General features: G+C 61.8%; 44 protein-coding genes, 4 tRNA genes, 1 other RNA gene and 1 pseudogene. 9 read left to right on the top strand and 41 right to left on the bottom strand.

Translation table 11 applies throughout. From position 1 onward, the window contains the following. Positions 1-127: 127 nt before the first annotated feature. From PMX72_RS06530 to PMX72_RS06520, 3 genes are all read right to left on the bottom strand, one after another. Positions 128-718, bottom strand: a complete 591-nt coding sequence (locus tag PMX72_RS06530) for a hypothetical protein (protein ID WP_271729947.1) — start codon at positions 716-718, stop codon at positions 128-130. 326 nt (positions 719-1044) lie between these two features. Beyond that, positions 1045-2808 carry a threonine--tRNA ligase gene (thrS, locus tag PMX72_RS06525; RefSeq protein ID WP_271729737.1) on the bottom strand — a complete coding sequence of 588 codons (1764 nt, stop codon included), beginning with the start codon at positions 2806-2808 and terminating at the stop codon, positions 1045-1047. 220 nt (positions 2809-3028) lie between these two features. Next, entirely contained in the window at positions 3029-3460 is a 432-nt protein-coding gene (locus tag PMX72_RS06520) for a double zinc ribbon domain-containing protein (protein WP_055251579.1), read from the bottom strand. Positions 3461-3945: 485 nt separating this feature from the next. Between PMX72_RS06520 and PMX72_RS06515 the strand changes: the two genes are divergently transcribed. The 4 genes from PMX72_RS06515 to PMX72_RS06500 all read left to right on the top strand — a co-directional run bounded on the left by PMX72_RS06515 (position 3946) and on the right by PMX72_RS06500 (position 8357). Next, positions 3946-5400: an NAD(P)/FAD-dependent oxidoreductase gene (locus PMX72_RS06515; protein ID WP_271729735.1), complete on the top strand. Its 1455-nt coding sequence runs from the start codon at positions 3946-3948 to the stop codon at positions 5398-5400. A gap of 39 nt (positions 5401-5439) precedes the next feature. After that, the gene (locus tag PMX72_RS06510; RefSeq protein ID WP_271729734.1) at positions 5440-6747 is read left to right on the top strand and encodes an NAD(P)/FAD-dependent oxidoreductase; all 1308 of its coding nucleotides are present in this window, start codon (positions 5440-5442) and stop codon (positions 6745-6747) included. Positions 6748-6750: 3 nt separating this feature from the next. After that, the gene (locus PMX72_RS06505) at positions 6751-7143 is read left to right on the top strand and encodes a DUF1667 domain-containing protein (RefSeq protein WP_271729733.1); all 393 of its coding nucleotides are present in this window, start codon (positions 6751-6753) and stop codon (positions 7141-7143) included. Positions 7144-7268: 125 nt separating this feature from the next. Then, the gene (locus PMX72_RS06500) at positions 7269-8357 is read left to right on the top strand and encodes a M24 family metallopeptidase (protein WP_271729732.1); all 1089 of its coding nucleotides are present in this window, start codon (positions 7269-7271) and stop codon (positions 8355-8357) included. 350 nt (positions 8358-8707) lie between these two features. Here the strand turns inward: PMX72_RS06500 and PMX72_RS06495 are convergent, their stop codons facing one another. From PMX72_RS06495 to PMX72_RS06355, 30 genes and pseudogenes are all read right to left on the bottom strand, one after another. Further along, positions 8708-10051: a bifunctional folylpolyglutamate synthase/dihydrofolate synthase gene (locus PMX72_RS06495; protein WP_271729731.1), complete on the bottom strand. Its 1344-nt coding sequence runs from the start codon at positions 10049-10051 to the stop codon at positions 8708-8710. 280 nt (positions 10052-10331) lie between these two features. Further along, positions 10332-13028: a valine--tRNA ligase gene (locus PMX72_RS06490; protein ID WP_271729730.1), complete on the bottom strand. Its 2697-nt coding sequence runs from the start codon at positions 13026-13028 to the stop codon at positions 10332-10334. A 211-nt stretch (positions 13029-13239) separates the two neighbouring features. Continuing rightward, complete coding sequence (gene clpX / locus PMX72_RS06485) at positions 13240-14646, bottom strand: ATP-dependent Clp protease ATP-binding subunit ClpX (protein ID WP_271729729.1); 1407 nt, start codon at positions 14644-14646, stop codon at positions 13240-13242. Between the two features lies 1 nt (position 14647). Further along, a complete protein-coding gene (locus PMX72_RS06480; RefSeq protein WP_022095182.1) occupies positions 14648-15268 on the bottom strand; it encodes an ATP-dependent Clp protease proteolytic subunit in 621 nt (206 codons plus the stop codon). Positions 15269-15430: 162 nt separating this feature from the next. Further along, a complete protein-coding gene (tig, locus tag PMX72_RS06475) occupies positions 15431-16732 on the bottom strand; it encodes a trigger factor (protein WP_271729728.1) in 1302 nt (433 codons plus the stop codon). 88 nt (positions 16733-16820) lie between these two features. After that, positions 16821-16904 (bottom strand) — tRNA-Leu (locus PMX72_RS06470). Positions 16905-17044: 140 nt separating this feature from the next. Further along, entirely contained in the window at positions 17045-19255 is a 2211-nt protein-coding gene (locus tag PMX72_RS06465; protein WP_416378028.1) for a xanthine dehydrogenase family protein molybdopterin-binding subunit, read from the bottom strand. Positions 19256-19432: 177 nt separating this feature from the next. Continuing rightward, a pseudogene (locus PMX72_RS10310) lies at positions 19433-19801 on the bottom strand ((2Fe-2S)-binding protein); the annotation flags it as partial. Between the two features lie 74 nt (positions 19802-19875). After that, positions 19876-20790 carry an FAD binding domain-containing protein gene (locus tag PMX72_RS06460; protein WP_271729726.1) on the bottom strand — a complete coding sequence of 305 codons (915 nt, stop codon included), beginning with the start codon at positions 20788-20790 and terminating at the stop codon, positions 19876-19878. Positions 20791-20930: 140 nt separating this feature from the next. Beyond that, positions 20931-22286, bottom strand: coding sequence for an NADP-specific glutamate dehydrogenase (gene gdhA / locus PMX72_RS06455; protein ID WP_117840090.1), 1356 nt, complete (start codon positions 22284-22286; stop codon positions 20931-20933). 263 nt (positions 22287-22549) lie between these two features. Next, a tRNA-Sec gene (locus tag PMX72_RS06450) sits at positions 22550-22646 on the bottom strand. A 62-nt stretch (positions 22647-22708) separates the two neighbouring features. Next, a complete protein-coding gene (gene selB / locus PMX72_RS06445; protein ID WP_271746189.1) occupies positions 22709-24673 on the bottom strand; it encodes a selenocysteine-specific translation elongation factor in 1965 nt (654 codons plus the stop codon). Continuing rightward, positions 24670-26127 (bottom strand): L-seryl-tRNA(Sec) selenium transferase, encoded by a 1458-nt coding sequence (gene selA / locus PMX72_RS06440; protein ID WP_271729724.1) that lies wholly within the window; start codon positions 26125-26127, stop codon positions 24670-24672. The genes selB and selA overlap by 4 nt, the downstream gene beginning before the upstream one ends. A gap of 185 nt (positions 26128-26312) precedes the next feature. Continuing rightward, positions 26313-27149: a formate/nitrite transporter family protein gene (locus PMX72_RS06435; protein WP_253056256.1), complete on the bottom strand. Its 837-nt coding sequence runs from the start codon at positions 27147-27149 to the stop codon at positions 26313-26315. Positions 27150-27472: 323 nt separating this feature from the next. Continuing rightward, positions 27473-27546, bottom strand: a tRNA-Gly gene (locus PMX72_RS06430). Between the two features lie 6 nt (positions 27547-27552). Further along, positions 27553-27629 (bottom strand) — tRNA-Pro (locus tag PMX72_RS06425). A gap of 91 nt (positions 27630-27720) precedes the next feature. Then, positions 27721-29079, bottom strand: a complete 1359-nt coding sequence (brnQ, locus tag PMX72_RS06420; RefSeq protein WP_118449531.1) for a branched-chain amino acid transport system II carrier protein — start codon at positions 29077-29079, stop codon at positions 27721-27723. A 76-nt stretch (positions 29080-29155) separates the two neighbouring features. Then, positions 29156-30295, bottom strand: coding sequence for an aminotransferase class V-fold PLP-dependent enzyme (locus tag PMX72_RS06415; protein WP_195403953.1), 1140 nt, complete (start codon positions 30293-30295; stop codon positions 29156-29158). After that, positions 30292-30543, bottom strand: a complete 252-nt coding sequence (locus PMX72_RS06410) for a putative Se/S carrier protein (RefSeq protein WP_195403954.1) — start codon at positions 30541-30543, stop codon at positions 30292-30294. The genes PMX72_RS06415 and PMX72_RS06410 overlap by 4 nt, the downstream gene beginning before the upstream one ends. A 19-nt stretch (positions 30544-30562) precedes the next feature. Beyond that, positions 30563-31189, bottom strand: coding sequence for a sulfurtransferase-like selenium metabolism protein YedF (yedF, locus tag PMX72_RS06405; RefSeq protein WP_271729681.1), 627 nt, complete (start codon positions 31187-31189; stop codon positions 30563-30565). A 61-nt stretch (positions 31190-31250) separates the two neighbouring features. Then, complete coding sequence (gene selD / locus PMX72_RS06400; RefSeq protein ID WP_253056262.1) at positions 31251-32300, bottom strand: selenide, water dikinase SelD; 1050 nt, start codon at positions 32298-32300, stop codon at positions 31251-31253. Further along, positions 32293-33510, bottom strand: a complete 1218-nt coding sequence (locus tag PMX72_RS06395) for a glycosyltransferase family 4 protein (protein ID WP_253056264.1) — start codon at positions 33508-33510, stop codon at positions 32293-32295. Before PMX72_RS06395 ends, selD begins: the two co-directional genes overlap by 8 nt. Before the next feature lie 14 nt (positions 33511-33524). Continuing rightward, positions 33525-34289, bottom strand: a complete 765-nt coding sequence (locus PMX72_RS06390; protein WP_271729682.1) for an acyl-CoA dehydratase activase — start codon at positions 34287-34289, stop codon at positions 33525-33527. 50 nt (positions 34290-34339) lie between these two features. Next, complete coding sequence (locus PMX72_RS06385) at positions 34340-35503, bottom strand: double-cubane-cluster-containing anaerobic reductase (RefSeq protein ID WP_271729683.1); 1164 nt, start codon at positions 35501-35503, stop codon at positions 34340-34342. Positions 35504-35654: 151 nt separating this feature from the next. Continuing rightward, positions 35655-36938, bottom strand: coding sequence for a double-cubane-cluster-containing anaerobic reductase (locus PMX72_RS06380; protein WP_271729684.1), 1284 nt, complete (start codon positions 36936-36938; stop codon positions 35655-35657). A 431-nt stretch (positions 36939-37369) separates the two neighbouring features. Continuing rightward, complete coding sequence (locus tag PMX72_RS06375) at positions 37370-38440, bottom strand: sulfate/molybdate ABC transporter ATP-binding protein (protein WP_271729685.1); 1071 nt, start codon at positions 38438-38440, stop codon at positions 37370-37372. A gap of 3 nt (positions 38441-38443) precedes the next feature. Further along, entirely contained in the window at positions 38444-39886 is a 1443-nt protein-coding gene (gene modB / locus PMX72_RS06370; protein WP_271729686.1) for a molybdate ABC transporter permease subunit, read from the bottom strand. 68 nt (positions 39887-39954) lie between these two features. Then, a complete protein-coding gene (gene modA / locus PMX72_RS06365; RefSeq protein ID WP_271729687.1) occupies positions 39955-40827 on the bottom strand; it encodes a molybdate ABC transporter substrate-binding protein in 873 nt (290 codons plus the stop codon). A 204-nt stretch (positions 40828-41031) separates the two neighbouring features. Then, entirely contained in the window at positions 41032-41511 is a 480-nt protein-coding gene (locus tag PMX72_RS06360) for a MogA/MoaB family molybdenum cofactor biosynthesis protein (protein WP_271729688.1), read from the bottom strand. 10 nt (positions 41512-41521) lie between these two features. After that, positions 41522-42784 (bottom strand): molybdopterin molybdotransferase MoeA, encoded by a 1263-nt coding sequence (locus tag PMX72_RS06355; protein WP_271729689.1) that lies wholly within the window; start codon positions 42782-42784, stop codon positions 41522-41524. Between the two features lie 211 nt (positions 42785-42995). On the opposite strand from PMX72_RS06355, the gene PMX72_RS06350 reads away from it, so the two are divergent. Both PMX72_RS06350 and PMX72_RS06345 read left to right on the top strand, forming a co-directional pair. After that, positions 42996-44417: a chloride channel protein gene (locus tag PMX72_RS06350; RefSeq protein WP_271729690.1), complete on the top strand. Its 1422-nt coding sequence runs from the start codon at positions 42996-42998 to the stop codon at positions 44415-44417. Positions 44418-44504: 87 nt separating this feature from the next. Further along, positions 44505-45467, top strand: coding sequence for a diacylglycerol/lipid kinase family protein (locus PMX72_RS06345; RefSeq protein WP_271729692.1), 963 nt, complete (start codon positions 44505-44507; stop codon positions 45465-45467). A gap of 21 nt (positions 45468-45488) precedes the next feature. Here PMX72_RS06345 and PMX72_RS06340 read toward each other — a convergent pair whose 3' ends face one another. The 4 genes from PMX72_RS06340 to PMX72_RS06325 all read right to left on the bottom strand — a co-directional run bounded on the left by PMX72_RS06340 (position 45489) and on the right by PMX72_RS06325 (position 49419). Beyond that, the gene (locus PMX72_RS06340) at positions 45489-45869 is read right to left on the bottom strand and encodes a peptide chain release factor family protein (protein WP_416378027.1); all 381 of its coding nucleotides are present in this window, start codon (positions 45867-45869) and stop codon (positions 45489-45491) included. An 83-nt stretch (positions 45870-45952) separates the two neighbouring features. After that, positions 45953-46531 (bottom strand): xanthine phosphoribosyltransferase, encoded by a 579-nt coding sequence (locus PMX72_RS06335; RefSeq protein WP_089571612.1) that lies wholly within the window; start codon positions 46529-46531, stop codon positions 45953-45955. Between the two features lie 157 nt (positions 46532-46688). Then, a complete protein-coding gene (locus PMX72_RS06330) occupies positions 46689-47993 on the bottom strand; it encodes an MFS transporter (RefSeq protein WP_271729693.1) in 1305 nt (434 codons plus the stop codon). A gap of 142 nt (positions 47994-48135) precedes the next feature. Next, on the bottom strand, positions 48136-49419 hold the full coding sequence (locus PMX72_RS06325) for an O-acetylhomoserine aminocarboxypropyltransferase/cysteine synthase family protein (protein WP_128620018.1): 1284 nt from the start codon (positions 49417-49419) through the stop codon (positions 48136-48138). Positions 49420-49653: 234 nt separating this feature from the next. Between PMX72_RS06325 and PMX72_RS06320 the strand changes: the two genes are divergently transcribed. Then, on the top strand, positions 49654-50100 hold the full coding sequence (locus PMX72_RS06320) for a C-GCAxxG-C-C family protein (protein ID WP_089571609.1): 447 nt from the start codon (positions 49654-49656) through the stop codon (positions 50098-50100). A 67-nt stretch (positions 50101-50167) separates the two neighbouring features. Here PMX72_RS06320 and PMX72_RS06315 read toward each other — a convergent pair whose 3' ends face one another. The 3 genes from PMX72_RS06315 to rpsA all read right to left on the bottom strand — a co-directional run bounded on the left by PMX72_RS06315 (position 50168) and on the right by rpsA (position 52871). Next, entirely contained in the window at positions 50168-50806 is a 639-nt protein-coding gene (locus PMX72_RS06315) for a YigZ family protein (protein WP_271729694.1), read from the bottom strand. A 213-nt stretch (positions 50807-51019) separates the two neighbouring features. Continuing rightward, an RNA gene (gene rnpB / locus PMX72_RS06310) (RNase P RNA component class A) lies at positions 51020-51381 on the bottom strand. A 323-nt stretch (positions 51382-51704) separates the two neighbouring features. Next, the gene (rpsA, locus tag PMX72_RS06305; protein ID WP_022095232.1) at positions 51705-52871 is read right to left on the bottom strand and encodes a 30S ribosomal protein S1; all 1167 of its coding nucleotides are present in this window, start codon (positions 52869-52871) and stop codon (positions 51705-51707) included. 315 nt (positions 52872-53186) lie between these two features. Between rpsA and PMX72_RS06300 the strand changes: the two genes are divergently transcribed. Continuing rightward, positions 53187-53945 (top strand): HAD family hydrolase, encoded by a 759-nt coding sequence (locus tag PMX72_RS06300; RefSeq protein WP_271729695.1) that lies wholly within the window; start codon positions 53187-53189, stop codon positions 53943-53945. Here the strand turns inward: PMX72_RS06300 and PMX72_RS06295 are convergent. Next, positions 53942-55261, bottom strand: a complete 1320-nt coding sequence (locus PMX72_RS06295) for an L-cysteine desulfidase family protein (protein WP_271729696.1) — start codon at positions 55259-55261, stop codon at positions 53942-53944. The two genes, PMX72_RS06300 and PMX72_RS06295, sit on opposite strands and share 4 nt — an antisense overlap. Before the next feature lie 270 nt (positions 55262-55531). Between PMX72_RS06295 and rpiB the strand changes: the two genes are divergently transcribed. Continuing rightward, positions 55532-55999, top strand: coding sequence for a ribose 5-phosphate isomerase B (gene rpiB / locus PMX72_RS06290; protein ID WP_006234151.1), 468 nt, complete (start codon positions 55532-55534; stop codon positions 55997-55999). The last annotated feature ends 57 nt before the right edge of the window (positions 56000-56056 follow it).

Here is a 56056-nt window from a genome sequence, read left to right as displayed (position 1 = left end):
AGGCCTGGCGTTAGCATGTCGCGATTCAATCTCGAAAACAGCATTGCCCAGTTGACAAAACTATAGGAACACCCCCCCCCGTCTATAAATTCAAAAATGCGAACGATTAGCTGGTACAACGTCTCCCTTACGTTTTGCTGGGAACGTCGAGCGGAAGCAACTCCCTAAATGCGGAGTCGCCTTCACCCACGTCTACCAAGCACCAGCGCTTATGACGGTCGATCTTCTTTACACGGGCCTCTTGCCCCACCAAGGGACCCTGCTCTATGTGCAACACGCCGCCTTCTATGCGCGCGACGCTGTTGCGCACCACGCCGTCGTCGTCCAGTACGCTGCGGTACCAGTCCTGCGCGTCGTCCGGCATGGGCATGTACGCCCGCTCCCTACTGCCGGCGATACGGCAGCCAAAGCTCAACTGGGCCAAAGCCCTATCGAGCGCAGCGGCATCGTGCGTAGCGACGAAGAAGTATTCCTTGTACATGGGTTTGGTCTGGAGCGACCAGGCGCCATCCCGCTTAAACCAGAACTCCTTTTGCATTACAAAAGCGTCCTGCATAAGGTTGTGCGGGATAATGCGGCGGACCTTTTCGCAGGTCTCGCGCTCTTTTCCATTGGGGGTGTGGACCAGATACCAGCGGACGCGGCCGTGCTGGCTGTTGGTGGTGGCGCCGTTAAATGCGCCCGGCAGTTGCTCTTGACGCCGTACCGTCTGTTCCAAGTTCTCGCCCCCTCTTTTGGCTTTGCGATGCACGCAAATGCAGGGGCGTTTAGAACAGGCTTCTCGCTCGCAGCTAGGCGCAGTCGCAAAAGTACAGGTTTTTATAGAGGGGTATGGAGATGTACCTACTAGCAGTACATTTTGCGTAATCTGGGCAAACGCTGATTAATTGCTCGTATAATGTCGTCTGTCGAAAGATACAAAAACCTGTACCTTTTTGTGCAACAAAAAAAGCCGCTTGACCAGCGGCTTTTCTTATTTGAGCATGAAAAAAGGCGCCCGCCCTTTGAGGACGGGCGCCTTTGTTAATTGTTGTGAAGTTTGCCTTAGGCGCGGGTCTTGATCTCCTCAGTCACCTTGGCAACAAACTCGTCAACGCTCATCTGAACAGTCTCGTTAGAGCGATCGCGGACGGAAATGTTGCCGGCCTCGACCTCCTTCTCGCCTAGGATGAGCATGTAGGGCACGCGGTCGATACTGCGGGCCTCGCGGATCTTGTAGCCGATCTTCTCGTCGCGGTCGTCGCAGACCACGCGAATGCCGGCGTCCTCCAGCTTGGCGCACACCTCGTGGGCGTAGTCGCGACTCTTCTCGGAGACGGGAAGCGCCTTGACCTGCACGGGAGCCAGCCAAGTGGGAAACTTGCCCGCAAAGTGCTCAATCAGAATACCGATGAAGCGCTCGATGGAGCCAAAGCACACGCGATGCAGCATGATGGGGCGCTTCTTGGTGCCGTCGGCGTCAACGTACTCCAGGTCAAAGTTGAGCGGCATCTGGAAGTCGAGCTGCACAGTACCGCACTGCCAGGTACGGCCGAGCGAGTCCTCCAGATGGAAGTCGATCTTGGGGCCGTAGAAGGCTCCGTCGCCCTCGTTGACTTCGTAGTCCATGCCCAGCTTCTCCAGAGCGGTGCGCAGACCCTCCTCGGCGCGAGCCCAGTCCTCGTCCGAACCCATGGAGTCCTCGGGGCGGGTGGAAAGCTCAACGTGATACTTAAAGCCAAACTTCTGGTACACGGAGTCGATAAGGTTGACCACGCCCACGATCTCGTCGGTCAGCTGGTCGGGACGCACAAACAGGTGGGCGTCGTCCTGGTTAAAGCAGCGCACGCGGAACAGGCCGTGCAGGGCGCCGCGCAGCTCGTGACGGTGCACCAGGCCAATCTCGCCGGCGCGGATGGGCAGCTCGCGGTAAGAGTGCGGCTTGGAGGCGTACACCAGCACGCCGCCCGGGCAGTTCATGGGCTTAATGCAGTACTCTTCGTCGTCGATGACGGTAGAGTACATGTTGTCCTTGTAGTGGTCCCAGTGACCCGAGGTCTTCCACAGCTGCTTGTTCATGATAAGCGGCGTGGAGATCTCCACGTAGCCGGCCTTGTGGTGGATCTCGCGCCAGTAGTCCAGCAGCGTGTTCTTGAGGATCATGCCGTTGGGCAGGAAGAACGGGAAGCCGGGGGCCTCGTCGCGCATCATAAAGAGGTCCATCTCGCGGCCGATCTTGCGGTGGTCGCGCTTTTTGGCCTCCTCCAGCATGTGCATGTGCTCGTCGAGCTCTTCCTTAGTGGCAAAGGCGACGCCGTTGATGCGGGTGAGCATCTTGTTGTCCTTGTCGCCCTTCCAGTAGGCGCCCGAGACGCCGGTGAGCTTAAAGGCCTTGAGGGCCTTGGTGTAGCAGATGTGGGGGCCGACGCACATGTCGATATAGTCGCCCTGCTGGTAGAAGGTGATGCGGGCGTCGTCGTCCAGGTCGCCGATGTGCTCGACCTTGTACTTCTCGCCGCGCTCCTCCATAAGGGCGATGGCCTCGGCGCGGGGCTTCTCGTACACGGTGAACTTGAGGTTCTCCTTGACGATCTTCTTCATCTCGGCCTCGATCGCAGGGAAGTCGTCCTCGCTGATCTTGACGCCCTCGGGCAGGTCGACGTCGTAGTAGAAGCCGTTGTCGGTCGCGGGGCCGTAGGCAAAGTCGGCCTGGGGGTACAGGCGCTTGATGGCCTGCGCCATGATATGCGCGGCAGAGTGGCGGATGACGTGCGTGACCTCGTCCTGCGGGAGCTCGGCCACCGAACCGTCATTGTAGAGTGCCTTCATGGGTATGTTTTCTCCTCTCGGATGCCTGATGCAAGTGCGTGCGATGCGCTCGGCGTTTTAACTTGCATCATTATAGGCAGGTTGCCTTGGTATACAAGCGCCCGCCGCACCTTAATGGCACGGCGGGCGATTTTCTACGCATGCTTCATCGTGTGGGGGCGGGGTGCGCGTGTGGCTTGCGGCATGCCCGTGGCTTGCGGCCGGCCCGGCGATGGATGCGTTACTGGATGCGAGTTCGGCAGTAGGGGCAGACCTTCCAGTGCGCATCGAGCGGACGATGGCAGCTGGGGCACACGTTACGAACCTGGGTGTCGCACACCGGGCACACGACAAAGTCCTTCTCGATAGGCGCACCGCACTGCGGGCAGGTGCCGTACTGGGCAAGCTGGCGCTCGCGCAGGGCCATGTCCAGCTCCTGCTCCTCGCGGTCGGACGCGTAGGAGTGCGGGCGCAGGACCAGGTAGGCAATGAGGCCTACAAACGGGATGAGGGCGATGATGCCCCATGCCACGTAGGCGCTGGCGCCGCGGCGGCGAGCGTCGATGAACACATAGACGACCGACAGCACATACAGGGCGATGATAAAGCCAACGAAGGCATAGACGACGCCCATAAGCTGCGGCGACATGAGCTCGGAGATGTACTTGGACATTACGGGTACCTTTCGGAATATTAACAGTCCGGTAAAGTTTACCACGGGGTTTGTTTATATGGGACCACGGCTAGGGGCGGGGCCGGCGCGGACACAAACATCTCAATCTGTAACAGGTGGGAGCGGGATCCGGGTCTAGGTGTTACAGATCGAGACACAGGGGTCCCTCCCCGACTTCAATCTCGATCTGTAACATCTTGGGCCCAAAAACCCCTCTTACTGTTACAGATCGAGACATTCAAAATCCGCCTGAAGGTTTGTCTTGATCTGTAGCATCTAGAACCAAAATCGTCAGCTAGCTGTTACAGATTGAGACGAAAGGTTGCCGTAGTTGTCGGCGGACGAGGTTGTCGACGTTGCCACGTCTCCCCTTTTCTGCCGTTGGCGGGTGTTGCGGGGCTGTTCACCGCATTGCCGCCGCGCTGGGGGTGTGCAGACCGTAGGATAGTCTTATTGACAGCCTGTCAACTCGTCTGGGAGGCACTGTGACGGAAACGTTTGATATCGCGATCGTGGGCGCGGGCATCACGGGGTGCGCCATCGCGCGGCAGCTCGCGCGCTATGACCTGTCCATCTGCGTGGTCGAGGCGGCTAACGATATTGCGCTGGGCGCGTCGAAGGCCAACGGCGGCCTAGTGCACGCCGGCTACGATCCGGCGCCGGGCACAGTTAAGGCGCAGGTCAACGCCCGTGGCTGCGAGTTGTACGGTACGTGGGCGCAGGAGCTGGGCTTCCTGTTCCGACGCACCGGGTCGATGGTGTTGAGCTTTAACGACGAGGACCGCGCGCATCTGGAAAAGCTGCGCCAGAATGGCCTGGCCAACGGGGTGCCCGAGCTGTCAATCGTCGGACCCGACCGCATCCACGAATTAGAGCCGCGCGCCAGTGCCGATGCAACGTGCGCGTTGTGGTGCCCCTCGACTGGGTTTGTCGACCCGTTTGAGGTTGCTATCGCCGCGCTGGAGAACGCCGTGGCCAACGGGGTAACGTTTATGCGGTCCGCGTCGGTGGAAGCGATTGAAGTCGCGGGCTCGGGCGACGACGCGCGCTTTACGCTGGCAACCCCCGCTGGCAACGTACGCTGCCGCTACCTGATCAACGCCGCGGGCAACGGCGCCGCCGACATCTCGCATATAGCGGGCGCCGAGGAGTTCCAGATGGTCTGGCGTCAGGGCAACATCGTGGTGCTGGACAAGGAGCCGCGCACGCTCATGCCGCTCTACCCCGTGCCGACGCCGGTGTCGAAGGGCGTTATCGTGACGGGCACCGTGCACGGCAACACCGTGATCACCGCGACGGCCGCCGTGCGCGAGCCGGGTGACACGCAGACCTATGCGAGCGATGTGAACGCGCTGCTGAGCGGCGCGCGCAAGCTGGTGCCCGATCTGGATACGCGCCGCGTGGTGCGCGCATTTGCCGGCGGGCGTCCGGTCATTCAGGGTACGAACGACTTCTTTATTGGGCAGTCAGCCGTGGTGCCGGGGCTTTTCCAGGCGGCGGGCATTCAGTCGCCGGGTGTGGCAAGCGCACCGGCCATTGCCGAGCGCATGGAGCTTGTGATGCGTGAGGCGGGCGTGGAACTGCACGAGCGGGCGGACTGGAACCCAATTCGCCGAGCGCCGGACGACTTTGACCGCGCACCGCTGGCGCGCAAGGAGGAGCTGATCGAGTCCGATCCCGCGTGGGGACAGATTGTTTGCCGCTGCGAGACGGTGCCCGAGGCCGAGATTGTGGCCGCGATTCGACGCCAACCGGGCGCGGTTTCGGTCGAGGGCGTCAAGCGCCGCTGTCGTGCCGGCATGGGTCGGTGCCAGAGCGGCTTTTGCCAGAGCCGTGTGGTGACGATTCTTGCCCGCGAGCTGGGCTGCGACCCCAGCGAGGTATTACTGGAGGACGCCGGCTCCTGGCTGGTCGAGGGGCCTTTGAAGGGGGTGCGCTAGGATGGCGGATTCAAATCGAACGCGATTGATTGCGGCGTCGTGGAAGCCGTACAAACGCGAGCCTTCGACGTGGTCGTTATCGGCGGCGGACCTGCCGGCATGGCTGCCGCGCTGGCCGCGCATAAGGCCGGAGCGCGCGTGGCCATCGTGGAGCGCGAGCAGCACCCGGGTGGAATCCTCCGCCAGTGCATCCACCCCGGCTTTGGCCTGTCGCACTTTAAACAGGAGCTCACCGGTCCCGAGTACGCGCAGCGCTTTATCGACAAGGTGCACGCAACCGACATTGCGCTGTTCCTAAACAGCATGGTGCTTGGGATTGATTCAGGCGAGCCTGCGGAAGACACCGCGGTCCATACCGTCACGCTCATGAGCCCCGCCGGCATGCTGCAGCTCACCGGACGGGCGGTCGTCCTTGCCATGGGGTGCCGCGAGCGCACCCGCAGCGAGATCAAGATCCCCGGCAGCCGTCCCGCCGGTGTGTTTACGGCAGGCCTGGCGCAGCGATACATCAATATCGAGAACCTCAAACCCGGCTCGCGCGCCGTCATTTTGGGTTCGGGCGATATCGGGCTGATCATGGCACGTCGCTGCACGCTCGAGGGGATTTCGGTCGAGGGCGTGTACGAGCTCATGCCGTACGCCAACGGTCTGCGCCGCAACGTCAAGAACTGCCTGGACGACTTTGGCGTTCCGCTACATCTGTCCACCACGGTAACGCGCGTGATCGGGCATGACCGCCTGGAAGCCGTGGAGGTGAGCCAAGTCGACGAACGCCTAGCGCCCATTCCGGGGACCGAGCGCATTATTCCGTGCGACACGCTGCTGCTTTCGGTGGGCTTGATTCCCGAGAACGAGCTTTCGGTTGCCGCGGGCGTAGAGCTTGACCCGCGCACGCGCGGCGCCGTGGTGGACCAGAGTCTGCAGACGGGCGTACCAGGCATCTTTGCCTGCGGCAACGTGCTGCACGTGCACGACCTGGCCGACAACGTAACGACCGAGTCTGAGAGAGCTGGCGCAGCTGCGGCGGCGTACGCGCTGGGAACCGGCGCGGGCGCCGTTCCGGACTGCGAGCTCACCGTCTCCCCTGCCGGCATTGCGGGATACGCACTGCCGGGACGCATTACGGCTGTGGCGCTCACCAAACTCAACTTCCGTGTGCGCCGACCAGTCGATGCCGCCCGCGTGCGCATTCTTGCTGGCGGCGTGGAGCTGTTTGCAGGCAAGGTCCGCCCGTTTAAACCGAGTGTAATGGAAAGCTTCCCACTGCCAGCAAAGGTCATCAAGCAGGCGCTCGACCTGGGTGCCAGCAAGATTGTCTTGTCCGTCGATCCCATTGAGGAGGCATAGCTCATGAGCACGAATGCGACCGAAACGTTGCAGTTCAACTGTACGACCTGCCCATCCGAATGCCTTCTGACCGTAGAGGTGGAGCGCGACGCCAATGGCGCCGTGGTGGAAGTGCGCTCCGTAACCGGTAACAACTGCCCGCGCGGCGATACGTTCGCACATCAGGAGCTCACCTGCCCCATGCGCGTGCTCACGACGACCGTGGCCGTCTCCGGCGGCGACGAAGCCCTGCTCCCCGTGCGCACGGCCGAAGCCATCCCGCTAGAACTCCACGCCCAAGCCATGGCCCTCATCCGAGGCCTAGTCGTCAACGCCCCCATCCGCATGGGCGACGTCGTGCTGAAGGACCTCCTCAACACCAATATCAACCTAATCGCCAGCATGGACATCGAGTAGCTAAATTGGGACGGGGCTCTTTTAGCTGCTTTTGCAAGGAGTGTCCCCCGGTGCCGTCATAAAAGGAACGTCCCTATGTGCCGGGCTTGGGATACCATGGTGGCAGCCTAGCGAAAGGATGTTTCATGGCACATGTCGATGACCAGCGTGTGGCGCGCGTGCTCGATGCGCTCGGGGCTCAGCACCCCGGCGCGCAGCTGCTTGTGAATGACCCGTGGTCGATCTACTATCTAACCGGGTTTTATGCCGATATGTTCGAGCGTTTTTGCGGCGTGCTGCTCGCGCGCAATGCCGAGCCGGTAATCCTGGTCAACGCTCTACATCAGCTGCCGGAATACGACAATGCCCGCGTTGCCTACCACACCGATACCGACGTCGCGGCCGACGCCATCGCTCGCGAGGTCGATCCGACCAAACCGCTCGGCATCGACACCGTCATGCGCTCCGGCTTTTTGATGCCGCTTATGGAGCGCCACGCCGCCAGCGAGTTTTTCCTGGGCGACTTTGCCGTCACCGCCGCGCGCACCCACAAGGATGCCACCGAGCAGGAGCTCATGCGTGCGTCCTCGACCGCTAACGACGCTGTAATGGCCGATGCCATCAAACTCGTCCACGAGGGCGTGACGGAACGCGAAATTGCCGACCAAATGCTCGGCCTGTATCGCAAACACGGCTGCGAGGACTTTAGCTTTCCGCCCATCGTGAGCTTTGGCGCCAACGCCGGCGACCCGCACCACGAGCCCGACGACACCGTACTCAAGCGCGGCGACGTGGTGCTGTTCGACATCGGCGGGCGGCATCGCAACTATTGCTCGGACATGACGCGCACGTTCTTTTGGGGCGAGCCAGACGAAGAGACGGCGCGCATCTACGATATCGTGCGCCGCGCCAATGAGGCCGCCGAGGCTCTCATCGCACCGGGCGTGCGCATGTGCGACCTGGACCGTGCCGCGCGCGACGTGATTGAGGACGCGGGCTACGGCAAATTCTTTACGCATCGCCTGGGTCACTCGATTGGTCTGCAGGACCACGAGCCGGGCGACGTCTCGCTGGTCAACGAGCAGGTCGTAGAGCCAGGCATGACGTTCTCAATCGAGCCGGGCATCTACCTCCCCGGGCGCACCGGCGTCCGCATCGAGGACTTGGCCCTGGTGACCGAGTCCGGCGTCGAGATTCTCAACGCCTACCCCCACGATCCGGTCCGCCTAGACTAGCCAATGTGACAAAGGGACAGTCCCTTTGACACATCCCACCAACACCGCGCCACAAAAACGGCCTATCTACTACGTTTAACCCGCATGGGTCGACCATGCGGGTCTTTTTTGAAAACCAGCAAGTCGTCTACCTGCGGTTTTGATTTCACGATTATCCGTGTGGTCGAGGGTAGTCGCCAAAACGTAGTAGATAGCCCCATTTCGTGGCAAGCGAGTCAACTCGGGGCACAGGGCAGCCAAAAAGCCCCGTCCCAAATTGACTGCTTTTGAGTTGCGGTGATATACGGACTGTTTGAGGCTTCTTGCTTGTAAAACAGTCCGTATTTCACCGCAACTGATGTGGGGATGGGTTAACGGAGCAGGCCCGCTACTTCGCCGGCCAGGGTGATGGTGCCAGCTGCTACGAAGGACTCGCCCGCGGCATCGAAGGCAGCGAGGGCCTCGGGCACGCTCGGATATACGCCCGCGAGCTTATCGGCGTCCACAAGTGCGGCAAGCTCCTCTGCTGGCAGGGCGCGATCGGAATCGGTCTGCGTCACGACCACGCGGGGGAACGCCGGAACCAGAACGTCAACGATGCCCGCCACGTCCTTATCGGCCAGCGCGGCACACAGCAGCGTGGGGCGATTCTCCACGCACGGATCGATCTCGTCCAGCGCGCTCACAAAGTTCTCGCAGCTCTGGGGGTTATGGCAGGCGTCGATCAGCTTGAGCGGATCGGTCCCCAGCACATCAAATCGGCCCGGCGTGGGGCAGCCCATAAGCGACGCATCGAGCTTGTCATGATCGAGCTCGCGACCCAGATACCCCTCGCAAAGCATAATCGCGCACGCGGCATTCTGCGGCTGATAGGCCGGCTTGACCATGCTCGACGTATAGATGGCACGCGGCGTGGTGCAGCTAAACTCAACCGTGTCGCCCACGTGTGCCGGCACCTTGGTCGTGGCATGGTTCACCACCAGCGGCACAATGCCGCACTCGCAACAACGCGCATCCATCACGCGCTGAACGCTCGCCTCGTGCGTGCCCTCGCCCAAAACAACCAGGCGCCCAGGCTTAATAACCGCAGCCTTCTCCCCCGCAATAGCCTCGAGCGTATCGCCCAAAATTCGTGTGTGGTCGAGCCCGATGCCGGTGATGGCAACGGCGACGGGATCGGTCGCGCTCGTAGCATCCCAGCGTCCGCCCATGCCGACCTCGAGCACGGCAACATCCACCGCGGCCTCGGCAAACACTACAAGTGCGGCAGCCGTCAGCAGGTCAAACGGCGTGATGGTATAGGCGCGCTCCCCCGCCGCCACACGACGGGCATTCACTCGATGACCCGCCTCGACGGCGGCAGAAACGCCACGGGCAAAGGCCTCGTCGCTCACAACGCGCCCGTCAACCTCCATGCGCTCGGGATAGCGCACAAGCTGCGGCGACGTATACAGCGCGGTCCTGAGCCCCTCGCCGCGAAGGATAGCAGCCGAAAAACGCGTAGTCGAAGTCTTGCCATTGGTACCGGCAACCTGAATGCAATCGAAATACTCGTCCGGACGTCCCAGCTCATCAAGCATATCGACAACCGTCTCAAGCAAAGGACCAGCATCCCCAGAAATCCGCCCCGTGTCGGCAGCAAGCCCCACAGCCTCATCAAACGAAAGCAACTTAAACGAGAAAGGAACGACATACGACCCCGAACGCTTAGCCATAACCCAAAGTCCCCTCAACATAAAAAGAGGCCCGCAATAAACAACGAGCCCCTCCCATACATAATATCAGCCAAACACCGCTTTGCAGCGAGATCAAGGCCATGACCAAGTAGCCCTTACATGCCAGATGCAAACAACCACGTAACCGCACTAGGAGCGGCCCGACGCTTTGCTCGATACAAGTTCCGCACGCAAAGGACAGCACTAAATGTGCTGTCCGTCTTGCGCAGGACTGTTCGCAGTAGCGAGCAAAGCGTCGGGACGCGCCCCTCAGTAAGACCTACGAGAAGTCAGCAACCTGAGCAGTCAGCGCCGCCAGGATCTCCTTGAGCTCAGCTGCACGGTCCCTCTTCTTCTGGACCACCGCAGGCGCGGCCTTAGCCACAAAGCCCTCGTTGGCAAGGGTCTTCTCGCAGCCAGCAAGCTCCTTCTGCGCCGCGGCGATCTCCTTCTCCAGGCGTGCCTTCTCGGCCGAAAGGTCGACCTTGCCCTCGAGCACCACAAAGACCTCGACGCCGCTGTCGACCACGGCGATGCTCGCGGCCGGCTTCTCGACGTCGGTACCCATGACCAGCGAAGCGGTGTTCGCCAGCGGCTCGATGGTCGAACGCAGGCTCTCGAGCTTCTCGATGTCCTCGGCGCCGGCGCGCACGACCACGTCGAGCTCGGCCTTGGGGCTCAAGCGATAACGCGAACGCGTGGCGCGAGCGGCAGACACGACGGTACGGCACAGCTCAAACGCGCGCTCGGCGTCCTCGTCAACATACTTGGCGTAGTCGGCGGGCTCGGGCCACTTGGCGATCATGAGCGCCTCGGCGCGGTCAACGTTGCCCTCGGCGTCCAGATCGAGCACGCTCGCCGGCATGTTGTCCCAGATCTCCTCAGTGACAAACGGCATAAGCGGGTGCATCAGGCGAATGGAGGTGTCGAGCACAAAGATCAGGTTGCGCTGGGCCTGCAGACGGCCCTCGCCCTTCAGGCGGGCCTTGGTGACCTCGACGTACCAGTCGCAGACCTCGTTCCAGAAGAACTGCTGCACGCCGCGGGCCATGTCGCCAAAGGTGTAGTTCTCGATACCCTCAGTAACCATCTTGACGGCCTTGGCAAGGCGGCTGAACATCCAGGCGTCGGCCGGCGTCTCCACGACGGGCTCGCCGGGCGTGTAGCCCTCCATGTTCATGAGCAGGAAGCGGCTGGCGTTCCAGATCTTGGTCACAAACGACTTGGCCTGGTCGGTGCGCGGGCTGTCGATGAGCTTCTTGGTCTTCTTGTCGATGTTCGCGTCGAACTTGACGTCCTGGTTGTTGGTGCACAGCGTGAGCAAGTTGTAGCGCATGGCGTCGGCGCCGTACATGCCAATGAGGTCCATGGGGTCAACGCCGTTGCCCTTGGACTTGGACATGCGGCTGCCGTCCTTGGCAAGGATCGTCGGGTAGATGACGACGTCCTTAAACGGCACCTCGTCCAGGAAGTATAGCGAGCTCATGACCATGCGGGCGACCCACAGCGCGATGATGTCGCGCGCGGTGACGAGAGCCGTCGTGGGATGATGGCCCTCGAGCAGCTCCGGCTTTTGCGGCCAGCCCTGCGTGGCGAAGGTCCACAGCTGCGAGCTGAACCAGGTGTCCAGCACGTTCTCGTCCTGATGCACGTGATGACCGCCGCACTTGGGGCACACGTCGGTGTCCTCGGTAAGGGCGTCCTCCCAGCCGCAGTCCTCGCAGTAGAACACGGGGATGCGGTGGCCCCACCACAGCTGGCGGCTGATGCACCAATCCTTGAGGTTCTCCATCCAGGTGGTGTAGGTCTGCGTCCAGCGCGCGGGGTGGAAGGTGACTTTGCCGGAGTTGACGGCGTCGAGCGCCGGCCCCTTGAGCTTGTCGACGGCCACAAACCACTGCTCGGACAGCCACGGCTCCAGGGCGGAGTCGCAACGGTAGCAGTGCATGACGGAGTGGTCGAGCTCCTCGACGTGATCGAGCAGGCCATGCTCCTCAAACCACTTGATGACGGCCTCGCGGCACTCGTCGCGGTTCATGCCGGTAAACTCGCCGTAACCCTCGACGACCACCGCGTGCTCGTCAAAGATGTTGATCTGCGGCAGGTCGTGGGCCTGACCCATGGCGTAGTCGTTGGGGTCGTGGGCCGGGGTGACCTTGACGAAGCCGGAGCCAAAGTTGGCGTCGACATGCCAATCCTCAAAGATGGGAATCTCGCGGTTGACGATCGGCAGCATGACGGTCTTGCCCACAAAGGCGGCCTTCTCGGGATCCTTCGGGGAGACGGCGATGCCCGTGTCGCCGAGCATGGTCTCAGGACGCGTGGTGGCGACGACGATGTAGTCCTGGCCGTTGACCGGCTCGGTCAGCGGGTAGCGCAGGTGCCACAGGTGACCCTTCTCGTCCTTGTACTCGGCTTCGTCGTCCGAGATGGCGGTGGTGCAGTTTGGGCACCAGTTGACGATGCGCTTGCCGCGGTAGATCAGGCCATCGTGGTACCAGTCGCAGAAGACCTTGCGCACAGCCTGGGCGTAATCCTCGTCCATAGTGAAGCGCTCGTTGTCGAAGTCGACGGAGCAGCCCATGCGCTTGATCTGCTCGACGATGATGCCGCCGTACTCGTGAGTCCAGTCCCAGCAGGCGTCGACGAACTTGTCGCGGCCGATCTCCAAGCGGCTGATGCCCTCGCTCTTGAGCTTCTTGTCGACCTTGGTCTGCGTAGCGATACCGGCGTGGTCGGTGCCCAGCACCCAGCGCGTGGACTTGCCGCGCATGCGGGCCATACGGATGATGGCGTCCTGGATGGAGTCGTCGGTGGCGTGGCCCATGTGGAGCTTGCCGGTCACGTTGGGAGGCGGAATGGTGACGGTGCAGTCGCCCACGCCCTCACGGCGCTTGTAGTAGCCGCCGTCAAGCCACTTCTGCAGGATCGCCGGCTCATTGGTCGACGGATCGTAGTTCTTGGGCATTTCTTCCATATATCTCTCCCTGTCCCGCCGGGGAGGAATGTAGGCCCGCTAGGGTCTGCATTCCTCCCCTTAGGTATCGATTACTTCAGTCTGATATGACTTCGCTGAGGCTTAAACAAACACACAGAATAACACAGGTAGTTGGGGTTATTGCGTATATATAAAATAGCCTCCGGCCGCAGGTGGTCGGAGGCTATTTGCAAGCACGTTTTTGGCTGGTTTAGCCGTAGATGCGCTGGGGCTGCTCTTCGCCCTTTACGGAGGCTTCGGTCACAACGACCTTGGTAACGCCTTCCTCGCTGGGGAGGTCGAACATCGTCTGCTGCAGCACGTCCTCGCAGATAGAACGCAGGCCGCGGGCGCCGGTCTTGCGGGCGAGCGCCATGCGGGCGATCTCATGCAGGGCCGCGTCCTCAAACTCAAGCTCGACGTCCTCGAGCTGGAACATCTTGCGGTACTGACGCACCACGGCGTTCTTGGGCTCGGTCAGGATCGACACCAGATCGTCCTCGTCGAGTGCCTGCGTCTGGGTGACGACGGGCGTACGGCCCACGAACTCGGGAATCATGCCAAAGGCATTAAGATCCTGCGGGAGCACCTGGCGCAGCAGGTCGTTCTCGTCGACCGAGGTGGGGCCGGCGATCTCGGAGTTAAAGCCAACGCCCTTGTTGCCCACGCGGTCGGCGATGATCTTGTCCAGACCCACAAAGGCACCGCCGCAGATGAACAGGATGTTGGTCGTGTCGATCTGCAGCAGCTCCTGCTGGGGATGCTTGCGGCCGCCGGTGGGCGGAACGCTGGCCACCGTGCCCTCAAGAATCTTAAGCAGCGCCTGCTGAACACCCTCGCCCGAAACATCGCGGGTAATGGAGAGGTTCTCAGCCTTGCGGGCAATCTTGTCGATCTCGTCAACGTAGATGATGCCAACCTGTGCGCGCTCAATGTCGCCATCGGCAGCATTAATGAGCTTGAGTAGGATGTTCTCCACGTCCTCGCCCACATAGCCGGCCTCGGTGAGCGCGGTGGCATCGGCGATAGCAAACGGCACCTCAAGAATGCGCGCGAGCGTCTGGGCCAGCAGGGTCTTACCGGTACCGGTGGGACCGAGCAGCAGGATGTTGGACTTGGCGAGCTCTACCTCGTCCATATCGTCATCGAACTGCGAGCCCATGTCGTCATCAAAGGCAGACACCGCAGCGCCGCCCTCAATCACGCGGCGATAGTGGTTGTACACGGCCACCGACATGGCGCGCTTGGCGTCCTCCTGACCCATAACATAGGCCGAAAGCTCGTCATAGATCTCGTGCGGCGTCGGCACGTGCGTGATGACCTGGCGATCGTCCTCGAGCTCAAAACCCTCGGTCTCGGGGTCCGCGGCGGGCTGGGATGCAGCCTGGCCGTGGTCGTTGAGGAAGCCCGGCAGCTTGCCGTTGCGGGCAGCGTCCATAAAGTCCGAAGCCAGCGACTCCTCAAGGATCTCGGAGCAGGCGGCAACGCACTCGTCGCAGATAAAGATGTTGGTCGGACCCTTTACAAGGCGGCGAACCTGCCCCTGCTCTTTTCCGCAGAAGGAGCAGCGGATGGGGTTGCCATTCTCGTCAAAGTTGTCCTGCATGTTTCCTGCCATCCTAGGCGTCCTTCGCGGCGAGATCGCGCGAGGTGACGATACGGTCGATCAGGCCGTAGTCGAGGGCCTCGGCAGCGGTCAGGTAGTTGTCGCGCTCGGTGTCGGCCTGGACCTTCTCGATCGGCTGGCCCGAGGCATCGGACAGGATCTGGTTGAGCTCGCGGCGGGTCTTCTTGATCTCCTCGGCCACGATCTCGATCTCGGTCTGCTGACCTTGAGCACCGCCGCTGGGCTGGTGAATCATGACCTTGGAGTGCGGCAGGCAGAAGCGCTTGCCCTTGGCGCCGGCCGAAAGCAGCACGGCAGCCATAGACGCGGCCATACCGACGCAGATGGTGGAGACCTGCGGCTTGATGAAGTTCATGGTGTCAAGAATCGCCAGGCCAGAGTAAACCTCGCCACCGGGCGAATTGATGTAGAGCGAGATATCCTTCTCGGCATCCTGGCTCTCAAGATGCAGCAGCTGGGCAACGACCAGGTTGGCGCTGACGGAGTTGATCTCCTCGCCCAAGAAGATGATGCGGTCGTTGAGCAGGCGCGAATAGATATCGTAGCTGCGCTCGCCGCGCGGCGTCTGCTCGATAACGTATGGCACGAGGGCGGAATCGAACTTAGCGATCATACGCATCTCCATTTCTCTTACGGACCAATAGTGGTTCTAGATAAACGTACGGTGCCCGCATGCTATGCATTGGCTGGCACCGTACGAAGCAACCGGATAACCGGTGTATAACTTTACCCCATCACGGGCACATGCATGCGCTCGCGAGCAAGGTGGCGAGAATTACTCGGCGTCCTTGGCGGTCTCGTCGACCTCGGTCACCTTGGCGTTCTCGACCAGGTGATCGACGGCCTTGGAGCGACGGATGGACTCGCGGACGGCAGGCATGCGGCCATCGGCGATGAACTCAGCCTTGGAAGCCTCGACGTCCTTGACGCCGGCCTTCTCGAACTCGGCGTTGATGTCGTCCTCGGTGACCTCAATCTTGAGCTCACGGGCGAGAGCGTCGAGCGCCAGGGACTCACGGGCAACGTCGTTGGCCTGCTTGTGCAGGTCGCCGATGAACTGCTCCATGGTCAGGCCGGAAGCGGGCAGCCAGGTGTCCAGCGTCATGCCGCGGGCAGCGAGGTTGGACAGGAAGTTCTGGCCAAGCTCCTCAAAGACGGACTGCTCGTAGTCGGCATCCATCTCGTCGAGCTGCAGGCGCTCGGCGAGAGCGGAGACGCAACGGTTCTCCTTCTCGGCCGGGAGGCGGGAAGCCTTGTCCTGCTCGATCTCGATCTTGATGGCGTCGCGCATAGCGTCGATGCTGTCGAAGCCAAAGTCGGACTTGACGAGCTCGTCGGTGAGCTCGGGGGTGTTGCGGACCTTGATGCCCTTGACGGTGACCTCGACGGTGTGGGTCTCGGCCTCCTCGCCCTCCTCGGCCTCGTCGGTCCAGGTGACGGACTTGACGTCGTCAACGTTGGCGCCGATCAGGGCCTCGTTGAACTCCTTGGGGTTGCTGTCGCTACCGGCGATGAGCATGCGGCCCTCGGCGGCAAAGTTGTCGGCGTTCTCGACGGCCTTGAGGTCGACGGTCACATAGTCGTCAGCCTCGACGGCGCGACCCTCGACGTCCTCGAAGGTGGCACGGTAGTTGAGGAGCATCTCGACCTGGTTGTTGATCTCGGACTCGGTGACCTCCGCAGGGGGCATCTCGATCTCGACAGCGTCGAAGGAGGAGAGCTCAGCGGCGGGACGCAGGGAGAACTCGACGGTGTAGGTGTAGTCCTCGTGATCCTTGGCGAGGTCGAGCTCCTTGTAGTCACCGTTCTTGGTGGGGACGATGTCCAGCTCGTTGAGGACGGCGGGCTCGTTGGCGGCGATCAGGTCGTTGGTGGCCTGAGCGAGGGTAGCCTCGGCGCCAAGAGCAGAGTCGATGACCGGACGGGGAGCCTTACCGGCACGGAAGCCCGGGAAGCGGTACTTCTTGGCGGTGTCCTTGTAGGCCTTCTTGATCGCGGCGTCGACGTCGGCGGCCGGTATGGTGACCGTAGCGGTGAGCTTGGCGTCCTTGACGTCAGAAGCGGTGATGTTCAACACGTTCCTCCTCATACTGCCCAGCTTATCTGAGGTGCTGGTACCTTTATGCAACAAAGAGTCGCGACGGCCGAAGCCGACGCAGATGCGTTGGTGCGGGCGAAAGGACTCGAACCTTCACGGGAATCCCACCAGAACCTAAATCTGGCGCGTCTACCAATTCCGCCACGCCCGCATGAGCGCACAGACTAGGAATGATAGCAGATACGAACGGCAAGCGCACGCACACGTTTTACAGGCTCACGACCTCACCACGAGTGCAAAAGGCGGGACGAGTTGCCCCGCCCCGCCAATTACGACTTGTTCGCCGACCCGCTACTCCCCCAGCAGGGCCTTCTCGGGCGTGATCGGCAGCGAGCGGACCTGATGGCCGGTCGCGTGCGCCACGGCCGAGGCAACGGCGGCGAGCGGCGTGTTGATGACGACCTCGCCGATCGACTTGGCGCCAAACGGACCCGTCGGCTCGTAGCTCGGCTCAAAGGCCACGCGAATGCTGCCGATATCCAGGCGCGTGGGCAGCTTGTAGCTCATAAAGTTGCCGGTGCGCAGGCGGCCGCGGTCGTCGTGCTCGACGATCTCGTAGAGCACGTGGCCGATACCCTGGGCAATGCCGCCCTCGGCCTGGACGCGCGCGAGTGCCTCGTTGATCACGGTGCCGCAGTCGACGGCCGCCGCGTAGTCCACAACAGTCACCTTGCCGGTGGCCTTGTCGACCTCGACCTCGGCAATGCCGGCCATAAACGGCGGAGGAGAAACGGGCAGGCAGGCAGAAGCATGCGAGGTCAGTGCGTCGCCGCCAGCGATGTTCTTGACGCACAGGTTGGCAAAGTCGCGCAGTGTGAGGTAGCGGTTCTGCTCACGAGCGGCACGCTCGTCGGACAGGCGCACGTACTGGCCGTCGAAGACCACGTCGGCGGCGTCAACGTCCCACATCTGAGCGGCCTTGGCGCAAATCTTCTCGCGCAGCTCGGTCGCGGCGTTCTTGGCGGCAAGGCCCGTCACGTAGGTACCGGAGCTCGCGTACGAGCCGGCGTCGAACGGCGACACGTCGGTGTCCACGCCGCGCACCACGATCAGCGAGCTCTCCACGCCCAGCTCCTCGGCGGCAATCTGCGCCAAGATCGTGTCGACGCCCATGCCGTTATCGGTGGCGCCGGTGCCGATGGTAATGAAGCCGTCCTCTTCCAGGCGCATGTCGATGCCGGCGATGTCGACATTGGAAATGCCCGAGCCCTGCATGGTGAGCGCACAACCCAGGGCGCGCACACGGTCGCCCAGGTCGACGGCCAGCGGCTTGTCGCGCCAGCCGATAATGTCCATCGCGCGCAGCAGGCAGCGGTCGAGTGCGCAGGCGTTGAGCTTCTCGTTGTAGTACTGCGGCATGGTCTCGCCCTCGCGCACGATGTTCTTAAGGCGCAGGTCGGCGGGGTCCATGTGCAGCATGTCGGCGAGCTCGTTGACGGCGCTCTCCACGGCAAACTGGCCCTGGGTGGCACCGTAGCCACGATACGCACCGCCACGGTTGGTATTGGTGTAGACGGCGTCCCAGCTAAAGCGGCTCGCCTTCACGTGGTTGTAGATGGGCAGGCTCTTGTGGCCCGAAAGGCCGATCGTCGTGGTGGCGTGCTCGCCATAGGCGCCGGCGTTGGACAGCGTGTGCAGGTCGATGGCCGTGATGGTGCCGTCGTTCATGGCGCCCAGCTTAACGGTCATCTGCATCTGGTGGCGCGAGTTGCCCGCAGTGATGGTCTCCTCACGGGTGTAGCAGCAGTAGCTCGGACGGCCGGTCTGCTGCGTCACAAACGCAACGAAGATCTCGCAGCAGCCCGTCTGCTTGGAGCCAAAGCCACCGCCGATGCGCGGCTTAATGACCTGCACCTGCGACTGCGGAATGTCGAGCGACTGCGCGACCATGCGGCGCACGTGGAAGGGCACCTGCGTAGAGGTGGTCACCGAGATGCGTCCGAATGCGTCAGTCGTCGCGAAGGCACGGAAGGTCTCCATGGGCGCGGTCTGCGTGGCCTGGCTGGTGTAGGTGCGCTCAAAGACGATGTCGCTCTGGGCGAAGGCCTCGTCAAGGTCGCCAAAATCGCTGGTACCGCTGCACACCAGGTTGCGCGGGACATCGCCGCCCTGCGGGAACATAAAGGTCACGTCGCCCTCGGGGTGGACCACGATGTCGTTATCGAGCGCCTGGGTAAAGTCGAGCAGGGGCTCGAGCACCTCGTAGTCGACCTTGATGAGCTTGAGCGCCTTGTCTGCGGCCTCCTCGGTCTCGGCGGCGACGATCGCCACCTCCTCGTTTTGGTAGCGCACGAGGTTCTCGAGGATCAGACGGTCGTAGGGACTCGGCTGCGGATAGCTCTGACCGGCGATGGTAAAGCGGCGCTTGGGCACGTCCTCGTAAGTGTAAACGCCCACGACGCCGGGCACCTTCAGGGCGCGCGAAGTATCGATGGAGCGGATCTTGGCGCGGGCATAGGGGCTGCGCTTGAGTTTGACGATCAGGGCGCCGGCGGGCACCATATCGCCCGTGTAGACGGGACGGCCCTCGAGCAGCGCCTTCGAGTCCTTCTTGGGCTGCTTATGGGTGATCTGCTTGTACGAGACACCGTCGCAGCTGGTGTCGTTGACCGGCAGCTCGGGCATCTCAAAGCCCACCTGCACGCCGGACTCGTTGAGGAAGCGGACAATGGCGCGCAGCTGGCTCTCGTAGCCGCTGCAACGGCAGAGGTTGCCGGCGAGCTGGCGCGACAGCTCCTCGCGCGTGGCGACGAGGCTCGGGTCCTCCTTGGCGGCGCGGGCAAGCGCCAGCACGTTCATGATAAGGCCGGGGGCGCAAAAACCGCACTGCTCGGCGCCTTCGGCAGCCATCGCGCGGGCAAGCGCCTCGGACTCGGCCTTGAGACCCTCGAGCGTGGTGATGGTGTGACCCTCAACGCGGGCGGCGGGAACCGAGCAGCTCAGCACCGGGTCGCCGTCGAGCCACACCGTGCACAGGCCGCAGTTGGTGGTCTCGCAGGCGCAGCGCACCGACGCACAGCCCTGCTCGCGCAGCAGCGCAAAGAGCATAGTGTCGGGGGCAATCTGAACCTTGACCTTGCGGCCGTTGAGCGTAAAGGAAAGATCGATGAGTTTGGCAGCCATTAGCGCACCTCGCTAGAATCGACGCCGGGCACGCGGCGGCAGGAATACTCGTCCGTGGCAAACTTAGGAATCTGCACGGTCTCGAGCTCGCGGGCAAGCGCGGCAGAAAGCTCGATGCCGGCGGCACGACGCACGGCCTGGACGGCGAGCGGTGCCGAGATGCGACGGCGGTACTCGACCGAGCCCCACAGGTTGGTTCCGTAGCTCAGGGCACGCACGGATGCAGCAAGGGCGCGAAGCTCGTCCTCGGAAGGCTGCTCGCTGGAAAGGCCACATGCCTCGCCCTGCAGCAAGGTAGCGCGCAGCGGGCGGGCGCCCACGGTGACGTGCCAGCTGTTGTCCCACCAGGCGGCGGTGACGTTTAAGGAGGGGAAGTCGGTCGCGGCCTTGCGCACGGCCTCATAGCTCGCGCGGTAATCGTGCTTGACGACCACGACATGCTCGATCACGTCACGTACGTAGCCCATGTCCACGAACTCCGCGAGCGGCACGCGACCGGCGCCCGTCAGCTCAACATAGGAATCGAGCGCCAGGAACGCCGAGAGAACGTCCGAGAAGCCAAAGCGGCCGTAGATGCTGCCGCCCACCGTGGCGGTATTGCGCAGCTGCACGCCCACGATGTCGTGGACGGCGAACTCAAAGACATTGTTGACAAGCGCGTTGAGCTCGGCATGGCGCTCGAGCTGGCGCAGGGCGCACATGGCACCGATGCGAAACTCGGTCTCGGTCTCCTCAATCTGATCGAGTCCGCAGGCCGAAAGATCAATCGCCGTCGCCACGCGACGCGAACCCAGGCGCATCCAGATGCCGCCGCCCACAATCTTGTTGTTGCGGTTCTTCTGCAAGAGCTCATAGGCTTCGGCCGCGTTTCCAACACGGACGTAGGAACCGAACTTGAGCACGTTCTCCCCCATCTCTTTACTTGTCCAGTATCTCTAAGTGTACCAAACGAGGGCGCACGACCCTCACCATCATAGAAAAAGGCTCCCGGCCGATATGGTCGGGAGCCTTAAGCTCATCAGCTGGTGCTGAACGGAGCTATGTCAAGCTGAATTTAGCAGACGCCCTGAGCGAGCATGGCGTCGGCGACCTTCAGGAAGCCGGCGATGTTGGCGCCCATGACAAAGTTGCCCTCCTGGCCATACTCCTTGGCGGTGTCGTCCACGTTGTGGAACATGCCGCGCATGAGCTGCTCGAGCTTGCCGTCGACCTCCTCGAAGGTCCAGGACAGGTGCTCGGCGTTCTGGCTCATCTCGAGGCCGGACACGAGCACGCCGCCGGCGTTGGCAGCCTTACCGGGCATAAAGGCGACGCCGTTCTCCTGGAAGTAGGTCGTGGCCTCGATGGTCGTGGGCATGTTCGCGCCCTCGCCGACCACCTTGCAGCCATTGGCGACGAGCGCCTGGGCGTCCTCGAGCAGCAGCGTGTTCTCGCGAGCGCAGGGCAGCGCGATGTCGCAGGGCAGCTGCCACACACCGCGGCCGTCGCCCTCGTGCCACACGGCACCGGGCTTCTCGTCAACGTACATGGCGAGCGTGACGCCCTTGTCGTGGCCGGAGCGCTTCTGGTTGTAGACGTGCTCGAGCACGGAGTAGTCGATGCCGTCGGGATCCTCGACCCAGCCGTGGGTATCGGAGCAGGCCAGCACCTTGCCGCCAAGCTGGGAAACCTTCTGGACGGCGTAGATAGCGACATTGCCGGAACCGTGAACGACAACGTTCTTGCCCTCGAAGGAGTCGCCGCGGCTCTTGAGGTACTCGTCCACAAAGTAGACCAGGCCGTAGCCGGTGGCCTCGGTACGGGCGAGCGAGCCGCCAAAGGAGAGGCCCTTGCCGGTGAGGACGCCGGTCCACTCGTTGGTCAGGCGCTTGTACTGACCGAACATGTAGGCCACCTCGCGGCCGCCAACGCCCAGGTCGCCGGCGGGAACGTCGGTGTTGGGGCCGATGTGGCGGTAGAGCTCGGTCATGAAGGACTGGCAGAAGTGCATGATCTCGTTGTTGGACTTGCCCTTGGGGTCAAAGTCGGAGCCGCCCTTGCCGCCGCCCATGGGAAGGGTGGTCAGGCTGTTCTTAAGAATCTGCTCCAGACCCAGGAACTTGAGCATACCCAGGGTGACCGTCGGGTTAAAGCGCAGGCCGCCCTTGTAGGGCCCAATGGCAGAGTTGAACTCGACGCGGTAACCGCGGTTGACCTGGACCTTGCCCTGGTCGTCGACCCAGGGAACACGGAACATAACGATGCGCTCGGGCTCGACGAGGCGCTCCAGTAGGGCGGCCTCCTCGTACTCGGGATGGGCGTCGAGCGCCGGCTGGATGGTGCCGAGGATCTCGGTCGCGGCCTGGATGAACTCAGGCTGCTCGGGATAGCGGGCCTTGAGCTCGTCGAGAACTTTCTGCGTGTAGCTCATGCTTCCTCCAATTGATGGAAAAGAAAGGTGTCGTTCGCGGCGCCCCATGCGCCGTGAGCTTTATCGAGTATGGATAATATCGCACTGTTGCTACAAAGTTACGAATAAGGCAACGAGCGGATGTTTCATTTTGATTACGATGCAGGTAGATAGCTTTTTGACCGCCTGACGAGCAAATCGCGTGTTTCGAAGCTGTTTCCCGCACGTTTCGAAACCACCACAAAGGGGACAGGCACCTTTGTGGTGGTTTTGGCGAGATGCGTTGGCGGGAACGGATGTGAATCGAACACATCCAAGACGTTTTGCACGCCTCACAACGGTTTTGAAGACCGCGGGGCCCACCGGAGCCCATCCGCTCCCAAACGTGGCGGTATTTTACCAAACCCAACAGACCACAACCGAAAAGAGCGATGCGGAAACCGCTAACGCAGCGATCTCAGACCGCCGGACTCCTTGTCGAGTACTGTAAAGCGCACGGCATCCAGGTGCTCCAAGATGCTAATGGTTCGTTTGCGCGACACGCCCAGGGCTTCGCGCAGCACACTCGTGGTGGCGGCGCCGCCAGCAGCCTCGATAGCCGTCGCAACAACCTCACGCGCATGGGCCTCGGCAGCGGCGGACAAGGCAACGTCGCGCTCGACCTTAACGATCGAGTGGTTGAGCGAAAGCTCGCGCAGTGCACGCGTCATGGTGTCGCGATCGAGCTGCAACTGTTCGCTCACCTCGGGAAGCGTCGGCGCATTAAGACCGGCCTCATCCAGCAGGGCCACGATACGCTGGCCAGCCTCGCGCACCACGCGTATCGCCGCGGCGGCGGAATGCGGGTCGAACACCTCGGCACCGTCGACGGCGCACACGCCACGTGCAGAGCCCTCGGCAATAAGTGCCATCGCGACATCGTTACCGGCGCCCGGCCAAGCCGCGTGCGCGACCGCACCGGACGTAAAGCCGATCTCCTTGGGAGCCGCCGCGTGCATGGAGGACAAGGCCGCAGCCAGCACATCCATTGCAGCATCGAGAGCCGAGGCATCTGCGTAGAGCACCGCACCGCCCGCAGCAAGCTCGCACACGGCAGCCTGGTCCACAAGCCCACGCAAAACGATCTCGACCTCGCCGGTAACAAGATCGAGCGCTGCGGCAACACCGGCAGCAGCAACAGGCAGCGTTTGCAGCGCCAGCCACGCGTGTACGCCGTCCGCGACATCTCCGGACTCAAGCGCCGCATACAACGCGCGCTCCCCCGCCGACAGGACCCGCGCGCGGCGACAGCGCGATAGCAGGACGCGTCCGCCGCCAAGCAGCGAAATCGGCGAATACGACAGAATGACGGCATGATCGCCGGCGCGCAACGGCAGCGGCCGTTCCAGGCGCACCTGCACCACACGCGTCTCGCCGACCGCAATAGGCGGCTCGTCGTCTAAAAGCATAATGCGGCCGAGCACCTCAGCCGTGCCCGCCATAACGTGCACGCGTGTACCCGAAGCAAGAACGCCGGCTCGCACGCCATCGCGCCCCACATATGTCAGTTGCATCAAAAAGCGCAGCGTCTGGCCCACGCGACCCTCGACGCCGAGCATCTCGCCGCGCTTGAGGCCCGCCACGCCATCGCCCACCAGGTTCAGGGCGACGCGCTGGCCGGGAACCGCGCACTGGGTATCCCCGTGAACCTGCACCCCGCGCACGCGACAGCGCGTTTGCGACGGCAGCGCAACGAGCTCATCGCCAACCGAAACGGGACCGTCGTGCAGCGTACCCGTCACGACGGTTCCGGTGCCGCGGATGCTAAAGCAACGGTCGATGGGAAGACGGGGCGCGGCGCCCGAGCCAGCGGTCGCCTCCAGATGCTCCGACCAGCACGAACAAACCGTGTTATCGAGCGTCGTAAGCAGCTCGTCCAGGCCCTCGCCCGTCTTGGAGGACACCGGCACTATAGAGGCACCCGCAAACACGGTCCCGTCCAGAAACGCCTCGACATCGAGCTCCGCCAGCGCGGCAATCTCGTGGTCGGCCAAATCGCGCATCGTGAGTGCGACGACCATGCGCGTCACACCCAACAGCTCCAGAACCCGAACGTGCTCGCGGGTCTGCGGCATCACGCCCTCAACGGCCGAAACCGCCAGCAACGCAACGTCCACGCCGGTGGCGCCCTGCACCATGGCGCGCAGATAGTGCGCATGCCCGGGTACGTCGACCAAGCCGACAAGCTTGCCGCTGGGAAGCTCGAGCTCGCCAAAGCCGAGCTCAGTGGTCATGCCTCGGCGCCGTTCGACCTCCAGACGGTCGGGATTTTTGCCGGTCAGCGCCTCGATAAGGGCCGACTTTCCGTGGTCGACGTGTCCTGCCGTTCCGACGATAACGGGACATTCGACAAGCTCGCGCGCGGTCATCGACGCAAACCTGCCCGCACGGCATCCGCCAACGCAGACGCACACAGGTCAAGGTCGGTGTCGCGCAAAAGCGTGCGAACGTCAAAAAGCACCTGGTCGTGCCGCACGCGCGTCACAACCGGCGTATCGGGCTCCTGTACCATAGCGCGCTTTAGGCCATCGGCGGATAGACGCCCATCGACGGGACAGACGGCAACGCAAAAAGTTGGGAGCTCGACGGTCGGCAGCGAACCGCCGCCCGGAGCAGACACGCCCTCGACAACCTGCAGCTCCACCGCCTCCTCACACTGAGACTCGCGAAGCTTGCGCAGCATGCGGTCATGCAGGCGCTTGGCCTGACGCTCGAGCGGAGCCGGCGCGCCGGAAAGCATGTTGAGCACCGGGATCTCCCGCTGTGCCGTATCGGGACCGGTCACATACAAGCGCAAAGTGGCCTCGAGCGCCGCGAGTGTGAGCTTGCCGGGACGAAGCGCGCGCATGAGCGGATGCGAAGCGCAGACGGCGATTACTTGGGCGCTACCGAGAATAATGCCCGCCTGCGAGGCGCCGAGCAGCTTGTCGCCCGAGCACGAGACGACGTCAACGCCGGCGCAAAGCGAAGCGGATGTTGGCTGCTCCCCCGCATCGGCGAGCACCCCGTCTGCAAGCAACGCGCCCGAGCCCTGGTCCTCGTACAGCAACAGCCCGTGCTCATGCGCCAGCACGGAAAGCTCCGCCACCGAAACCTCCTCGTGGAAGCCTTCGATACGGTAGTTGGAAGGATGAACTTTCAGGATCATCGCCGTGTTGGGCGTAATGGCGCTTCGGTAATCATCCAGATGCGTGCGGTTGGTCGAGCCCACCTCGACAAGCTTGGCGCCCGAGGCCGCCATGATGTCGGGAATGCGGAAGCTACCGCCCACCTCGACCAGCTCGCCGCGACTCACGATGACCTCTTTGCCGCACGCATGCGCGGCAAGCACCAGCAGCACCGCCGCGGCGTTATTGTTGACGACCAGGGCGTCCTGCGCCCCCGTGAGCGTGCGCAGCAGACGCGCGGCATGCTCTTTGCGGCCCCCGCGAGCGCAGGTTGAGACGTCATACTCAAGCGTGCTGTAGCCGCGAGCGACATCGGTCACCGCCCGCACCGCCGCGGGCGCGAGCGGAGCGCGGCCCAGGTTGGTGTGAATCACAACGCCCGTCGCGTTAACGGCAGGGCGCAGGGTCGGCAGCGACAGGCGGTGGCACCGCCGCTCGATAGCCAAGGCGAGCTCGCGCTTATTCCTAGCGGGGGCGCCAGAGCGAATCGCCGCGCGCTCGGCATCGAGCTCGGCGTCAATCGCCTCGCGCACCAACGTGTCGCCCGCATCGCCGGCAGCCTTCATGACCGGCCACTCGGCCAGCAGCTCGTGCACGGCGGGAATGGAGCGCAGGCGGTCGCGCACCTCGGCAGGCATGGATTCGCAGTCGCTCATGGAAAGCCCTTCGACATAATCAATAAAAAGCAGGCCCCCCTTGGTCGTCATCGGCCAAAATGTGACGACGCGAATACAAAAGGGACAGGTCCATTATGGCAGCTCGCGACAAGACGGCGAAGCGCCTCGTCCAAAACCTGCCAAAATAAACCTGTCCCTTTTTGGTCGGTTATGGGTTGGGTCCTTTAGGACTCTTTGTTGGCGTAGATAAACCAGTAGCCCAGCGCCACGATCAGGGCGCCACCTACGATATTGCCCAGCGTGGCGACCGAAAGGTTGAGCGCCAACCCGGCGGCGTTGAGGGCATCGGCGCCGGCGACATCGGCTCCATAGCCGCACGCGTGCATCACGGCACCCATGGGCAAAAAGTACATGTTGGCAACGCAGTGCTCAAAACCGCATGACACAAAGGCGGCGATAGGCAGCAGAATACCCACGACTTTATCGACCACGGTCTTGCCGGCGGTACCGATCCATACAGCCAGGCACACAAAGATGTTGCACAGAATGCCGCGGAAGAAGATGGTGACGGCGTCAATCGAAACCTTACCGGCGGCGACACTCACCATGGTGTTGGCAACGGCCTCGCCGTTGAGCTTATAAATAGCTGCCATGTAAACCAAAAAGACAACGAACAGCGCGCCGGCAAAGTTGCCGATCCACACAACGACCCAAGCCTTGAGCATCTGGACGAGCGTGATCTTTTTGCTCTTGAGCGCGCATACCATAAGCGAGTTACCGGTAAACAGCTCCGCGCCGCAAATGAGCACGAGCACCAGTCCCAGGCAAAAAGCAAGACCGCCCACGAAGCGCTGGGCGCCCCAGCCAAGCGTGGGATCGCTCAGAAAGACCGTGAAGAACAGGCCGCCGAAGGCGATAAACGCTCCGGCGAACATGGCGAGCAAAAAGGCCTTCGAGACCGGCAGGTTGGCCTTGGTAACGCCGGCGGCCTCGGACTTAGCCTCGATCGCGGCGGGCGCCAGGCAGTCGGGGGTGGGGTATTCTGCCTTACTCTGTGCCATGGCAATCACTACTTTCTTACGATGTGGGACAAACGCTCTTGGTTCATTTGCCCCGCGAGGTCGGACGGTATAAAAATAAACGCGAGCCAAATTAGCATATTGGCCTGCGATTATATAGCTTGGAGCGGGCGACGGGAAGTCCAAGGATTTGCTTCGCAAATCCTTGTTTCGCTGCGGGCCTTCGGCCCTTGCGTGCTGCGCTGGAAAATGCTCACGCATTTTCTCAGCTCCGCACCCTGACGGGTTCGATTCCCGTCGCCCGGCGCGTAAACGAAAACAGCTCTGATTCCCAAAGGAAACCAAAGCCGTTAAAACAATTCTTGTGGAGCGGGCGACGGGAATCGAACCCGCGTCATCAGCTTGGAAGGCTGGGGTTCTACCATTGAACTACGCCCGCAAGATATGGTCGGGACGACAGGATTTGAACCTGCGACATCCTGCTCCCAAAGCAGGCGCGCTACCAAACTGCGCCACGTCCCGAAGGTGTTGAGCAGCTAAGGTCTAAACCTTGCGTGTCCCAAAGCGAAGGAAATTATAGGGGAGACTCCCCGCCCGTGCAAGCGCAGAAACCCTAGCTCCTCGAATGTGCGACAAACTTGCTGTGGAGCAGACCGATCACAAAGGCAACTACGGCGACCGGCGCCCACGCGGCACCGATGTCTGCCAGCGGCAGCACATCAAACGGTAGCCACGCTCCAGCAAAGAACGCATCGCGGACCGAGGTGATCACGCTCTGCACAGCGACTACGCCGCCGACCCAGACCCACACCTGCGGATGAGCGTCACAAAAGCCGTGCACCAGGCCCATAAGCACCAGCACAATGGCAACGGGGTACAAAGCGTTGAGCATGGGCACCGAGAACATAAGGATCACGTCGAGGCCCACGTTGGAGAGCACGCACGAAAACGCTGCGAACACAAAGGCGAGAACCGCAAAGGGACGGCGCATGGCCTCCTCAGAGGCCTCCGCTCCCCCTTCGACCACATACGTCTCGCAGAAGTAACGCGAGCAGCAGCTGATGAGGCCGATGCACACGTTCATGCAGGCGAGGAAAAAGATCGCAAAGACCACGACCGTGCCGGCAAGCCCAAAATGCATGGAGGCCGAACGGGCGAGGATGGCGGCGCCGTTGGTAGCGTCGGGCATCACGGTGCCGAGCTGCATACCGGCAAGGCCCAAGCCGCAGTAGATGATGGCCATGAGCACGCCGGCGATAACACCGGAACGCGAGATCTCGAAGGCCACGCGCTTGTCATCGGTAACACCCAGCTCGTGGATGGTCTCGGCGATGATGATGCCGAAGGCAAGTGACGCGAGCAGGTCCATGGTCTGATAGCCAGTCAGAAAGCCCTGCACAGCGGCGCCTGCATCGTAAGGGGCCTGCGGCGCGGCAGCCGGTCCCAGCGGCGAGATCACGGCAGCACCCACGACCAGCACGATGAGCGCAATGAGCGCAGGGCCCGTAATGCGGCCGAGCACGCGCGTGATGACGCCTGGACGTAGCGTGAGCGCAAACGCGACGACGAAGAACCCGATGGCAAACACCAGACGTGCCGTGCCGAGCGAAACGCCCTCGGGTAGCAGCGGCACCAGCATTTCGAACGCCGTAGAGCTTGTGCGCGGAATGGCCAGGCACGGACCGATGGCCAGGTAGACCGCCGCAACGAAGAATTCGCCAAACTTAGGATGCACACGCCCGGCCAGCTCTCGGGCCGTGCCAGCGAGCGCGACGGCGATAAATCCCATAACGGGCAGACCGATAGCGGCAATCAAAAAGCCGATCATGGCAACCGGCGTGGCAGAACCTGCCTGCAGCGCCAGCAGCGGCGGAATAATGAGGTTACCGGCGCCAAAGAGCATCGAGAACAGCGCAATGCCGACGGTAACGACATGGTCGGAACGCAGACCGCGCGGGGCGGATGAAGCCATAGGCACACCTTTCGGGTCGAAACAAAAACGGGACGGGCAAAATACCCGTCCCGCAAGTATAAACGGTCCAGCAGCTTTAGCAGGCTAAATTGCGCAGAGCATCGATAGCCGTGTCGACTTCTTCGGTCGTGTTGAAATACCCAAACGAGAAGCGGACGACACCCTGGCGCTCGGTATCTAACGCACGGTGCATGAGCGGAGCGCAATGGGCACCGGGGCGCGTCGCAATCCCCCACCCTTGCATGAGCGCGTCCGAGATCTCGGCCGAGTCGATATCACCCACGTTGAGTGAGACGATCGCCGAGCGCACGGGCTGGTCAAACGCACCGTAGAGCGCAATGCCGGGGATTTCGCGAGCACCGGCGAGGAAGCGCTCTGCAAGCGAGCGCTCATGCGCCGTAATCGCCTCGACCCCGCCTTGCGCCTCGATAAAGTCGAGACCGGCAGAAAGTCCCGCGATGCCGTGGCCGTTGAGCGTGCCCGCCTCAAGACGCGTGGGCCACTCAAGTGGCTGCAGTGGGTCAAAGCTGTGCACGCCCGTGCCGCCCATGGCCCACGGAGACACGTCAATGCCCTCCGCCACGGCCAGGCCGCCGGTGCCTTGGGGTCCCATGAGCCCCTTGTGGCCGGTAAAGCACACAATGTCGAGCCCCATGGCATGCATATCGATACGCGCCGTGCCGGCAGACTGAGAGGCATCGACGATCACCAGCGCACCGGCCGCATGGGCCATGGCCGCCACGCGCGCAATGTCGACCGCGTTGCCGGTCACATTTGAGGCGTGCGTCACCACCACGGCACGCGTACCGGGCGTGACTAGCCGCTCGAGCTCGTCGTAGTCGAGCGCGCCGTTCGCGTCGCAACCCGCATGCTCAACCGTCACACCCTGCTCTGCCGCCAAGCGATTGAGCGGACGTAGCACGGAGTTGTGCTCGAGCACCGTCGTGACCACGCGGTCGCCGGGGCGCACCACGCCACAGATGGCGGTGTTGAGCGCCGCCGTAGAGTTGGGCGTAAAGCACACATGGTCCGCCCTCGGGCAACCTAAAAGGCGCGCGAGCTTGGCACGGCAACCGTGAATCGTACGAGCGGCATCGAGGGCACCCGACGTGGCGCCGCGCCCGGCATTGCCGAGCGAGCACATCGCCTGCGTCACGGCATCGATGACCGTCTGCGGCTTGTGCATGGTCGTCGCCGCGTTATCCAGGTAGATCATCGCACGACCTCCCACATATCAATCACGGTATAGCCCTCGGTGGGAACGCCCGCCGCGGCGAGTTCGCCGCGCAGCAGCTCCTCATCGGCAGGCAACGCTTTCCACGCCAGACCACAGCCGGCAGCGACCTCCCCGGGCACGGGAACCGTTCGCCCGGGAAGGCCGCGCTCGATGCACAGGGACTCGCAGCCCATGGCGGCCGCCGTGGTGGGAAACGTGATGACAAGCGCCGGGCGCTTCTCCCTCATGGCAACTCCAACCAATACGCTACGGGCGCACGACGCGCACGGCCTGCTCCATCTTCTCCACGATCACGTACATGTTGGTGACCTCGCCCACCGCAAGCTGGTCTTTAATGCCATAGTGGTCGAGGCAGGTACCACAGGTGAGAATCTCGACGCCCTGCTCGGCCAGGCCCTTCAGGTCGTCGAGCACCGGCGAGCCCTCAACGGTGAGCTTGGCGCCGCCGTTGTAGAACAGCATGGTCGCGGGCAGCTCCTCCTGCTGCGTCACGGCAAAGATAAACGCCTTCATGAGCTTGTGGCCCAGCTCGTCGTCGCCACGGCCCATGCAGTCGGTGTAGACGGAAATGACGAGCCTGCCCTTGCCGGCGCTGGCATCACAGAAGGCAGCGCCATCCTGCTCGGGATCGGCCATGGCAACGGCGCCAGAGGTCGCCACGGTCACGTGCCACTCGGCGTCAGAAACCTTCTCGACCGAGGCCGTGCAGCCTTTCTCCTGCGCCATCTTGGAGATGTTCTTGACGGCGGTCTCGTTGTCGACCGAGGTCACGACGGCGCCCTCGCCATCGAGCTGCTTCAGAGCTTTGAGCGTCTTGACGACGGGCAGCGGGCAGGCATCGCCCATGGCATTGACTTCAATCTTGGTAGACATAGCAAATTCCTTTCGAAAGAGCCGTTCTAGAGAACGGCAAACAGTTACATAAACGTGCGGGCTAGCGAACAACGCGGACGGCAGGACCGCCCGGCTCCGCCTCACACACGCGCCCGACAACGGCCGCGATGCGCCCCTCGGCATGCAGGCGACGCGCAAGCCCATCCACATCGGCAGCAGGCGCCGCGATGAGCAAACCGCCCGAGGTCTGCGGATCGTACAGCGCATCCAACATGCCCGGCTCCAGGTCCTCGTCGGCAGCCACGCGCGGGCCAAAGAAGTCCTGGTTGCGGTAGGCACCGGCAGGAATAATGCCCAGACGCGCCATATCGAGCACCTGGTCAAAGAGCGGCACCGCCCCCGACGTAAGTTCAATCTGCACGCCCGAGCCCTCGGCCATCTCGCACGCATGCCCGATCAGGCCAAAGCCCGTGATGTCGGTGCAGCCGTGAAGCTCGAGTCCCTCGGCCAGGCGAATCGGGGCCTCGTTGAGGGTACGCATCGAGTCAAACATGGCTGCGGCCTCGTCCTGCTCGATGAGCTCGCCCTTAATGGCCGTGGTGATGATGCCCGAGCCGATCGCCTTGGTCAGCAGCAGAACATCGCCCACGCGTGCGCCGCTGTTGGCGAGCATATGGTCGAGTGGCACAAAACCGCTCACGGACAGACCGTACTTGGGCTCGTCGTCGTTGATGGTGTGGCCGCCCGCGATGGAGCAACCCGCCTCGACGCACTTATCGGCGCCGCCCGCCAGAATCTGACCGGCAACCTCAACGCCCAGGCAACTGGGTATGCATAGCAGGTTCATGGCATGGCTCGGCCGCCCGCCCATGGCGTAGATGTCCGACAGCGAGTTGGCCGCAGCGATCTGGCCAAACAGGAACGGGTCATCGACCATCGGTGGGAAGAAGTCGATGGACTGCACGAGCCCCAGGTTCTCCCCTACGCGGAAGACGCTCGCATCGTCGGAGGTATCGAACCCCACGAGCAAGTTGTCGTTATGCACATTGGGTAAGTCGCCCAGGACCTGGGCGAGGGCTCCGGGAGCCAACTTAGCGGCTCAACCGCTCGCGGCCGTCATGGACGTGAGCCTCATGGTGTCCTTAGCCATACGAACCCCCTTCCAACAAATCAACGACTTTAAGTATACGCGCCAGGCACGCTTCCCAAGAGACCGCCGACGGCTCGAACGTCGAAAGCGGCGCCGCAAGCGCCTGCGCGATAGCATCTGCCAGTGCGCGCTCAAACAACGGAAGGTCGGCCGCCACGGGCGTGTCGACATCCGTCATACGCGGCGACGCCACCCACGTCACGGGAGCACCGGGAAGCATCGCCTCCATCCAGGGACGAACGCCGGGCAAATCGGTCGCCACAACTTTGCAGCCGCACGCGAGGGCCTCGATCGTCACGAGCGGCAGACCCTCGTAAAACGAAGGCAGCACAAAGACGTCGGAACTGCGGTAGGCACGCACGAGCCCATCGCTATCCAGGCGCCCCGCCAGCGTCACCGGCACATCCGAGGCCGCGGTCAAGCGCTCGATACGCGCGTACTCGGCATCGTCCCCGCGGCCGCCCACAAGTACCAAGCCAGATGGGCGGACGCCATCGTCAATCGGCAATGACACAGCTCGAACCAGCGACTCGACGCCCTTTTTAAAGCAAATCTTGCCCACGTACACAAGCGATCCCGGCTGCCTCGCCACGCTTGCATCGCGGCAGAAGACGCGATGGTCGTAGCCCGTCCCAATCACGTGGATGCGATCGGCATCGACGCCGCACACCAGGTCAATCTGCTCAGCCTGCTCAGCATGGAGCGCAAAGACGGCATCGAGCCGACGAACCGCACTTACGATGCGATCGCGTTCGAGCGTATGCGAACGCAGCTGGCGCAGGTCGGTCGAATGACACACGGCAACAACCGGCACGCCTCGGACGCACTCGCGCGCCAATGCGGTCACCAGATACAGGTGATGGCAGAGCACCAGATCGGGCCGAAACTCAGTCACCGCTCGATCGATTGCAGCAGCAAATGCCCGCTCAAATGCCTTGAGCATCGAAGGCGTCAGATCACGATAGCGTGTGGAGGGATAGGGCATGACATCGGACATGCCACAGATGGGAAACGGCAGCTCGGGCGACTCGAACGGTACGGCAAACACGGCAGCACGCCGGTCCAGCTCGCCTTGGGTATCACCCGGTGCCGCGCCGCAAAGCACGGCGGCGCGATGCCCCGTCTCGATCTGCTCGCGTACGAGCGCGGCAAGGTAGGTGCCGCTGCCAGTGCTATCTGGTTTTTGTGCCGAGATATTGAGGATGCGCATGTCGCGGTACACCCCTAGGCCAAGGCGGCGGCGCGGACAGCCGCGCCGATCGCTCCGGCAAAGCGAGCCTGGGGCGAGGTGGTCACCGGCGACCCCAGTAGCTCGCCCAACCGCTCCACCACGAAGGCGTTCTCGCACAGGCCACCGGTCAGGTAGTACGGGGCGCCCGCGGCCTGCCCGGCCATGGTCGCCACGCGCGAGACCACGCTGTCGATCACGCCACGCGCAATGTTCTCGCGCGGCTCACCGCGACCGATCAGGCTGATAACCTCGCTTTCGGCAAACACCGTGCACATGCTGGAAATCTTGGTAGGCTCGCCGGTGCGGGCGAGGTCTGCCATCTGCTGCTGGGTAATGCCCAGGCGGTCGGCCATGATCTCCAAAAAGCGCCCCGTGCCGGCGGCGCACTTGTCGTTCATGGCAAACTTGGCCACGCGGCCGCCCTTGAGTTGGATGACCTTGGTATCCTGGCCGCCCACGTCAATCACCGTGCCGTGATCGCCAAACAGGCGCACGGCACCGGTGCCGTGGCAGGTGATCTCGGTCACGACCTTGTGCGCATAGGGCACGGCGACACGGCCGTAGCCAGTCGCGACCACGCGAACATCGTCGCCCGTCACGTCATAGCCGGCTACGGCGAGCTCACCGCGTAGGCGCTCGGCCGCATCGACCGACGAATACCCCGTCGGCATGACGCAGGTCCACGCAATGGCGCTGTCCGTCTCCAACACCGCAGCCTTCGCGGCCGTCGAGCCTATGTCGATACCAATGCCAACCACGGCATCCTCCTTCTATGCGGCAATGCAGCTATCCCTTTGCCGCATTTGTCCTACAGGGTTTCGATGAAGGCGGCGATGCGGGTCTCGATCTGGCCCATGTCACCGTTGCTGTAGTCGGTCTCGATCTTCATATACGGAATACCCGCACCCTCGACAACCTCCTGCATTCGCGCACTCTCAACGTTAAAGGTGTGGCAGGCCTGCAGCACGCTCTCCACTACGCCATCGACGTGATACTTCTCGCACATGGCCAGCGTGTTTTCCATACGACCGTCATTGGGCGTCATGACCGAGCAGTTGATATCCAGGTAGCGGTCGGCGATGCCGCGCAGGATGTCGGGAGCCTCCGGGTCGATCATCATGGCCGCCGTGCGCTCGCCCGAGCAGTCGTCCATGCACACGACCACACCGCCGTTGGACTCGATGGTGCGACCGATCTTGTTAATCACGCCGCCCACCGGGCAGCCGGTGATCAGAATGCGCTTGGCATCCGCCGCGACCGGGCGCTCGCCCGCGTCGTAGGCCTCGCGCAGCTTGGCGACCTTTTGCTCCAGCTGCTGCGTATAGGCCTCGAAATCAAAGCTGAACGTACCGGCAAACATGGTGCTCATCAGGTCGACGCCGCTCATGGCCGCCGGCTGGTTAGCCTGCAGCGCAAACATCTCGAGCTGGGCCGCACGCAAGCGGTTGCGACGACGGACGGCAGCGCGCAGGTCATCGTCGGTAATCGTGATGCCGTAGAAGCCCTCGAGCTCCTCCTTGAGCAGGCGGCACTCCTCGTACCAGCCTTCACGCTCGTAGGCACGATCGCGACCCTGCGGAAGATGCAGAATGTGCGTGCGCTTGAGCTCGTTGAGTAGCTCGTACATCTTCTTCTTGCCGTCGCAGGTGGTCTCGCCGATGATCATGTCGCTAAAGTACGTAAACGGGCACTTTTGCGAGTAGGCAAAACCGTAGGTCGACTTGATGAGCGGGCACAGGTTTGCCGGCAGCACCTTCTCGGCCTCGGGAATCACCTCATCGGACGTACCGCACAGAGCCACGCTCGCAGCCCCCGCGGCATCGATAATCTCGAGCGGCGTATAGCTGCACAAAAAGCCGACCAGGCGATTACCCGCCTGCTTATAATCCTTGACGCGAATAAACGCCGCTTTGCGTTGCTCGTTGAACTCCTCAAACGTGCGCGGCAACGGCTGTTCATTATTTTCCGACATATAACTCCTAAACCTTTTAACCAACCAAGGAAACGGCTTTCCCAGGTGCCCGAGGTTGCCGTGAAAGAGGAGCGCCGCGTACTTTGGGTATGCAAGCGACGGTTTGAACGGCAAGATCGGGTGCCTGGGGAAGCCGCCAGGACGAATAGTCCTAAATGGTTTCCAAGAAAGCCTCAATCCTGGTTTGCAGTTGGCCTGCATCCTCGCCGGCGTAGTCGGTCGTGATGTGCATAAACGGAATGCCGGCCTCCTCGGCGGCCTTCTCCACGGCAAACGACTCCATCTCGTAGAGCGTGCAGAACTGCAGGGCCACGTCGACAATGCCGTCGGCATGCAGGTTCTTGGCCATCTGGACAATGTCCTTCATACGCTGGTCGTTGGGCGTAAAGACGGCACAGTTGATCTTAAAGTAGCGCTCGGCGATAGCATCGAGCATCTCGTCAACCGTCTCACCGGACTCATCGACCAAGTCCTTGTAATAGCGCGAACCCGTGCAGGACTCCTCGCCCACCACAACGCCGCCGGCCTTCTCGATGAGGTTGAACAGCTTCCAGTTGGGCACGGCCATGGGCGTGCCGGTGTACAGGATGCGCTTGGTTCCCTTGGGCGCCACGCCCTCTCCGGCCTCGACACGCTGCTCACACTCGGCCGCCATATCGTTGATGGCTCCGGTCAGACGCGGCGTGTCGTCCGTAAAGGCGGCCTGAACGGTCAGCAGGCTGTCGAGACCGCTAATGGGCGCTGGGTCGGCAGCGCGCGTGGCAGCGAGGCGCTGCAGGGCGCGACGCTTCTCATTGACGGCGCGGATGGCGGCCTTCAGACGCTCAGGCGTAATCGTGACGCCGCACTCTTCCTCAATCTTGGCGGCGAGCTTTTTAACCTCGGCCTTCCAGGTCACGAGCGTCGACTCGTCGTGCACGTTGGGAATATCCATGACGTACATGTTCTTTTGCGTGGCAAAAAACTCGTAGGCCTTCTTCTTGCCATCGCAGGTGTTCTCGCCTACCACCAAGTCACTCGACTCGATGCAGGGGCAGACCTCACCCAGCTTAAAGCCGGCAAAGCTCTTGATAAGCGGACAAGTGTTGCGCGGCAAGTGCTCCTCGACCTTGTCCGTTGCCCAATCGGCACCCGAGCACAGACCAACGGGAATGCCGTCACAGGCAAGCACGATCTCCTCGGGCACGTACACGCAGAACGAGCCCACGATTTTGGTGGCCTCGCCAGCCTCCTTCTTGTCGAGCATCTCCTTAATGCGGCCGCTATGGATGTTGGTGGCCACAAAGTCCAAGTAGGACGTGGACTTGGGGCGGTTGTTCTGCGACAGGAACATGTCCCCGTACATCTGGCCCACGGCGCCCAGCAGCATATCGTGGTCGGCAAGATTCATGCCGAGGCTCTCCCACATCGGATGGAAATCGAATTCTTCAGCCATAACGGTTCCCCTCTCGAACCAAAAACGGATAACAGCGGTATCGATGCACGACGGACGGCGATTGCCCGGCCGTGCTCAAACCCGGAATTTTAGGGAACCTGCTTTGCGGTCGATTATTTAGTTGTGCGTCGTCTCTCCCGGAGCCGTGAACATACCTGCTCATATGCGACTCCGAGCCATATACAGGGCGCGCGCGGCAACGCGGCAAATGTATGTCGTCTGCGGCATGTGCGCACCCTCCTTAACCAGTTGAGGTCAACTATATCAACGGTCATCGACCATGCGAACACCGTTGACATTCGTACGACAGCGTCGTGTGCCGTTGTCTAATAAATTATTATCTTGATTAATAATAGTTTGTCATACCTCATTCGGCGAACGGCGAAAACAAAGCCGCCGAGGCTTATATCCCCCGACGGCGTTACCCGGCGCTATCGACAAACCAAATGGATCTTGCTGGCATCAAAATGCATGCGCAGCGTCTCGCCTGCTTGCGGCAGCTCGTCGACAGGCATGCCCACTTTGTTGACCTTCCACTGCAGGCGCGTCGGCGCATCGGCACGCGGCGCGTCCAGCAGCACCAGGCGCTCAAAACGCGAATCGCTCACGCGGGCCACGTGCAGGTCATAGCTGTTGCGACCCCGCTCGGCACGGTTGTCCACATGGAAGTAGCTCGCACGAATACCCAGGTACGCCACGTTATCGGGAACCTCACGGCCCACGTTGAAGGTCATGCCCCAGTCGAGGGCCTCAACTTCTTCGTCGCCGATCTTGCGCGCACGGCTTGTGTTCTTGCAGCCCGTCAAGCGCAGCGCGGCCAACGTTTGCGGGCGTCGAACCACGTCCTCGACGGAGCCGACCTCCTCAACATGCCCGTTGTGCATCACGCAGATGCGCTCGCACAGACGGCATGCTTCGTCGATGTCGTGGCTCACGTAGAGCACGGTACGGTTGCACACATCGAACAGGTCGAGCATGTTCTGCTCAAGCGCGCTCTTGAGATACGCGTCGAGCGCGCTCATGGGCTCGTCGAACATAAAAATGCCCGGGTGTGCCGCCACCATGCGAGCAAGCGCCACACGCTGCTGCTGGCCGCCCGAGAGGCGCGCGGGATAACGGTCGGCAAAGTTGGCCAGTCCAAAGATGCCCAGGTAGCGCTCGGCAAGTTGTCTGCGCGCTGCGGCGTCACCTGCACCCTCAACGCCGGCGCACACGTTATCGGCCACCGTCATATTAGGGAACAGCTGATAGTTTTGAAACATCAGGGCGCTTTTTCGCTCCTGGGGCGAAAGGTTGATGCCCGCCGCAGAGTCAAAGAAGGTCACGCCGTTGACGACGATCTTTCCCTCGTCGGGCGTCTCCACACCGGCAATGCAGCGCAGCGTGCAGCTCTTGCCACAGCCCGAGGCGCCCAGCAGCGCCACACGCTCCTCGCCGGCCTCAAGCTGCATGTCGAGCATAAACCCGGGATAGCGTTTTTTGATATCCAAAACGAGCGACATAGCTTATCGACCTCCCTGCGGTGCTGCGTCGTCGCGCATAAGCTCGGCCAGCGCCTCGCGATCGATGCGCAAGGCATCGCCGCCGACCGGGTCGAGCGAATCGGTCTGGCTGCCCAGCCGCTTGGCCTGCTTGCGCTCCGCGCGGGACAGGCCGCGCTCGCGGTACTTTTGCGAATGCGCCGTGTACATATTGATGAACAAAATGACCAGGAAACTAAACACGATCACGACGACGACCCAAAAGAGGGCCACCGACGTGTTGCCGCCCATCCACTCAAAGTAGATGGCGATGGGAATGGTCTGCGTAATACCGGCGTAGTTGCCCGCAAAGAACAGGGTGCAGCCAAACTCGCCCATCGCGCGGGCAAAGGCGAGCACCGTGCCGGCGGCAATCGAGGGCCAGCCGAGCGGCATCATGAGCTTGGTAAAGATGCGACACTCGGACCATCCCAAGGTTCGCGCGGCGTCGAGCATCTGCGTGTCGAGGCTCTCGAAGGCTCCGAGTGCCGTACGATAGACGAGCGGGAACGACACCACCACGGCAGAGATCACCGCCGCCGGCCACGTAAAGACAATCGAGATGCCATGCGCGATGAGCCACTGGCCCACCCCGGTCGAGCGGCCAAACAGCATGAGGAGCAGAAAGCCACAAACCGTGGGCGGCAGCACCATAGGAATCGTAAAGACCGAATCGAGCAGGCCCTTGATGCGACTCGAGGTACCCATAGTCTTCCACGCGGCGAACAGGCCCAGCGCAAAGGAGATCAGCAGGGCAAGGCCGCTCGTTTTAACGGACACCCAAAACGGGCGATAGTCGATGTCGCCCAAAAAGGAAGCCAGAGAGGTCAAGGGCCCCTGCTCATCCCGCAACGCGACAGACGACGCCTCTACCATTTGAGCGCTATCAAGCCAACGCGCGCCGCCCTTGGCATCACCCGAGGCTGACGCAATCACCACATAGCGGTCCCCATCCGCACCACGCACATCAAAGCCATAGGTATACCCGCCGGCATCAAACGTTGTTTCCGCCGTGACATACCAAGGAAGATCCACGTCCCCTAGCTGCGCACCTCCCATGCAGTTTGCGCTGTCGAGCTCACAGACAAGGGCCTTGAGACCCGATACGCACTCGTTGTCCTGCGGATCCAATCCATACTTCTCGACTGCCTTGGGCGATATCCACACCACAACGCGATCGGCAGCGGGCGCCACTACAAGGTCCACGTCCTCGTCAACGGGAAACCGGTAGCCCTCAGGCTGGCCCTCCATGGCACGAGCGGTCCCCTTGGACAGCCGCTCAAAACCCTCGATCCCATAGGAAAGCCCATGAGCGGTCGCAGCAACCTGGGCCCCGTCCTCAGCGTCCCCAGCAAACGCAAATCCCGGCACCCAGCAAAGCGCGAGGGTCAAAGCACAGGCGACAAGCATGCGGAATCTATTAAGCACGAAAAGCTCCAAGCGAATACAAGGACGGAGTGAAACACAAAACGATGGAATTATCGCGCCAAGCCGCACTACGCGGAAAGCTCAAAGCTGTACTTAGCCCAAATCTTCTGAGCCTTCTTGCTGGACAGGCAAAAGTCGATGAACGCCTTGGCCTCGTCGGCGTGCTCGGAGCTCTCGGCAACGGCACCCGGGTACACGATGGGCTTGTGCGAATCCTCGGGGCACACGAAGGCTTCCTCGATGCCGTCGTAGCGGAAGATGTCAGAGCTGTAGACAAAACCGGCCACGCAGTCGCCTGTGGACACATAGGCGGCGGCGGTACCAACTTTGTCTGCCAGTGCGACCTTGTCGGCGATCTCGGGAGCGTACTCGCCGTCTTCGCCCTCGGCGCCGGTATAGAGGCCCACGGAGGCCAGGGCCTGGTTGGCGTACTTGCCGGCGGGAACGGCCTTGGCGTCGCCAATGGCGATCTTGCCGTCCAGATTCGCGACGTCGGCGATGGCCTCGACTTTGGTGTCGGAGCCCTCGGCGCGAATGATCACGAGGTCGTTGACGAACATATCCTCACGGGTGTCGACGTCGACGAGCTCGGCGGCTTCGGCGTCGTCCATGGTGCCCTTGGAGGCCGTGATGAGCACATCGGCCGTGGCGCCGGCACGCATCTGCTCGACGAGGTCGCCGGAGGCCTTAAACTGCGTGTCGGCAAAGGTGGTGCCGGTCTGATCGGTGTAGAGCTCCTGGACCTCGGGCAGGGCCTTCTCGAGAGAGTTGGCAGCGAAGACCTGCAGCTCGACAGCTTTCTTGGAAGATGCCTTAGCAGAACCGGCATCGGAGCCAGTCGGCTCAGACGTCTTGTTGCCGGAGCAGCCGGCAAGGCCAAGGCCGGCAGCGGCGACAGCAGAGAGCGAGACGAATCCGCGGCGAGAAACCATATCGAACATGTTCAACCCTTTCGAACGATACACCCGGGCACCTCGCCGCAGGCTTTATTCTGTAATTAGATTATACTTCGGTGCGAATAATGATTCTGAGAAATTATTCTTGTCTGAGAATATAGTTTCAGGCATGCCTACAGAATGCCGTCCCCTTGGGCACAAATAATAGGCGGAGCAGCCGTTCAGGTCGCCCCGCCGCAGGTAAACCGCTTAGTTGGTATGTCCGCCGCCCGCTGTCATTTGGGCTGCATGCTCCAGCTGATCGCTCACGGCCTCCCAGCTTTCGCGGGCGGCCTTCGTAGAACCGGGAAAGTTTACGACAAGTGTATGACCTCGTTGCATGCAAATAGCGCGCGAGAGCATAGCGCGGTGCGTCTTGGTCATGGAGTACGCACGGATCGCCTCTGCAATACCCGGCACATCGCGGTCGCAGACGGCACGCGTCGCCTCGGGCGTCACATCGCGCATCGAAAGTCCCGTGCCGCCGCAGGTGAGCACGACATTGGCGTGGCACTCATCGGCGGCTTCCACAATGGCATCACCGATCTCGCTGACGTCGTCGCGCACGACCACATGCGAGGCGACCATCCAGCCCTGCGCCTCGATAAGTTCCTCGAGTGCGGCTCCAGCCTCGTCCTGGGCAAGATCGCGCGTGTCCGAGCACGTCACGATCGAAATCTTTAACTCCATAACATTCCTCCTATAGCACCGTGCCCTCAGGCAGGTCGACTCGCACGACATCCACGACATCGCCCGCCTTGAGGTCGCACGGCCCTTCGTCAATACGCAGCAGACAGTTGGCCCGCTGCATCGTGCCGAGCAGCGCCGAATTCTGCGTCTTGGCCTCGGTCACCAACAGCTCACCGGTCTCGGGGTCGCGCAAAACCGTGGCGCGATCGAAGAAGCGGCGATGCTGTCGCTTTTTCACGCCGTGCGTCAATATCGCCTGCTGCACGGGACGCGTACCCTCGGCAAAGCCGCGCATCTTGCGGATCGCGGGGCGGGCGAGCATCTCAAAGCCCACATACGCCGCCGCGGGATTGCCCGAAAGCCCCAAATACGGCTTGCCCCCAAGCAGGCCAAACGTGATGGCTTTGCCAGGACGCATCGAGATGCGGTCGAAGAGCACCTCGCCCTCGCGCCGGACGAGCGCCGTCACGTAGTCGTAATCGCCCGCAGAGGCGCCGCCGCTCGTAATGACAAAATCGCACTCCTGCACGGCGCGATGCACCAGCTCGGCAATCGCCTGCTCATCATCGGGCGCAATGCCATAGAACACCGGCTCGGCGCCGGCATCGAGCGCTTCGGCCATCAACGCCGACGAGTTGGAGTCGCGAATCTGCCCGCGCGCCGGCAGCTCACCCGGCGCGACCAGCTCCGTGCCCAGCGAGATAATGCCCACACGCGGCGCGGCATGCACCTTCACGCTCGCATACCCGGCGCTCGCCAGCAGGCCAGCGCCGGCCGGGGCCACAACCTCGCCGGCGTGCATCACAACATCGCCGACATGGGCCTCCTCGGCGGCAGAGCGAACGTTCTCCCCTACCCTGGCAGGCGCCGAGAAGCTCACGTGCGAGCCCTCGTTGCCGTCGCCGTCAAGCACCTCGACGATCTCGTATTTCACCACGGCATCGGCACCTTCGGGTACCGGCGCGCCCGTCATGATGCGGACCGTCTCGCCCACGCCGACCACGCCCTCAAAGACATGGCCCGCGGCCTCGTGTCCGATAACGTCGAGCGTCACCGGCGCCTCGCCAGATGCCTGCGCCAAGTCCGCCGAGCGCACGGCATATCCGTCCATAGCGCTGTTGGCAAACGGCGAAATGTCGATATCGGCCACCGCGTCCTCTGCCAAGGGAAGACCGGCGGCCTGCCACACGGGAATCTCGACAACTTCGGTGCGATTCACGTGCGACAAGACGATCGCCTGTGCGTCCTCCAACGGAATGAGCTTCTCAGCCATATGCACCTCTTAATGCCACGGCGCACAACAGGAGCGCCGATTCTTTATGCTTGTCTCAGTATAATCCCCCGACGCACGACCGCGACTCGGCCTGTACCCGCAAATACACCTGTCGGTTGCAAGCCACGAAACAGAATGTAAACCAACCCACCGGCTCGTCGCGTTTACCGCGTTTTATAATGCTCGTGTTGCAACCCAAAAAGAGGAACGTATGGCTTTTACCGACAAACCCGAAAGCGCAAACGAGGCGCAGGATCATTCCCAGCCGCTCGACGACGGCGGCCTTTTCTCCCTTAACGACGTCATCATGGCAGGCAGGCAACAGCTCACCCGCTCCGAGCATCTCTTGGCTGCCGACACGCGCCGCAACGCCCGCAACCTACTCGCAAGCGCCAAGCTGCTCGTGCTCGTAGTTATCGTCTCGCTCGCCATGGGCGTTGCCGCTTGGGCGTTTTTGGCCTCGCTGAATATCGCGACCGACTATCGCGAGCACCATGAGTGGATTTACGCGCTGCTCCCCGTTGTGGGCGTTGCCACCGCATGGGTGTACAAAAACCACGGCCTCGCCGCCAAGCGTGGCAACAACCTGGTCATCGACTCCGCTCTGGGCACACGTCTCATCCATATGCGCATGGCCGTCCTCACCTTCGTCTGTTCCACGCTCACGCACCTAACGGGCGGATCGGCCGGTCGCGAGGGAGCCGCGGTGCAGATTGGCGGCACCATCGCCAGCAACATCTCGAACCTTGCCCACCTCAAAAAGCATGACCACCACGACCTCATGCTCGCCGGCATCTCGTCGGCCTTTGGCGCCGTATTCGGTTCGCCCCTTGCCGGAGCTTTCTTTGGCATGGAGATGTGCTTTATCGGCAAGATCGACTACACCGCGGGCATCTACTGCCTGGTCGCCTCGTTTACCGGCTACTTTACATCACTCGCCCTGGGTACCGAGTACGAAGCGAATGTCATTGCCAACGTTCCCAACATGACGCCCAAAACGGTCGTTATCGTTGTTATCAGCGCAATTATCTTCGGCCTGACGGCACGCCTCTTTGCCTGGTCGGTTCGAACAGTCAAGAACCTGTACGGTCGCTTTATCACCAATTACCTCATTCGCGCACTTATAGGCGCACTCGTGGTTTTGGCCGCCTATGCCCTCCTCGACGCCTGGGACTACGCCGGCCTTTCCACGTGGCTTTCCGGCGCCGGATTTGCAGGCAACACCACCCTGGCGGACGCAGTCATCAAGTTGGTCGTCACAGCGCTTACCCTGGGCGCGGGCTTCCAAGGCGGCGAGGTCACGCCCCTGTTTGGCATCGGTGCGGCACTCGGTGGCTGGATCGGTTGCCTTACCGGGCTCGACCCCAGTTTTCTGGCGGCTCTCGGCATGCTCGGCGTGTTCTGCGCCGGCCTCAACGTGCCCATCACCACCTGCATGATGGCCATCGACCTGTTCCACGGCACGGCCGCCGGGTTCTTTGTCATCGTGGCCTTTATCAGCTACCTAACCGGCGGACACCGCGGCGTGTACCCCGCCCAGCGCATCATCTCACCCAAGCGCCGTTCGCTTATTGTGGATGAGGGCGGTACGGTAGCGGATGCTATCGAGCGCCACAACGACCTGATAGAGTAGACGTTAGTATTCGCCGTGCAGCCACAATCGGGGACAATTCGACCCGAGCGCGACCGCACCGTCACGTTATACGCCGGGAGTCGCCCCATGCACGCAACTGATTTTGGTCGCACGCTCATCATCGCCAACCCAGCCGCCCAGTCGGGTGCGGCGCGCGAGGTCGCTGAGCGCCTGCAGCGCTTTTTAGACATGACCGCGCGCTCATCCCAGTTTGACTTGGTACTGACCGAGCGCATGGGGCATGCCAAGGAACTTGCCGCACAGGCCCAGGGCTACCGCACCGTTATCGCTCTTGGCGGCGACGGCGTGATCCACGAGGTCGTCAATGGGCTTATGAAGCAAAAGCAGGACGCCCGCCCCGCCCTTGCCGTCCTGCCCGTGGGCTCCGGCAACGATTTTGCCCAAACGCTCGGTATCGACGATTTCTCCGGCAAGGATTTTGGCGCGCTGCTCACCTGCGAGCTGCAACGTCAGGACATCGGGCGCATTCGCTCATGGAACCCCGCAAGCGGTAGCGGCGAGGCGACGGTCGAGTATTATGACCAGACGCTTTCGGTCGGCATCGATGCCGCCATCGGCCTTGGCACCACCGAGCTGCGCAAAAAGACCGGCTTGACAGGCGCGCCGCTCTACACCCTCTCGGGACTTGAGCAGTTTGGCCTACGCTATCGCAACTATCCCATGACAGTCAGCTTTGACGGCGCGCCCGCCGAGCGCGTGCGGGCGATTATCATGGCGATTCAGCTGGGCCCCACCTATGGCTCGGGCTATCGCATCTGCCCCGATGCCGACCCCTGCGACGGCATACTCGATGTCTGCTACGCCTGCGGCCCCGTCCCCCGCGCCGTTGCCCTGCCTATGTTTCTTTCGGCCAAGGACGGCCACCACACCAAGTTGCCGCCGGTTCGTATGCGCCGCTGCCGCCATGCCGAGCTCACCTTCGAGCAGCCCGATTACCCCATCCAGGCCGACGGCGAGCCCATTGTCGCCTCGCGCATCGAGGTTGACGTCCTCGGCAGCGCCCTCCAAGTTTGGCACCCCGCCCGCTAGCAAGGCCAGTGGAGCAATCGACTACTCGTCGCTACCCGGCTTGCGACGGTTGGCCTTTTTAATGGCTTTGAAGTGCTTGTCATTAAGCCTGCGTTGGCGGGAGCGCTGAGGCACCTTGGTCTTTACGCGTCGGCGCGGCGGACGCCCACGACGCTCAAGCTCGGCGCGCAGCTTACGCAGGCAGCTCGAGCGATTTTGGAACTGGCTGCGGCTCTCGCGTGCCGTCACGGTAATCCCCGAGGGGATATGCTTCATGCGCACCGCTGAATCCGTCGTGTTCACGCCCTGTCCGCCCGGACCCGTCGCGCGAAACACCTGTACCTCGCAATCGCGCGCCAGCTCCTCGGCCGACACCTCGGCATAGCGCGCATACTCGCGCCACCCCATCTTGTTCTCATCCATATCAACACCTCCCCTCATACAAAAAATGTGACAAAGGGAAAGTCCCTTTGTCACATCGCATACCAATCGCTTGTGTTGCGCGCTTAGGCGAAGGTGATCTCGCCGTTCTCGCAGTCCATATCGGCAATGCGAGCCAGGCTCTCAACGCGGAAGCCGCGCTCGCGGAGCTTATCGCCACCGCCCTGGAAGCCCTTCTCCACCGCAATGCCAATGCCAGCAACCTCGGCACCCGCGGCCTCACAGATCTTGATAAGACCCTCAAGTGCGCAGCCGTTGGCCAGGAAGTCATCGATGATTAGGACCTTATCGCCCTCGGACAGGAAGCGCTTGCCCACGATGACCGGGTACTCCTTCTGCTTGGTAAAGGAGTAGATGGTCGTGGCATACTGCTCGCCGTCGAGGTTAATGGACTGGGCCTTCTTGGCAAAGACCACCGGCACGCCGCCAAAATGCTGAGCTGCAATGCAGGCCATGCCAATGCCCGAAGCCTCGATCGTCAGAATCTTGTTGATCTCGACGCCCTCGAACAGACGGGCCCACTCAGCGCCCATGTGATCGAACAGCTCAACGTCGCACTGGTGGTTGAGGAAGGCATCAACCTTAAGGACGTTACCGGCCTTTACGATGCCGTCATGGCGAATACGATCCTCAAGCTCCTGCATGGCGCAACCCCTTCTCGCGGCAACGATACCGCGCGATTAATAAACGTTGTTCGATAGTCTACCACGGACCGACCCCCGCCCGTCTCACAAGCCACATCGCACCACAAACCAGTCTTTTTGGGACGGCGCGAATCGTGGCAGACAGCCTCCCAACACGCTAATGGCGGGCGCGCATCTTCACCAAACGCACCATGGCGAGCGCAAAGCCCACAGCGGCCACAGCCATGAGCACGTAGAACACCGAGCGAAAGCCGAATAAGAACACATCCGGACGGCCTGCAACGAAACTGGTCACGGCCTCGCCCATCGCCACGCTCATCTGCCCATACAGGATATTTGACGCCACCGTAATACCGAGTGCCATGCCGGCGTAGCGCGCCAAACTGCCCAAGCTGCCAGCAAAACCGAGCGCTTCGCGCGGAGCCGAGCCCATGTACAGGGAGTTATTGGGGCTCTGGAAAATCGACGTGCCGCACGACATAAACGCGACGCAGCACACGATCACGGGGATGGAAGAGTGCTCGTCGAGCGTACTTACCGCAAAGAGACCGCACACGTACACACCCAGGCCGACCGCCGTGGGACCCTCGCAGCCAACACGGTCCGAAACCGTACCCGAAAGCGGCCCGATAAAGGCATTCACCATCGGCAGCGCCAAAAAGAGCAGTCCGGAAATATCGGAGCTAAAGCCATGGGCATCCTGGAAATAGAACGGCAGCACAAACTCAGATGCACCGATGCCGATAAACACAATAAGCATGCATGCCAAGTTAATCGTAAAAGCCGAACTCGCAAAGCAGCGACGCGCGGCCTCCGCCAGCGACATGGGGCGCTCACCGGCCTCCGGCTTAACATGCGGCAGTGTGTAAAGCCCCACGATAAACGAGATGACGCCAATGGGCAGGTTGATGAGGAAGATGCTATCCCAGGGAAAGCTTGCCACCAGCATGCCGCCGAGCACGGGACCACACATCATGCCGAGGGCCACGAAAGTCGCGAGGAGACCCATGGCACGACCGCGCTCGCGCGCCGGAAACGACTCGGTGATGATACCCATGTTGTTAGCCATGGCCGCCGCGCAACCGACTCCCTGAACAATACGTGCCAGGATAAGAACCTCGAGCGAGGCCGAAAGGCCGCACAGCAGCGAGCCGACCGTAAAGACGATGACGCCCAGTTGGAATACGCCCACCTTGCCGCGCACGTCGCCCAGACGGCCAAACGGCAGCATAGCCACGCATGTCGCAAGCAGATACACCGAGCTCACCAGCTGGATGCGGTCGAGGCCCACGCCCAGCTCCTTTTGCATCACGGGCAGTGCCACGGTCACGACGGTCGAATCCAGACACGCCATAAACGTCATGATGAGCACGGTAAACAGAATCGCCCATTTGTTCTTGCCATGGGTGTCGCCCTCTAGGGCAATGTGCTCGCGGCGAAGCTGCTCTGCGGTTTTCTCCATATCCATCCTTTCGAGTGGCGCAACACAAAAACGGGGCCCCAATCGCCTGCAAACAGCCGCGATTGGGGTCCCGCCTACGGAATCGGAACGTAAAGGTCGCCGAAGCCCTCTGTCGGCATCGGCGACTTATGCGAACGCTAGCCTAGCACTGCTCGAGAGCCTGCTCAAGGTCGGCAATCAGGTCGGCCGTGTCCTCGAGGCCGCACGACAGGCGCACCATGTCGGCGGAGATGCCACAGGCGATGAGCTCCTCATCGTTCATCTGGCGATGCGTGGCGTTAGCGGGATGCAGGCAGCAAGTGCGGGCGTCGGCCACATGCGTGGCGATCTGGGCGAGCTTGAGGCTCTTCATAAAGGTCTCGGCCGCCGCGCGACCACCGTTAAAGCCAAAGCTCACGACGCCACAAGTACCGTTGGGCATGTACTTCTGAGCCAGGTCATAGTATTTGTCGCCCTCCAGGCCCGGATAGCTCACAAAGCGTACCTTGGGATGGCTCTGCAGGAACTTGGCAACGGCCAGGCCGTTCTCGCAATGACGCGGCATGCGCACATGCAGGCTCTCGAGCGAGCTGTTCAAGAAAAACGCCGCCTGCGGGTTCTGCATGGGGCCGAGGTCGCGCATGAGCTGCGCGGTGGCCTTGGTAATGAAGGCGCCCTCGCGACCAAACTTCTCGGCATAGGTCACGCCGTGGTAGCTCTCGTCGGGCGTGGTGAGACCCGGGAACTTGTCCGCATGGGCCATCCAGTCAAACTGACCATGGTCGACGATCACGCCGCCCAGGTAGGCCGCATGCCCATCCATGTACTTGGTGGTAGAGTGCGTGACGATGTCGGCGCCCCACTCAAAGGGACGGCACATCACGGGCGTCGGGAAGGTGTTGTCGACCATCAGCGGCACGCCATGGTCGTGCGCGGCCTTGGCAAAGCGCTCAATGTCGAGCACGGCGAGGGCGGGGTTGGCGATGGTCTCGCCAAAGACGAGCTTGGTGTTGGGCCGGAAGGCTGCTTCCAGCTCCTCATCGGTGCAGTCGGGAGCAACGAACGTGCAGGTAACGCCCATGCGGCCCATGGTATGGGCAAGCAGGTTGTAGGTACCGCCGTAGATGGCAGAGCTCGCGACCACGTGATCGCCGGCACCGGCCACGTTAAAGATCGCGAGGAAGTTCGCAGCCATGCCCGAGCTCGTGAGCATCGCAGCAGTGCCGCCCTCCATCTCGCAGATCTTGGCGGCAACCAGATCACACGTGGGATTCTGCAGACGGCTGTAGAAGTAGCCCGACTCCTCCAGGTCAAACAGCTTGCCCATGTGCTCGGACGTGTCGTACTTCCACGTGGTTGACTGGTAGATAGGCACCTGACGCGGCTCTGCATCGCCCGGGCGATAACCGCCCTGAACACACGTGGTACCGATGGTCTGCTCGCTCATATCCAACTCCCTTACTTGGGTTTTGATTTTATTCGGTTCACGATACCGCTACCCCGCACCCCTCTCAACCCATCCCGCCGATAGGTTATGGGACAAATTAATCAGGTTTATTTGTCCCAAATCTTAAGAAAGTGTTCGATGGCGAAAAACAATGAGATATGCACTGCGGTCTCGATAAGCGAATGCGCCGGCAAGGGTACCATAGGCGGGTACACCATGAACAAGGAGACAACGATGAAGCAGATCGATACCACCCAGCTCAACACTGCCGCCTGCCAGGCTCAGGCTGCCGAGTACCACGCCCGCGGCTTTAACTGCGCCCAGGCTGTCGCTTGCACGCTCGCGCCCGCTGTGGGGCTCGACCCCCAGATCGCCTTTACCCTCACCGAGGGCTTTGGCGCCGGCATGGGCGGCATGACCGAGACCTGCGGCGCCATCTCGGGCGCCGTGGCCATCATGGGCTTTGTGATGAGCGACGGTATGGAGAACCCCAAGACCAAGGGCCAGACCTACAAGCTGTCGCGCGAGATTGCCAAGCGCTTTGGCGAGAAGAACACCACGACCGTCTGCGGCACGCTCAAAGGCGTCGGATCGGACCAGGGTCCGCTCCGCAGCTGCCCCGGCTGCATCGACGACGCCGTCGACATCGCCTGCGATGTGCTAAAGCAGCTCGCCGAGTAAACGGCGACAACATAAAACGACGGCCGGCGCGCTTGGGATTCATCCAAAAGCACGCCGGCCGTCGTCGTTAGAACTCGGCAAATTCGGGAGCGCCGACCTCAATCTCCTCACGCCCCGCCATAAGCTCGCGCATCTTAGCGCAAAACGGCTCTTGCTCCCCCGCTTTAAACACCAAGTGAAGTGTCACAGCATCCGCGTAATCGGTATCCGAAACCTTGGCACCCGAATCCTGCGCCAAGCGAAGCACCTGCTCATACTGTGGATAGGCCACATGCACATCAACCGGCACGACGCTCGTCATCTCGACGATCTGCCCGGCCTCCTGAGCCGCGGCCACCGCCGCCTGCGTCGCCGCGGTATAGGCGCGCACCAAACCACCAGGCCCCAACAGCGTGCCACCAAAATAGCGCGTTACTACGCAGCAAACATTTTTGAGCCCCGCACCGCGCAGCACCTCGAGCGTCGGCATACCACTCGTGCGGCTCGGTTCACCATCATCGCTCTGGCGCTCGCGTCCATCGACCAAAATCCACGCGGGAACATTGTGTCGAGCGTCATAATGACGCTTGCGAACCATCTCGATAAAGGCATTCGCCTCGTCCTCGGACTCAATATGGACCAGCTGGGCAATAAACCGGCTCTTGCGGTCCACAAACTCGCCCGAAACCTCAATATTCGATTGCAGAGTAAAATAGCTGTCCAACAAAGCCCCTCAACAAAATAAAGCGCAGCAACAAACAGCCTCAATAATACGATAACCCTAGTAAAAAGAATGGCAACGCCGATGATTCCGTCAACGAAAGCGAGAACCCGTCAGCGCGAGCAAGGTACCTTGAAAGCCGAGGGCATTGACCTTATGGTCATGCCCGAAGGTTTGAAAGGCAGATTGCCGCGCTGACGGGTTCGCAGCGTCAACAAAGTGCCGAGTGGGCCGATAAGCCGGGTTCTGTCGTGAACGGTCATTTATCTTGTCTGCACGTTACCGTGCAGCTCCACGCACGCTACCCGAACGCGGACCGGGCCGGCCCATAGCGTTCCTATTCGCGCTTGCTCCGGATGGGGCTTGCCAAGCCGCCGTGTTGCCACGACGCTGGTGGTCTCTTACACCACCGTTTCAGCTTTTCCCTTTACGCCTTGCGGCGCAGGTGGGAGTCTTCTTTTCTGCGGCGCTTTCCGTCGGATCACTCCGCCCGGCCGTTAGCCGGCATCCCGCCCTCTGGAGCCCGGACTTTCCTCACGCGTACTGCAAGCAGCACATCGCGCGACCGTCTGGCCCACTCAGCAGTGCAAGAGTGTAACACACCGTTACCGCAGGCAATGGCACAACGCAAACGCTCGACACGATAAACCAAGAACCGCCATGCGTTACAATGGTCCTGTCGATGGGCAACGTCGTCAGTCGAGACGCGACCGCGCTCCGCACCCCTCCGTCTACTCAGTGTGTTCCCGCCTCCTCCCCGAGGCGGGATGTCGGCTTTTTTCATGCACCGACAATCCAATAGCCTGTGGACAGCCCGGCAGCATTGCGCATCTCGGCGCCAAATGCAAAAAGGGACCCGTCCATTGCGGACGGATCCCTTAAAACAAGTGATCGTCAAACCGATTTACTCGGCGTCGGTCTCCTCGTCCTTCTTCTCGGAAGGCAGCGGGGTAACCTCGATCTCGACGCCCAGAGTCTCAGCAGCGGACTTCATGGACAGGGAAATACGACGACGGTCGAGGTCGATCTCCATGACCTTGACCTGAACCTTGTCGCCCACGTGGGTGACCTGAGAAGGCTGGTCGACGTGCTTGTTGGCCATCTCGGAGATGTGCACCAGGCCCTCGATGCCCTCGCCCAGGTCGACGAAAGCGCCGAACGGGACAAGCTTGGTCACAGTGCCCTCGACGATAGCGCCGACGGGGTACTTCTTGACCAGCGCGCGCCACGGATCCTCGGTGGTCTGCTTGAGACCCAGGGAGATGCGCTCGCGGTTGAGATCGACGTCGAGAACCTCGACCTCGACCTCCTGGCCGACCTTGACAACCTCGGAAGGATGGTTGACGTGGTTCCAGGAGAGCTCGGAGATGTGGATGAGGCCGTCGATACCGCCGAGGTCGACGAAGGCGCCGAAGTCGACGATGGAGGAAACGGTGCCCTGGAGACGCATGCCAGACTTGAGCTTGGACAGGATCTCGGAGCGCTCGGCCTTACGGGACTCCTCGAGCACGACGCGACGGGAGAGGACGACGTTGTTGCGGTTGCGGTCCATCTCGATGACGCGGGCCTCGATGCGGGTGCCCATGTAAGAGGTGAGGTCCTTGACGCGACGGAGGTCGACGAGGGAAGCGGGCAGGAAGCCACGCAGACCGATGTCGAGGATCAGGCCGCCCTTGACAACCTCGATAACCTCACCCTCGACGTTCTCGCCGGAGTTGAACTTCTCCTCGATGCGGTTCCAAGCACGCTCGTACTCGGCACGCTTCTTAGACAGGACCAGACGACCGTCCTTGTCCTCCTTCTGGAGAACCAGAGCCTCGATGGGATCACCGAGTGCAACGATGTCTGCAGGGTTAGCGTCCTTGCGGATGGACAGCTCGCGGACCGGGATAACGCCCTCGGACTTGAATCCGATGTCAACGAGCACCTCGTCATGCTCGATCTTAACGACAGTGCCGTTAACGAGATCGCCCTCATCAAAGTCGGTAATCGTACCGTCGATGAGGTTGTTCATCTCCTCCTCGTTGACATCGTCAAGAGAGAAAATGGACGAGTTCTGAATCTCACTCAAAGGTGGACCCCTTTCGAACTACGGGGCCCCGATTGCTAGGACCTACAGAAGGGTGCGACAAGCACACAACGTTTAGGAACACTCGGGAGCCGACAGATACTGATGTGACGCTTATGCAATCACGTTCGTATAGATTACGGGGAAATCACTTCGATTTCAAGCGTGAACTGCGATTTTTTACTCGTATGGAGACTTTTTCGCAATCTTGTGAACGACCGTCTCCACAAGTTGACGATAAGCAGCTAGGCATACTGCTTTGGGGTAAAGTATCCCAGACATACGATTCTGGAACGATTTTTCGAGAAAGGTGCCCGCGTGCTCAAAGCAGTCGTTTTCGATATGGACGAGACGCTTCTTAGCATTAACCTCAACGCGTTCATCCTTCGCTATTTTAAGGATGTCTCGTCGATGCTCGCGGATATCGGACGTCGCAGCCGCGGTGGCACGATGGCGCGCCTCGGTACCATCCTGGTCGACCTCAACGCCAATCGCCGCAACAGCACGGACAATCGCACCAATCTTGAGTTTTACCAGACCGAGGTTGAGCGCAGGTGTGGCATTTGCCTCTCCGACCCCCTCATCTACGAGGCCTTTACCTACTACGACCGCGAAGTGCTTCCATACAAGAATGACGACGCCATCAACGCCCATGCCATGCCGGGCGCACACGACGCGCTCCAGGCCGTACAGGACGCAGGACTGCGTTGCGCGCTCTTTACCAACCCCAGCTTTCCGCAAGGGGTCATCGAGTGCCGCATGGGTTGGGGCGACCTGGCCGACGCCCCCTTTGAGCTCGTCACGCACATGGGTAACGCCACCCGCTGCAAGCCCGATGCCGCCTACTATCTAGAGCAGCTTCAGGTGATGGGGCTCGAGCCACACGAGGTCCTTATGGTGGGCAACGACCCCAAGCGCGACTTCCCCAGCCCCGCCTGCGGCATTCAAACCGCCTATGTTGGCCAGGGAAAACCGGGACGCGCCACCTGGCACGGAACCATGGAAGACTTCGCCCGCGAATTTAACGCCGTAATCGAGGCCTTCTACGAACACCATGTAGCCGACGAACTGTCCTAACAGACCTGGGTTTTGCCGATCATGATGTTGAGGATCTCGACGTCGGTGTCCTTCATACCCACACGACCCACGTAGCCCATGCTGGCGATCGTCTGCTCGACAGTATCCTGGATCAGGCCCTCACCGGCGCGGAAACCGCGGCCCTGCATGGCCATATCGTGACCCAGAATCGCCGCATCAACGGCCGCGGAAATCTTGGCGGCACAGCTCGCCTTGGCGCCATCGCACACGATGCCGCCCACGTTGCCGAGCGTGTTCGAGACCGTCGCGCCGATCTGCTCGTGCGTGCCACCACACAGCCAGGTAATCGCAGCGCCGGCACCGCACGCGGCGCAAATAGCACCACAAAACGCCGAGAGCGCACCGATATAGCTCTTGATATGCACGGCAATAAGATCGGACAGCATCACGGCGCGCACCAGGCGCTCGTGGTCGCAGCGCAGGCACTCGGCATACTCCATAACGGGCAATGCGCAGGTAATGCCCTGATTGCCTGAGCCGCACACAATGGCGACCGGCAGCGCGCAGCCGTTCATGCGGGCGTCGGACCCGGCGGCCGCACGAGCACGGGCACGGCAGGCGACGTCATCGGCACGAGCGCCCAGCAGCGTACGGCCCACCTCGGCACCCCAAGCGTGCGCAAGACCCTCGGCGCTGATCGCACCGTTCAGCTCGATCTGACGCTCAACGGCAGCGCGGGCGCCTTCAACATTGCCGCCCTCGATAAAGTCGATAATGGACTCAATCGACATGGGCGTGTCGGCGCTATCTGCCGTACGCTCGGCCACGACGCGCTCGGCGCAGGCAGCACACTCCCCTGCTGACTTGCCGCATACCGGAATACCGTCGAGCGTATGGCATGTAACATTGGTGTGGTGGTCGGTAATCTCGACGACCGCGGTATGGCACCCGGCTGTGGCAGTCACCTTGATGTAGAGGTTGGGCACACCCTCGACAAGCGACACATCGCAGTAACCGGCATCGGCGAGCAGCTCGGCCACGCGAGCACGGTCTTCATCGTCAACGCTCTCGAGCACCTCGAGCGCACTCTTGGCGTCGCCGCCCACAGCACCCAGCACGGCCGCCGCTTCAATACCGTGCATGCCGCCCGAGTTGGGCACGGTCACGCTCTTAACGTTCTTGATGATGTTGCCCGAGCAGGCGACATCCATATGATCGGGTTCGCAACCGAGCGTCTGGCTCGCCAGCGCCGCTGCATAGGCAACGGCAATAGGCTCGGTGCAGCCGAGCGCACAGACAAGCTCGCGGTTCAAAACATCGCAAAACGCGGCATCACGAAGGGAATCGATAGGCATAGGAGTCTCCTGCTTGCATAACGGCCTTGGCTCTCAATAAAAGTTAGCTCCTTTATTTGATAACAATGCATCAAAAACCGCAACCATGGTTCCGGCGGACGGCGCTCAAGCGCAAACTGGCGGCATTATTCATGAGAAGCCGGTCTTGTTGCATGCTAAAGCGTTTGACCAAAAAACGCCCAAGCGTTTACGCAAAAGTCGCGCTATCATGCAGACGAACGCGGTAAAACCTTTAGCAATCTCGCCGCACAGACCAGAGAGGAACCATCTATGAAGATCGGTATCGGTAACGACCACGCCGCCGTCGAGCTCAAGAACATCATCTCCGAGCACCTGAAGGAGCGCGGCTGCGAGGTCGTGAACTTTGGCACCGACACCTCCGAGAGCTTTGACTACCCCATCGCCGGCTACAAGGTGGGTAAGGCCGTTGCCAACGGCGACGTCGACTTGGGCATCCTCATCTGCGGCACCGGCGTCGGTATCAGCCTGGCTGCCAACAAGGTAGAGGGCGTACGCGCCGTCGTGTGCTCCGAGCCCTTCAGCGCCAAGCTCTCCCGCATGCACAACAACACCAACGTGCTCGCCTTTGGCGCCCGCGTCGTGGGCTCCGAGCTCGCCAAGATGATCGTCGACGAGTGGCTCGACGCCGAGTTTGAGGGCGGCCGCCACGAGCGTCGCGTCAATCTCCTCAACGAGATCGACCACACGCGCGGCCTCAAGGTTGTCGACGAGGCCTAAACTACTCAGCGCCACAAGCTAACAGCAGGGGCCCGCTCGGAGCACATGTCCGAGCGG

The sequence above is a fragment of the Collinsella aerofaciens genome, assembly GCF_028207065.1.
Classification (GTDB): domain Bacteria; phylum Actinomycetota; class Coriobacteriia; order Coriobacteriales; family Coriobacteriaceae; genus Collinsella; species Collinsella aerofaciens_AR.
Note: the sequence above shows the minus strand (reverse complement) of the source record. Positions and strands in the feature narration are given on the sequence as shown.

Bases quoted from the DNA above. Each gene is read 5' to 3' on its own strand.
- PMX72_RS06495 (WP_271729731.1), bottom strand. From the start codon at position 10,051: ATGGCTAAGCGTTCGGGGTCGTATGTCGTTCCTTTCTCGTTTAAGTTG.
- PMX72_RS06435 (WP_253056256.1), bottom strand. From the start codon at position 27,149: ATGGCACAGAGTAAGGCAGAATACCCCACCCCCGACTGCCTGGCGCCC.
- PMX72_RS06395 (WP_253056264.1), bottom strand. From the start codon at position 33,510: ATGCGCATCCTCAATATCTCGGCACAAAAACCAGATAGCACTGGCAGC.
- PMX72_RS06385 (WP_271729683.1), bottom strand. From the start codon at position 35,503: ATGTCGGAAAATAATGAACAGCCGTTGCCGCGCACGTTTGAGGAGTTC.
- PMX72_RS06355 (WP_271729689.1), bottom strand. From the start codon at position 42,784: ATGGCTGAGAAGCTCATTCCGTTGGAGGACGCACAGGCGATCGTCTTG.
- PMX72_RS06410 (WP_195403954.1), bottom strand. From the start codon at position 30,543: ATGAGGGAGAAGCGCCCGGCGCTTGTCATCACGTTTCCCACCACGGCG.
- PMX72_RS06375 (WP_271729685.1), bottom strand. From the start codon at position 38,440: ATGTCGCTCGTTTTGGATATCAAAAAACGCTATCCCGGGTTTATGCTC.
- rpiB (WP_006234151.1), top strand. From the start codon at position 55,532: ATGAAGATCGGTATCGGTAACGACCACGCCGCCGTCGAGCTCAAGAAC.
- PMX72_RS06325 (WP_128620018.1), bottom strand. From the start codon at position 49,419: ATGAGCGAGCAGACCATCGGTACCACGTGTGTTCAGGGCGGTTATCGC.
- PMX72_RS06295 (WP_271729696.1), bottom strand. From the start codon at position 55,261: ATGCCTATCGATTCCCTTCGTGATGCCGCGTTTTGCGATGTTTTGAAC.
- PMX72_RS06330 (WP_271729693.1), bottom strand. From the start codon at position 47,993: ATGGAGAAAACCGCAGAGCAGCTTCGCCGCGAGCACATTGCCCTAGAG.
- brnQ (WP_118449531.1), bottom strand. From the start codon at position 29,079: ATGGCTTCATCCGCCCCGCGCGGTCTGCGTTCCGACCATGTCGTTACC.
- PMX72_RS06415 (WP_195403953.1), bottom strand. From the start codon at position 30,295: ATGATCTACCTGGATAACGCGGCGACGACCATGCACAAGCCGCAGACG.
- clpX (WP_271729729.1), bottom strand. From the start codon at position 14,646: ATGGCAGGAAACATGCAGGACAACTTTGACGAGAATGGCAACCCCATC.
- PMX72_RS06360 (WP_271729688.1), bottom strand. From the start codon at position 41,511: ATGGAGTTAAAGATTTCGATCGTGACGTGCTCGGACACGCGCGATCTT.
- PMX72_RS06480 (WP_022095182.1), bottom strand. From the start codon at position 15,268: ATGATCGCTAAGTTCGATTCCGCCCTCGTGCCATACGTTATCGAGCAG.
- PMX72_RS06320 (WP_089571609.1), top strand. From the start codon at position 49,654: ATGAAGCAGATCGATACCACCCAGCTCAACACTGCCGCCTGCCAGGCT.
- PMX72_RS06335 (WP_089571612.1), bottom strand. From the start codon at position 46,531: ATGCAGGAGCTTGAGGATCGTATTCGCCATGACGGCATCGTAAAGGCC.
- PMX72_RS06340 (WP_416378027.1), bottom strand. From the start codon at position 45,869: ATGGATGAGAACAAGATGGGGTGGCGCGAGTATGCGCGCTATGCCGAG.
- PMX72_RS06380 (WP_271729684.1), bottom strand. From the start codon at position 36,938: ATGGCTGAAGAATTCGATTTCCATCCGATGTGGGAGAGCCTCGGCATG.
- PMX72_RS06500 (WP_271729732.1), top strand. From the start codon at position 7,269: ATGGCACATGTCGATGACCAGCGTGTGGCGCGCGTGCTCGATGCGCTC.
- PMX72_RS06505 (WP_271729733.1), top strand. From the start codon at position 6,751: ATGAGCACGAATGCGACCGAAACGTTGCAGTTCAACTGTACGACCTGC.
- modA (WP_271729687.1), bottom strand. From the start codon at position 40,827: ATGTTCGATATGGTTTCTCGCCGCGGATTCGTCTCGCTCTCTGCTGTC.
- PMX72_RS06465 (WP_416378028.1), bottom strand. From the start codon at position 19,255: ATGGTGCCCGCCGGCGCCCTGATCGTCAAACTCAAGCGCAGCCCCTAT.
- yedF (WP_271729681.1), bottom strand. From the start codon at position 31,189: ATGTCTACCAAGATTGAAGTCAATGCCATGGGCGATGCCTGCCCGCTG.
- selA (WP_271729724.1), bottom strand. From the start codon at position 26,127: ATGAGCGACTGCGAATCCATGCCTGCCGAGGTGCGCGACCGCCTGCGC.
- PMX72_RS06490 (WP_271729730.1), bottom strand. From the start codon at position 13,028: ATGGAAGAAATGCCCAAGAACTACGATCCGTCGACCAATGAGCCGGCG.
- PMX72_RS06350 (WP_271729690.1), top strand. From the start codon at position 42,996: ATGGCTTTTACCGACAAACCCGAAAGCGCAAACGAGGCGCAGGATCAT.
- thrS (WP_271729737.1), bottom strand. From the start codon at position 2,808: ATGAAGGCACTCTACAATGACGGTTCGGTGGCCGAGCTCCCGCAGGAC.
- PMX72_RS06345 (WP_271729692.1), top strand. From the start codon at position 44,505: ATGCACGCAACTGATTTTGGTCGCACGCTCATCATCGCCAACCCAGCC.
- PMX72_RS06460 (WP_271729726.1), bottom strand. From the start codon at position 20,790: ATGGGGGAGAACGTGCTCAAGTTCGGTTCCTACGTCCGTGTTGGAAAC.
- gdhA (WP_117840090.1), bottom strand. From the start codon at position 22,286: ATGAGCTACACGCAGAAAGTTCTCGACGAGCTCAAGGCCCGCTATCCC.
- selB (WP_271746189.1), bottom strand. From the start codon at position 24,673: ATGACCGCGCGCGAGCTTGTCGAATGTCCCGTTATCGTCGGAACGGCA.
- PMX72_RS06520 (WP_055251579.1), bottom strand. From the start codon at position 3,460: ATGTCCAAGTACATCTCCGAGCTCATGTCGCCGCAGCTTATGGGCGTC.